Below are 53,390 nucleotides of genomic sequence, written 5' to 3'. Positions count from 1 at the left end.
GTTAAGCGGCGCGGGCATTGCCACCAATAAACTGTCGTCGGAACAGTCACGTCTGCGTGCGGACGCCGAAGCCGCCACCCGCACGCTTAACCGGCAACGTGACGCCCTGGCACGGCTTAGCAGCCAGCAAAAACGCCTGACGCAAATCAAGACGCGTTACCAGGCAGGCAAAGCGCTGGCCGGTAATATCGCCGGGAAAAGCACCGCCGCGCTCGGCATGGCCACCGGTGCAATGTACGCCGGAAGCCGTTTTTTAGCGCCAGGAGTGAAATTCGATAAGGAAATGTCCGGCGCCCAGGCCATCCTGGGGCTGGATAAAAATGACACCCAACTCCAGGCGATGCGCCAGCAGGCGCGGGATATCGGTTCCACCACCGCCTATTCCCCCACCGACGTGGCGCGCACCCAAACCACGTTGGCCCGGGCAGGATACGGGGCCGAGGACATTCTCAAATCCACCGGCACCACGGTTAACCTGTCTTTGGCCGGACAGGTGGATATCGCCGAGGCGGCGGATATTGTCACCAGTATGCAATCCGCTTTCCAAATCCCGATGAATGAAATCGGTCGGGTGGCGGATGTGATGACCAAAGGCTTTACCAGCTCCAATACCTCACTTATCGACCTGGGCGAGGCGATGAAATACGTTGCGCCTATCGCTCGCGCCGCCGGGGCCAGTATCGAAGACACCACCGCCATGCTCGGCGTACTGGCGGATAACGGCATCAAAGGCAGTATGGCCGGTACCGGTGTCAGTGCGGTTCTGACCCGCTTGCAAGCACCCACCGGTGAATCCGCCACCGCGCTGGATGAACTAAAGGTGAAAACCCGCGATAAAAAAGGCAACTTTTTGCCCATTGAGGGGGTGTTGAAAGGCATCGCCGCGTCGATGAAAAAAAACAATCTTGGCTCGGCGCAGCGGGCGCAATATTACAAAGTCATTTTTGGCGAAGAGGCCATGAAGTCGGCGCAAAATCTGGTTGAGGCGGCGGAAAGCGGCAAGATCGGCCAGAAAAAAGATGCTCTGGATCACTCCCAGGGCAAGGCGCAACAAGTGGCCCTGGTGCAAACCGACAACCTGGACGGGGATTTAAAAAACCTGTCGTCGGCCTGGGAAGATATCCGCATCCAAATCTTTGATGGCCACAACGCCAGCCTGCGCAAACTGACCCAATCCGCCAACGCCTGGCTGACATCGGTTGATGACTGGATGAAAAAAAATCCCCGCCTCACCACGATGCTCACCGCCATGGCTGGGGTGTTGACCGCGTTGGTCGGCGGGCTAGCCATTCTGGGCCTGGCAGCCTGGCCGGTGATCACCGGGTTTAACCTGTTACTGGCTGGCGGTCAATTATTGGGGGCAGGTCTGCTTGTGGTCGGTGAAGGTATCGCCGCCACCTTTGCCACCCTGGCGCTGCCGATCACACTCATTGTGGCGGCGCTTATTGCCGGGGCGTTGATCGTGCGTAAATATTGGGAGCCGATCAAGGCGTTTATCGGCGGGGTAGCCGAGGGATTTATGGCCGCCATGACGCCAATCACTGCCGCCTTTGCGCCGCTAAATCCGGTGTTTGCCTGGGTGACCGATAAACTCAAAGGTATCTACACCTGGTTTATGGATTTGATCCAACCGGTCAAAGCCACCGAAGAAACCCTGGCCAGCGCCACCAACGCCGGTAAGATTTTTGGCGAAGGTGTCGCCATGGCCCTGACCTTTCCCCTTACCGCGTTAAACACCCTGCGCGAGGGCATTGATTGGGTACTGGAAAAGCTGGGGTTAATTGATAGCAAGTCCAACGGCCTGGGTGATAAAGCCAACGGCCAGCCCGCCACGCCCGCCACCGCCTATGACTATCAGCCCGGCACCATGCTGTATGATTCCAACCCTGTATTGGGCATGATAAAACAAGCGGATAAGCCAATCCAAGCACCGCAAACTCACTCGGCCAGCGTCCATCTTTCGTTAAATTATTCCCCGAAAACAGAGGATGCCATGTCACCGCAAGATGTTGGGCATATCGCGGCTACTACCGCCGCCGATGTGTTGGATAAACATTTTCGCCAACAGCGCGCCCGTAGCCGCAGCAGTATGACCCATGAATAATCCCCCGGAACTAACACCATGATGATGACCCTCGGGCTGTTTGTGTTCACCCTGAGCACCGTGCCGTACCAAAACCTTAACCGTTCTCTGGAATACCGCTGGCCAACCAATAGCCGGGTGGGACTTATCCCGGCGGCGCAATTCCTCGGCCCGGATAACGACACCATTACCCTGTCCGGCACGCTGCTGCCGGAGGTCACCGGTGGACGGCTGTCGCTGTTGGCACTGGAGACCATGGCATCCCAGGGCAAAACCTGGCCATTGATTGAAGGCAGCGGGCGGATTTACGGCATGTTTGTAGTGACCAGTTTTAGTGAAACCCGCAGCGAGTTTTTTGCCGACGGTGCGGCCCGACGCATCGAGTTTACCCTCAACCTAATGCGGGTAGATGAAAGCCTGACCGCCATGTTTGGCGATATGAAAGCCCAGGCCGATAGCCTGCTGGGCAAGGTGCAAACCCTGGCCGACAAAGCTAAAACCGCCGTGGGGGGGCTCTGGTCATGATCACTACCCTGATGCCTTCCGCCGGAGCCACGCTCGCACCGGACTTTCGTGTGCGGATCAACGACAAGGATATTACCGCCAATCTGCGCCCGCGCCTGCTGTCACTGACGTTGACCGACAACCGCGGATTCGAGGCCGACCAGTTGGATATTGAACTGGACGACGCCGACGGGCAATTACGCATGCCCGGACGTGGCGCGGTAGTCAGTGTGTTTTTAGGCTGGCAGGGCGAGGCGTTGACCGGCAAAGGGGATTTTACCGTGGATGAAGTGGAGCACCACGGCGCGCCGGATACGTTGACCATCCGCGCCCGCAGTGCAGATTTTCGCGGCACATTGAATTCCCGCCGTGAGGTGTCCTATCACGACACCACCCTGGGGGCAGTGGTCGACCAGATTGCCGACCGCAATAACCTTACCGCCGCAGTCTCGGACGCGTTGAAGTCGATCAACATCACCCATATCGACCAGACCCAGGAAACCGACGCGGCGTTTATTACCCGCCTGGCGGAGCTTAACGGCGCGGTAGCGGCCATCAAAGCAGGCCGGTTAATGCTGTTCAAACCCGGCGGCGGCAAAAGCGTATCCGGCAAAACCATTCCACAAATAAGCATCGAGCGCCGCGACGGCGACCGGCACAGTTTTAGCATTGCCGATCGCGGTGCTTATACCGGCGTCACCGCCAGTTGGTTGCATACCAAAGACCCGCAGCAGAAAACCGCCAAGGCTAAAACCAAAGTGCAGCGCAAACCGAAAATCCAGCACCTGCGCGCCCTGCAACATCCCAAAGCTAAAACCACCAAAGCCAAAGTGGTAAAGACACCTAAACCGCCGGAGGCCAAAGAAGGGGAATACCTGGTAGGCAGCGAGGATAACGTGTTTGCCTTGACCACGGTTTATGCCACCAAGGCCGCCGCCATGCGCGCCGCAACCGCCAAGTGGAACAAACTACAGCGTGGTGTGGCCGAGTTCTCGTTAACCCTGGCCATGGGCCGGGCAGACATCTACCCGGAAACCCCGGTGGCGGTGAAGGGTTTTAAATCGGTGATCGACGAACAGCAATGGATCATCAGCAAGGTCACCCATAACCTGAGCAACAGCGGCTATACCACAGGTTTAGAGCTAGAGGTGCTACTGAGTGATATTGAATTTAGTGCAGATGATGAAAGTTAACTTGTAAAAGCAAACTTAACTTGCTTTATCGAATTTATATGTTCAAAATTCATTTTGTACCCATTGGATAGATAAGGCCACCCCAGATGATGCACTGCCCCCGCTGCCGCCACGCTGCACATGCCCGCTCAAGCCGCTATCTGAGCGAGGAAACCAAAGAACGTTATCACCAGTGCCAAAATATCAATTGCAGCCATACCTTTGTCACCATGGAGACGGTCACCCGTTCGATTATGATTCCCGGTAGCATCAACCCCGCCCCACCCCACGCGGAAAACCGGCAAGCGGTATTATGGATGTAACCGAATAAAAAGCCTGCAAAAGCAGGTTTTTTTATCACCAAAAAACGCCTATGTTTACCTGCAAGTTAAACAAACATTGAACACTGTTTATATATACAGTACATTCACACCCATTTGATTTATTGGATGTGCGTTATGTCTGTCAGAAAAATGCCCAATGGAAAATGGCTATGTGAGTGCTACCTGAATGGGCGAGAGGGGAAACGGTCTCGTAAGCAGTTTAAAACCAAAGGAGAGGCGGTTAACTTCGAGCAATACACTCTTGAACAATCAAAGCTAAAACCCTGGCTCGGAGAAAAGGAAGACCGGCGGAAATTAAGCGAGTTGATCGACCTATGGTACAAACTGCACGGGTGTTCGTTAAATGATAAAAAAGGCCGCCTAGGTAAATTGAATCTCATTTGTCACGGGCTAGGCGATCCCATTGCAACAACACTGACCGCAAAAGATTGGGCGCATTACCGAGACCAGCGATTAGAAGGTGCTATCGATAACGGATACAGTACCAGCCTTGCCACTAGAAAAGTGTCAACTGGCACAATTAACTGTGAGCATGCATTCCTGCGAGCTGTATTTAATGAGTTAAAACGGCTTGGCGAATGGAGCATGCCAAATCCCCTTGATAACATCCGAGAATTTGACCAACCCGAGCGAGAAATGGCTTGGCTCACCGTTGAGCAAATAACACGCCTACTCGATGCCTGCCGGCAGCACGGTAACCCTGAATTGACCTTGATAGTACGGTTGTGTCTTTCAACGGGTGCCCGCTGGAACGAAGCGGCAAAAATGAAATTTTCACAATTATCCCCACACAAAATCACCTTCATTAATACCAAAGGAAAAAAGAATCGTACCGTACCATTATCCCTGACTCTTTATCAGGAACTTATTGATCGGGACGGTAAGCCGTTTGAGCCATGCTATAAACAATTTTACCGAGTGATTCGCTTAGCCGGTATTACATTACCCGAAGGGCAAATGACCCATGTATTACGCCATACCTTTGCCAGCCACTTTATGATGCACGGAGGCAACATCATCGTGCTGCAACGTATTCTCGGCCATTCCGATATCCGCATTACCATGCGCTATGCGCACTTCGCGCCCGATCATCTGGAGGATGCAGTTTTGTTCAATCCATTGGCGTCGATTGATGGCGGCAAAATGGCGACACAGGATCATATTGGGTAGAACAGGGTAGAATAGGGTGGGCTTAAGTGACTGATTTATTAGGTAAGTAGTTGATTACCCTACCCTTATAAAAAAAGACCGAATACGATTCCTATATTCGGTCTAGGGAAATGGCTCTTGGGACAGAGCCGTGCGCTAAAAGTTGGCATAAAAGTAAGCTATTTAGCCTTACAGTGTTGAGTATAGAGGCTAGGAAGCTTTTTTCCACCGCATCGCCCGTATTCTGTTCTAATTTCATTCACTAAAATGCAACTTTGTGATATCAAGCACATCCTATTTTATTAACATAGTCAATTATTAGTAAGCTACCAAAATAGTTTGGGCATTTGTGATGGTTATTTTGGCGTATCACACAGTTGGCTGGCACGTGCCACAAACGGCTCAATACTCATTTTTTGCCCTGGGCGTGACGGATCATCGAGTAAAATCGTGTCTATGGGCACCGCCTTGATCTGACCAGATTTCATCGCCTGATTGGCTTGCTCATTCAGAGGATACTGCATTAACGTGCTCATATTCAGCGCTAGCAACGCGCCGTTAGGTCGGCAAAGTAGTTGAACTTCTTCTTTGGTAAATGCCCATTGCTTCCCATATTGGAATTTACTGATAGTGATAATTTGCGCCGCACTGGCGGATTGAGCCGCCAGGGCTATCAATACCACCACCATGTTACGAATTTTCATACCGTTCTTTAATCCTCAAGTTAACGTGCCGCCCAACAGCGCCACGTGAAAATATCAGGGTTCAAAGGTAGCAAATACACTCACCAGCAGCAGGACAGCACCTCCCAGTACGATTTCTGTCAGGGTGAGTACCTGCAACAGGCGGATTGCCCTGGCGGGATGTGATCTCAGCATGGGCACCACAGCATATCGATTGGCGATGGCTATACCCACCATGGTGATCACCACACCCATTTTTATCATGAGCAGCAGTTGGTAGCGCGATGTCCAGTCTAGCGGCCATTGGCCGAGCACCAGGGCAGTATTAACACTACCGGACACGATCACCAGGGCCACGGCAAAATGGGCGCTGCGCGAAAAACGAATGAGTGCCCGTAGTGCGTCTGGTCGGGTTGTTTGACTCAGCAGCGGCAGGCAGACAGTCAGGGGGACCAGACAGCCAAGCCACCAAGCTGCGGATAACAGGTGTACCATCTGATTTGCGCGTTGCAATCCGCCCCGTATACCGTCATACATAGCGGAATGCCCTACCAGAGCCATGCTGATCAGCAGGCCGCTATAAACCGCCAGCAACTGTCGATGACGTACGGGGGAAAGCGGTAGCCGACCGGCGATGATCACCGCCAGCAACGCCAGCAGCATGTGCCATTGCCATACGGTCCCGAATGCGGTGTGTAATACCGCCAGCCAGATGTCAGGACGTTGGGTATCAGACCAACCCTCGCCCATTAATCCGGCCTGCAGAATCAGAATGCCCAGGGCGGTCAGTAGGCTAAAAACGGCCATAAAACGGCCAATACCCGCCAGACGCGCGCGCATATAGGGCCGTAACGTTGCTGGGGTGAGGCATTCACAAAACAGCGCAATACCGAATCCTTGCATAATAGCGGTGATATGAATAAATCGAGTGGCTGAATAACAGGCTGCAAGGCTTAACATAATATTACGCTGAGACGGTCATGAGATGATGAATACCTCTGAGACCACATGCTGTGTGGCTGTGAACATTTTACGTTGCGTCCCCGGGCAAATCGGTGCAAAAAAAACGCTGCCGTTACCCCCACTTACCTGGAAGCAAGCTGATGATAACGGCTGCCGGGGCTGATGTCGAGCACCCCTAAGACGGGAGTGGACGCTGCCTTAGATAGGCGTGGAGGTATTACCGCCACCGTTCATTTTTTTCAGATCCTGGTCAATCAGGAACAGCCCGTCGTTATTGGTGTTGACCAACGAAAGCTTATCGAGGATGGACTTGAACAGTTTTTCTTCTTCGTGTTGTTCGGAGACATACCACTGTAGGAAGTTAAACGTAGAGTAATCCTGTGAGGTGATGGCAGTGTGTGCGAGCTGGTTAATTTTTTGCGTAATCAGCTGTTCATGCTCGTAGGTGCGCTGAAAAAGTTCCGCCAATGACGTGTAAACGGTAGGTGGTGCTTCGATAGCACCCAGCACCGGCATGCTCCCCGTGTCATTGAGGTAGTCAAACAGCCGACGCATATGATCCATTTCTTCGCGTGATTGGGTTTTGAGGAAAGCTGACGCGCCTTCATACCCTTTATCGCTGCACCAGGCGCTCATTTGCAGGTAGAGATTAGCGGAAAAAAATTCCAGATTTAATTGTTCATTCAGCTTAGTCGCCATTTCTGGTTTTAACATGAGGGCATCCTTGAAGATATTTTTAGATTGAGATATTCATTATGCCCAAATGATAACAAAAACCATACCATTATTTAACTAGCAGATTGCGTTAATTAATTTCAATTATAAATCAGCATATTATATATTTTATCTTGATTCTTTCATCTACACAAAAATGATCGTTTAAAATGAATAGTGATAAGCATTCTTATTTGTATGATGAATAATCATATTCCTCATTCCGCAGCAATGGCATAATATTTGAAACACATTATTCAGTACAAACTGATAAATGAATATCGATCTTGCGACGTCTGGGGGTAGCCTGTGGTCCGCGCGACACGGTGCCGATTGTTGCCGAGTTGCTTGCGCAGGATCACCCGGTGTGGCTGCGCGGCGATTTTCTTTCGCGCGCGGGTTGATGTTTTAGCAGCAAACCCCAATTAAATTTTCGTGTTTGCCTTATGAAGCGGGAAAATAGTGTCTTCATGCCCTATACTGCACATTAAGCTTACACCCGTCCTGTTTCAAGCCGCAGGTGCATCGATGGAGCACACCCGAGTGACTTAGCACAGTAAGCCTATTGGGGTTCTTTTGCGTGTCATCTTTTTGCAGCTCGAAATCTGCTGGGTATTTAGGCGATTTACAGGTTGGCGGTCACTGTCCCACATAAGCCAGTTGGGCCGGGGTCTTCCTCCGAGTCTTCAGCCCGCGATGGGCACGGAAATAGCACAATTTGACTTGATTAACTTGGCCAACTGGCAGTTAATCAAGCCTACATTTCCGGTTCTTTTATAGAGAGGCAAATATGAGTAAGGGAATGGATCGTAAGAAAGACGCGAAGAAGAAACCGCTGAAATCGCCGGAAGAAAAACGCGCTGATAAGCGCAACAGAAAGTCCCAGCCTGATATTGTTTGAGGCTAACCAATCATAAACCCGCATCTGATGCGGGTTTTTTGTTGGCACGATTCAGGTCATAATGGGCGCTGCTTAGCCTGAAAAGGAATAATTATGGCTTTTCGAGTCATCGATACAGAAACCTGTGGCCTCGACGGCGGAGTCGTCGAGGTGGCTTCGATTGACGTGGAAAACGGGCAGTTGTTCAATCCCATGAGCGATTTGGTCAATCCCGATCGCGCCATCGGATATGAAGCGATGGCCATTCATCATATTACCGAAGCCATGGTGGAGCATAAACCACGCATTGCCAAGGTCGTTGGTCGTTACCACGGTAGTCAATATTACGTCGCCCATAATGCCGCGTTCGATCGCCGAATGTTGCCCGAAATGCATGGACAATGGATTTGCACCCTTAAACTCGCACGTAAGCTTTACCCCGGTCTGAAGTACGGTAACCAGCATCTGCGTTATGCCCTTAACCTGACGGTCACCCTGCCTGAAGGGCTCTATCCACACCGCGCTTTGTACGATTGTTACATTACGGCAGCCCTGTTGGTAAAAATCATGGACGACTCCGGCTGGAGCGCTGCACAGATGGTGGCGTTAAGTAACGAAGCGACGTTGGTCACCACATTGAAATTCGGTAAATACCGTGGTCAGTTGCTGGAGCAGGTAGCCAAGGAAGATCCGGGTTATCTGCAGTGGATGTTGGCTAATTTGAAAGACCTGTCTGGGGATCTGCGTTTTAGTATTAATCACTATCTGAACCAGGATGCAGCGGCACGTTAAACCGGTGCCGCCATTGGTTTGTTAGTGCAGATCGGCCAAGGAAAGAATGAAGGTATATTCCATCGCGATACCTTCATACCCTTTGAACCGCCCTGATTTACCGCCGTGACCGGCATCCATGTCGGTGCAAAGCAGCAATAGATTGTCATTGGTTTTGCTGGCGCGGAGCTTGGCGACCCATTTTACCGGCTCCCAATATTGTACCTGCGAATCATGCAGACCGGTGGTCACCAGCAAATGAGGATAGTCTTGCGCGCTGACCTGGTCATACGGGCTGTAGCGCTTTATATAGTCGTAGTAGGCCTGCTCTTCAGGATTACCCCATTCATCATATTCACCGGTGGTCAGCGGAATACTGTCGTCCAACATGGTGGTCACCACATCCACAAACGGCACTTGCGCCACGACACCCTTGAACAAATGTGGAGCCATGTTGATCACTGCGCCCATCAACAACCCACCCGCGCTGCCACCCATGGCAAACGCCCGTTGCTTATCGCCATAACCCTGCGCCAGCAAATAGTGGCTTACGTCGATAAAGTCATTAAACGTGTTGAGCTTATTGAACAATTTGCCGTCTTCATACCACTGCTGACCCAACTCGCCTCCGCCGCGAATATGCGCCAAGGCAAAAACGAATCCCCGGTCAAGCAGGCTTAAGCGGCTGGCGCTAAAATCCGGGTCCATGCTACTGCCATAAGAGCCATAACCGTAAACCAACACCGGGTTTTGTCCCGGTTTAAACAGGTCTTTGCGATATACCAACGAAACCGGCACCTCGGTACCGTCGCGCGCGGTCACCCAAAGCCGCTCGCTGCGATAATGTTCTGATTCAAAATTTTTGACCTGTGACTGCTTGAGCAATCTGCGCTCGTCAGTCGCCATATTCAGCTCAAATAGCGTGGTGGGTGTAGTCATGGAGGAGTAGCCATAGCGCAACCACGGGGTCGCAGGATCCGGGTTGTAGGCCAGCCATGTCACATAGGTGGGGTCGTCAAAAGCAATGCCCTTTTCTTCTCCGCTCTCCCAGTTAATTTGCCGCAGGCTGGTTAATCCCTGATGGCGCTCTTCAACGACCAACCAATGGGTAAACGGAGTAAAGTTTTCCAGGACCACATCTTCACGCGCGGCAATCAACGTCTGCCATTGGTCTTCGTCGGGCGTTTCACTGCGGTAAAGGGCAAAATTCTTACCGTCCCGGTTGGAGCGTAAATAAAAATAGCCCTGGAAATGATCCAGCGAATATTCATGATCGTGGCGACGCGGCGAAAACATCTGTGGTTGCGCCTGCGGGTCATTTGCATCCAGCAACAGGATCTCACCAGAGGTGGTGCTGCCTAGGGCAATAATGATGTAGCGTTCAGAGGTGGTTTTGTGCAGGCTGACATAAAATGCGTCGTCCTTTTCCTCGTACACCAGTTCATCAAGACGGGTGGAGGTACCAACCCGGTGGCGATATACCTGATAAGGCAGCAGTGTTTTTTTATGCTTACGCACGTAGTACAGCATGGTCGAATCGCTGGTCCACTCGAAACCTGAGGACGCATCCTCAATAACTTCCGGATACCAGGAGTCAAAAGCCAGGTTTTTGAAACGAATCCCGTAAAGTCGGCGCGACAGAAAATCCTCTGCCGCCGCCATGATGATATTGTCCGGGCTCATTTCCAACCCGCCCATGGTATAGAATTCGCTTTGCGCCGCACGCAGATTACCGTCTAGCAGAATTTCCCAGGGAGCGTCCTCGGGTAAATCCGCTGCTTGGCGGGTATAGATGGCATACTCGTTGCCCTGCTCATAGCGGCTTTGATAACGATAACCGCGCCGGACGTAAGGCACCGAACGATCCTGCTGCGGGATGCGCTCAACCATTTCAGTGAACAGTTGATGTCGCAGCTCTCCATAGTCGGCCATCATGGCTTCGCCATAGGTGTTTTCTTGCGCTAGATAATCAAGCACCGCAGGATCTTCGCGTTTGTCGTCGCGCAACCAATAGTAGTCATCGATCCGTGTCTCACCATGTACGGTGAGTTTGTGAGGTCTTTTTTCAGCGATTGGTGGAAATCTCATACACACCCTTCCTTATTTGCATAAGAAACAGAGTGGCACGAATAGGAGAGCTTGCCAAGCGCAGTGGAGGCCAGGCAGAGCCTTATGCGTGCTTAGGGAGCGCGGGTCAAGAGCAGCGGTGCGGGATTATTCGCACCGCTGAAGAGCGTTAGTGCAAGGGGCCAGGTCTAGGGCTGAGAGGAATAATTAATTTCGCCCTTTTGGCAATCCAGCGTCACCGCGAATGTACGATCGCCACTTGAGCTGTGGACGTCTAGCGTTGCTTGCCAACTGTCGCCGATGCCGGTGATCGCCTCTGGATCAATCTGCAAGACAATGCTCTCCCCGTCACCGGCGGTTTTATCCTCATCAGAATGGGGTAACAGGTTTTGGTTATAGTCTTGTTTAATCAGATCCGCTATCTGGAGTGAATTTAAGTCGGGGCACGCGGCCATCTTAAAGGTTTTTTGTATTGGCGCCTGCTTCGGTGACGCTTTTTTTAGCGCGACAGTTTTCTCTGCGACAGTCTTTTTATCCACGGCAGCAGATTTGCTGGCATGCTCAGCGGCTTTTTTACTGGCTTCGTCGGCGGCGGCCTGTTTATCCGCAGCGGCTTTTTTGCTGGTTTCGTCGGCGGCGGCCTGTTTATCCGCAGCGGCTTTTTTGCTGGTTTCGTCGGCAGCGGCCTGTTTATCCGCAGCGGCTTTTTTGCTGGCTTCGTCGGCGGCGGCCTGTTTATCCGCAGCGGTGGGAATAGCGGCGGACGAGGTCGATGGTGCGCTATTTTTTTGCTCAGCACTGCCGCTTTGCGGTGCAGCATCGCCGGCAGCGGTGGGTGTTTTCGGCACAACCACCGTGGTCGGCGCTGGCGTATCGGCGCTTGGCGTTACGGTAGTGGTTTGTTGATCGTTTGATGATCCGCCTACCGGGGCTTGCGCTGACGCGGCCTGTGGATCAGCCGGCTGGGTTTGGTCCGCCGCGCTTGCCATTGATGACAGCATCATTCCTGCTGCCACTACGCCTATCAGGCCTAATCCCAACTTTTGCATAAAGCCTCCACGATTCTGGTTGTCCTCTTCTCAAGGTGATGACTGATAATAGCCGGTTAAATTTACCATGAGAAAGTGTTTTTGAAATTCAATGGCAAACAGCGTCAATTTAATCAGCCTTATTCAATAATTGTTCAGTAACTCGGCATCTTTCACACAGTGGTTCATTAACCATAGGGACTTGCCGCCTACCTGTAACACCGAATCTGTTGGGTATAGGCAATCGTTTTCGTTTATACTGCGCGCAATTTTTATCAAGGCGGGTGAAAGCGATGGTTACTGTTGGAACGGCGTTGCGTCCCGATGCAACGCGGGTCATGTTGCTGGGGTCGGGCGAACTGGGTAAAGAAGTGGCGATCGAATGCCAGCGACTCGGTATTGAGGTCATCGCCGTGGATCGTTACGCCGATGCGCCGGCAATGCAGGTTGCCCACCGCAGTCATGTGATTAATATGCTTGATGGCGCAGCGCTACGTGCAGTGATCGAGGCTGAACGCCCCGATTTTATCGTGCCTGAGATAGAAGCTATTGCCACCGACATGCTGGTGGTTCTTGAGCAGGCGGGACATCACGTCGTGCCGTGTGCGCAGGCAACCAAATTGACCATGAATCGGGAAGGCATCCGGCGCCTGGCAGCGGAAACCCTGGCACTGCCAACGTCAAATTACCGTTTCGCCGGCGATCGCGCCGAATTAGAGCAGGCGGTAGCGCAGATAGGTTATCCATTGATTATCAAGCCGGTCATGAGTTCATCAGGCAAGGGACAGAGCCTGGTCCGTAGCGCGGTAGCACTTGATGATGCGTGGCGCTATGCACAGCTTGGCGGACGCGCCGGCGGCGGTAAGGTTATTGTCGAGGGACTGGTGAATTTTGACTTTGAAATCACCCTATTGACCGTCAGCGCAGTGGATGGTATCCATTTTTGCCAACCTATCGGTCATCGTCAGGAGGACGGTGATTATCGTGAGTCTTGGCAGCCGCAGCGTATGAGCGAGTCAGCCTTAGCGCGGGCACAGGATATTGCACAACAGGTGGTTAGTGCCTTGGGTGGCTGGGGTCTGTTTGGTGTTGAGCTGTTTGTTCGCGGCGACGAGGTGATTTTTAGTGAAGTATCACCCCGCCCTCATGATACCGGCATGGTTACCCTCATCTCCCAGGATCTGTCTGAATTCGCTTTACACGTTCGCGCCTTTTTGGGATTACCCATCGGCGCCATACGCCAATATGGTCCGGCCGCGTCAGCGGTCATTTTGCCCGAGCTGGAAAGTGACAATGTACGTTTTCATGGGCTGGAACACGCTCTGCACGCTGGTACGCAAATCCGTCTGTTTGGTAAACCGGTTATCAGCGGCAAACGCCGGTTGGGCGTTGCTCTGGCGGTGGGGGATTCGGTGGAAGATGCAGTAACGCGGGCTAAAAACAGCGCAGCGGCGATCGGTGTCACCGGTTGATAACAAGGTCTAGGCGGTGCCCGCCATTTCGCGCGAGCACCGTCTAGGACCAATAGCGGGATCCCCTGTGGGAATCCGCGCCTACAGCACCGTCATCTTACAGTTTGGCACCAGCTACGGCTTCTTTTGCCAATGCAGTGATGCGCGCATAGTCACCAGATTCCAACGCGTCATTCGGCACCAGCCACGATCCGCCGATGCACAGGACACTCTTTAACGCCAGGTAGTCATTGTAGTTTTTCGGGGAAATTCCACCGGTCGGACAAAAACGAATCTGTGAGAACGGGCCGGAGATGGCTTGCAATGCTTTTACACCGCCGTTGGCTTCTGCCGGGAAAAACTTGAATTCGCGCAGACCATAATCCATGCCCAACATCAGTTCGGACACACTGGCAATACCCGGGATCAGCGGGATGGTGCCTTCGGTAGCCGCTTTAAGCAATGACGCGGTCAACCCGGGGCTGATGGCGAACTGCGCACCGGCGGCGGTCACTTCGGCCAACTGTTGTACGTTGGTCACAGTACCGGCACCGACGATTGCCTCAGGCACTTCCTTGGCAATAGCGCGAATAGCCTCCAAGGCGCAGGCTGTGCGCAAGGTGACTTCCAAGACTCTGACGCCGCCCGCCACCAGCGCTCTAGCCAGTGGAACCGCCTGTTCCAGTTTATTAATTACGATAACCGGAACGACTGGGCCCGACGTAAGAATACTTTCCGCACTTGTTTTCCAATTCTTCATAACACTTTCTCTCCTGTCTCGCCTTGGTGGAAGGCTAAGGTAAACGCCATCACCGGGCATAGACTGACAATGCAGCCTTATCCCCGACTATAATCTGTCCGGCGCGATCGTGGCCCACGCCGGTTTACTCCCTTGGCTTATTCGAATTCGTTCCAGGAACGTCCGTCACGGGTTATCATGGCTACCGACGCCACAGGTCCCCAGGTCCCCGCCTGATAAGGCTTAGGCGCTTCGTTATCGGACGCCCATGCTTCCATAATTGAATCTACCCATGTCCAGGCTTCCTCCACTTCATCCCGGCGTACAAACAGCGCCTGTATACCACGCATGGTTTCCAGCAACAGTCGTTCGTAAGCGTCAGCCAAGTGCTCCTGGTTGAACGTTTCGGTAAAACTCAAATCCAGCTTGGTGGTTTGCAAACGATGCTTGTGATCAAGCCCGGGGACTTTATTGAGGATTTGAATATCCATGCCCTCGTCGGGCTGTAAGCGAATGGTCAGCTTGTTTTGTGGCAACTGTTGGTAGGAACCACGGAATAAATTCAGTGCCGGATTCTTGAAATAAACCACCACTTCTGAACATTTGGTCGGCAAGCGTTTGCCTGTGCGCAAATAGAAGGGCACGCCTGCCCAGCGCCAATTGTCAATATCCACCCGAATCGAAACAAAGGTTTCGGTACGGCTGGACTTATTTGCGCCCTCTTCATCCAGATAACCCGGTACTTTTTTACCTTGGACAAATCCGGCGGTATATTGACCACGCACCGTGGTATCGCGGACGTTGGTGCTATCAATAGTGCGCAGTGAGCGCAGGACCTTGACCTTCTCATCACGAATACGATCGGTGCTCAGGTCGGAAGGTGGCGACATGGCGATCATGGTCAGGATCTGCAGCAAATGACTTTGGATCATATCGCGCATCTGACCCGCTTTGTCAAAATACCCCCAGCGTCCTTCGATGCCCACTTCCTCGGCCACCGTGATCTGCACATGATCAATGGTACGATTGTCCCAGTTGGAAGCAAACAAGGAATTGGCAAACCGCAGCGCCAAAAGGTTAAGTACCGTTTCTTTACCCAGATAGTGGTCAATGCGATAAACCTGGCACTCATTGAAGAACTTGGCCACCTGGTCGTTGATGACACGCGAAGAGGCCAGGTCGGTGCCGAGGGGTTTTTCCATCACCACGCGGCTCGGTTCCTTATTTAGGCCGGCTTCACCCAAACCCTGGCAAATAGCGCCGAACGTGTTGGGTGGCATGGCGAAATAATTTATGGTAACCCGGGACACCTGATCGAGTTTTTCACCGAGCCTGGAGAAGTTCTTGCTCTCGTTGACATCGAGATTACAAAAATCCAGGCGGGCGCTGAGCGTCTTCCAGAGTTTCTCATCGATGCTTTCCTTCATGAAGGTTTCCAACGCTTCGCGCACTACTTTGACATAGGCTTTGGTGTCCCAATCCGCGCGGCCGACACCGATGATGCGCGTCTCGGGATGAATTGAACCCGCTTTTTCCAGTTGATACAAAGAAGGCAATAATTTCCGTCGGGCCAGATCACCTTTTGTGCCGAAAATCACCAGATCGCATGCCTGGGCTATGGATGTTACCGCCATGTTCCTCTCCTCGTGCAGGATGTTTGTAATTTTATTACAGATAAGATAGTTATTTTTTGATTCCAGCCAGTAAACAGCCATAAAAGCGATGTGGCAAGCGGACTTTTCATTAAAATCGACCAAATACTCATCAAAAAATGTAATTTAATAACAGGAATGTCAATAAATTACAATTCTGAAAGTTAGACACAGGTCATAGTCTGGCAAAAAAACCCGCTGGTACACCGGATTAACTGCCTTTACAGTACGGCTCGTAGTATATTTCATTAAATCGGTAATGATTTCTCCTTTGTGTGAAATCGGTCAAACCCATGAGCTATTTACTTATGAACATGCTGGACAAGATCAACAGTCATATGGAATTGCTGAGTAAATCTGAGCGCAAAGTGGCAGAAACGATCCTTGCCGCACCGCAAATTGCCATTCATTCCAGTATAGCCATTCTCGCCAGGATGGCCGACGTCAGCGAGCCTACCGTTAATCGATTTTGCCGCCGTCTGGATACCAAAGGCTATCCAGATTTTAAATTACAGCTAGCCCAGAGTTTGGCTAATGGCACGCCATATGTAAACCGCAACGTGGACGAAAACGACGGTGTTGATTCCTATACCGTGAAGATTTTCGAATCCACCATGGCAAGTCTGGAGCACGTTAAGACCCATCTGGACATCGCCGCGGTCAACCGCGCCGTGGATTTATTGACTCAGGCGAAAAAAATCTCATTTTTTGGTCTGGGTTCGTCAGCGGCGGTAGCGCATGATGCAATGAATAAATTTTTCCGCTTTAACATTCCCATCGTCTACTCCGAGGATATTGTTATGCAGCGCATGAGCTGCATGAACTCCAGCGAAGGTGATGTGGTTGTGCTCATTTCCCATACCGGCCGCACTAAAATGCTGGTGGATTTGGCGCGACTGGCACGGGAGAATGATGCTACTGTAATCGCCATCACGACGCAGTACTCGCCCCTAGCCCATGAAGCATCACTTACCCTGGCGTTGGATGTACCCGAAGATACCGATGTCTTTATGCCGATGATATCGCGAATTGCTCAATTGACGCTGATTGATGTGTTGGCCACCGGCTTTACGCTGCGCCGTGGCGCTAAATTCAGGGATAACTTGAAGCGAGTCAAGGAAGCATTAAAGGAATCGCGTTTTGATAAAGCCGATTTAGCAACATATAAATTTGATTAATATCGTATCATATGAAAAATAACCTTTATTGAGCTTCTGCAACGACGCGGTTTACCGCCAGGATGAGGAGCCATTTAACACAGCCGGACTATCGAAAACGGGCGCCGAAGCAGGGTTATGGTTGGCCGGATTCGCTGCATCCGATGTTTTGCACGACCTATTTATTCAAGTCAACGGAGTTATCAATGTCCAGACGGCTCAGAAGAACCAAGATTGTAACTACCCTAGGGCCTGCCACCGATCGTGACAATAATTTAGAAAAAATTATTGCAGCTGGTGCTAACGTGGTGCGCCTTAATTTTTCCCATGGTACGGCGGAAGACCACTTTATCCGTGCCAATAAGGTACGGGAAATTACCGCCAAGCTTGGACGGCATGTGGCGATATTAGGGGATTTACAAGGACCGAAGATTCGTGTTTCGACATTTAAAGAAGGCAAGGTATTCCTTAGTGTGGGCGACAAGTTTTTGCTTGACGCCAATCTGGCCGTTGGCGAAGGCGATCGTGAACAGGTGGGCATCGATTACAAAGGCCTGCCCGGTGATGTGGTACCCGGTGATATTTTGTTGCTTGATGACGGTCGGGTACAGTTAAAGGTGCGAGAAGTCCAGGGCATGAAGGTTTTTACCGACGTGACCGTCGGCGGCCCATTGTCGAACAACAAAGGCATTAATAAGATGGGCGGAGGGCTCTCGGCCCCGGCACTGACGGAAAAAGATAAGGCCGATATTATTACTGCCGCTAAAATCGGGGTCGATTATCTGGCAGTTTCATTTCCCCGTACCGGTGAGGATTTGAACCTGGCACGTCGTCTGGCACGCGACGCCGGCTGTAACGCCAAGATCGTCGCCAAGGTGGAACGCGCCGAGGCGGTTGCCAGTGATGAAGCCATGGATGATATTATTCTGGCCTCTGACGTGGTCATGGTAGCTCGTGGTGATTTAGGAGTGGAAATTGGCGATCCTGAGCTGGTAGGCATTCAGAAAAAGCTGATTCGCCGCGCCCGCAAGCTCAATCGCGCGGTCATTACCGCCACGCAGATGATGGAATCCATGATAACCAATCCCATGCCCACCCGCGCTGAGGTAATGGATGTGGCCAATGCCGTGCTCGATGGTACTGATGCGGTGATGCTGTCGGCTGAAACCGCTGCGGGACAGTACCCGGCGGAGACGGTGGCAGCCATGGCGCGGGTATGCCTGGGCGCGGAAAAAATCCCCAGCATCAATGTGTCCAAACATCGTCTGGACGTACAGTTCGATAATATCGAAGAAGCGATAGCGATGTCGAGCATGTACGCGGCGAACCACCTTAAAGGCGTGAGCGCTATCATTACCATGACTGAATCGGGTCGGACATCGTTGATGATGTCGCGTATCAGCTCCGGCTTGCCCATTTTTGCTCTGTCGCGCCATGAGCATACGCTGAACCTTACTGCGCTGTACCGCGGAGTGACGCCGGTGTATTTTGACAGCGACGGTGACGGTGTATTGGCCGCCACCAATGCGGTCAATCTGCTGCGCGATAAAGGTTTTTTGATGTCCGGTGATTTGGTGATCGTGACTCAAGGTGATGTGATGAGTATGGTGGGGACCACCAATACCAGCCGGATCCTACGGGTCGAGTAAACCTGTGAGACCTCACCCAGACTGCTGGCAAACCTCTCCAGGGGCCTGGGGCGGTATGATGGCCGGCGGGCGCGCCAGAGTCAATGCGCTCCGCCGACAGCCGCGTATTGACCCTTTATTTTGGCTTGGCCCATCATAGCGCCGATCCTGTTTGGTTTCAGCGCCGGTAGGGATCGGGGTCGCCCGGTTTGCGGGTTTTTAGCAGTTTAAGAATCCAGGTGTACTGTTCGGGATTCGGCCTCACCAGATTTTCCACTTCTTCGTTCATCCTGCGCGCAATATAAGCATCATCCGCTGCGGCAATATCGTCCATCGGCGGACGCACATAAATATCCAATTGGCCAGTTTTACTGTCGTAGACAGGAAACAGCGGAATGACCGCCGCCCGGCAAATTTTCATCAGGCGGCCGATAGCGGGCAACGTTGCTTTGTAGGTGGCAAAAAAGTCCACAAACTCACTGTGTTCAGGGCCATGATCTTGATCCGGCAGGTAGTATCCCCACCAGCCTTGGCGAACCGAGCTGACAAAAGGTTTAACCCCATCATTGCGTGCATGCAGGCGACCACCGAAACGCCGCCGCACCCTATTCCACATATAGTCCACCAGCTCATTACGCTGGTTGTGGAACATGCCGGCGACCTTATTCCCTTGCGCGGACATCAGCATAGCGGGCACATCCACCGCCCAGCCGTGCGGCACCAGAAAAATAATATTGCGCTGTTGCTGTGTGGCCTGCTCGATCAACTCCTGGCCATGCCATCTGACCCGACTTAGCAACCGCTCGGGATTGCGACAGGCCAGCTCGGCCATCAGTACCGTGGATTGCGGCACCGTAGCAAACATCTCATCAATGATTTTTTCCCGCGCTGATTCACTAAGCTCAGGCATGCAGTAGTGTAAATTAACCCGGGCGCGGTGACGGGCACCCTTGGCCAATTTTCCCGCCAGCCGGCCAAGGGCGCCCAAAAAGGGATCCCGTAACCGGGGTGGAATATAGGTGGCGCCGACAATCAGACCGATACCGCACCAAATGCCCCAGTAGCGTGGATGATAAAACGCCGATGTAAACTGCGGTACAAACTCAGTGACGTTGGTTTTGTTATTGTTTTCCATGCATTTCTCTTTACTGTCAACCGCTTGTCCAGGCAAGGCCGGCCAAGCCAATTGAAAAGGCGGGCTCTGTGTCCCTTATTCATCTACCGTCCCGGCAATGATAAACATAAAACAGCGGCCGATCATCTACCGGCTGCCGTTAAGATAACATATACCCTAAAGATTTCGAGTCACGGCCAACACACCTGCAGCTTGAAAGATGACGGGTATATCAATTGGTGAATGCTAACTGCGGCATCATCGTTCTCACCTGCGCCAGATAATCCAGCCGATCTCTCCCCATCAGTCCTTCGGTGCGTGGCAGTTGCGCGGTCAGCGGGTTAACGGCTTGCTGGTTAATCCAGATTTCATAGTGTAAATGTGGCCCGGTAGATCGCCCGGTATTGCCAGACAAAGCAATACGGTCACCGCGCTTCACTTTTTGTCCGGGTTTAACCAGTAATTTGCTTAAGTGCATGTAGCGTGTCATATATTGCCGGCCATGACGAATAGCAACGTAGTTGCCCGCCCCATGGCCGTTTTTGCTGACCATCACCTCGCCATCGCCAACAGCCAGCACCGGCGTGCCCACTGGCATGGCAAAGTCAACGCCGCGGTGCGGCGAGATACGTCCGGTCACCGGATTCAATCGGCGTGGGTTGAAACTGGATGAGATTCGATAGTGTTTCATGGTGGGGAAACGCAGGAATCCGCGTGCCAGACCTGCGCCGTCACGGTTGTAGTACTTTCCGTCATCGGCGCGAAATGAATAATAATCGTGACCACCGGTACTCAGGCGCACACCAAGCAGTTCACTTTGTTCACGATGCCCCGCCAGCATTTCACGCGAGGTTAGCACGGAAAATTGATCGCCTTTTTTCAATTTTCGAAAATCCAACTGCCATTGCATGGCCTTGATCACCGCGCTGACTTCGGCGGTGGATAATCCAGCCTTACGGGCGCTGGCGGCAAAACTTCCGCTAATATCGCCATCCAGAGTGATATTTTTCCATTCCCCCACCTGATTGGCTATACTTTCTTTAAAACCGTTACCCACCCGGTCATAGGTTCGCGTTTCACGGCGCGAAATTTCCCAGGTCAGTTGCTGCAACTCACCGGCATCGCTAAGGGTCCAGGAAATTTGTTGTCCAATCTTGATGTTGCGTAACTGGGGAAACTGCTGGGCCAGTTCGCTCACGTCGGACATCTCAATACCATACTGCGTCAGTATGCTGCCGAGGGTATCGCCGGAGGATACCACATATTCGTGCACCCCTTTTTCACCGGCGATTTTTTCGTCGAGATCATCCTCTGGGGGGACCTCGTCATCATTGACTGCTGCTGAAGAATCGAGGGTTCCACTGGCTTCAGGGGCCAGTTCCCGGACGGGTTTGTTAGATAGTGTGATCGATCGACGCGCTACGGGATCCATCACTGGGGAGTGTACGTATGGTCGCCAAACCGCGACGGCGAGAGTAACAACAGTTAAAGACCCTAATAAAACGCGGTGGGGCCTGGGCAGACTGTAATACGCAAGGGTGAGCGATCGAAGTACCTGCTGCACTAATTCCTATCCTCATATGTTTTTTTCCAGGCAGCTCAGATACTGGTTTGTCAATTGCAACAGGAAGGTAAAGTAACTATCCCTGCCTAAGGTGACACCGTTTCCCAAAGGATCCAAGGTCCCCATATGCACCTTGGTTCCTTTGGCGACAGCATTGATAACGGCCGGCCTGAATTGTGGCTCAGCAAAAACGCACACGGCCTTTTGCTCAACCAACTGTGTTCGAATTTTGTGTAGCGCCTTGGCGCCCGGCTGTATTTCCGGATTGACGGTGAAATGTCCCAACGGTGATAAACCGAAGGTTTTTTCAAAATAACCGTAAGCATCGTGAAATACGAAATAGCCTTTGCCGCTAACCGGCGCAAGCATTGTAGCGATTTTTTTGTCATTTTTTGTCAATGACGCGGTAAAAAACAATAGATTGGCGTCTAGTTGTGATTTTTTATCAGGCATCAGTACGACTAACCTATCGTGGATGGCGAGAGCGATTTGAGCTGCAATGGCCGGGGATAGCCAAATGTGCATGCTGTATTGCCCGTGGTGATGACCGTCGTCCTGATGGTCTGACGCATCATGATCATCATCACCTTTGATTAATAGCGGTTGGATCTCGGCCACAGTGGAGAGCGTCAGGTTTTTTTCAGGTGGCAAAGCACCCACTGATTTAGCGAGAAAGGCTTCGAGTTCCGGACCGACCCAAACAACCAGATCGGCGCTGCCGATCCGCTGAATATCCGATGGCCGCAGCGCGTAATCGTGGGGTGATGCGCCGTCCGGCAGCAATACGTCGGTGGATACCACACCATCGCCGATGGCGGCGGCGATAAATCCCAGCGGCCGGATGGATGCCACAATGCTGGCATGGGCCTCGGCGCCAATAACCACCAGAGCACAAAGGCCGGTAAGCAACAGTCGGATAAAGTTTTTCCGCAAATTCATGGTGATCATTCTCTTCGGCAACGCTAGGGTGTGTGATATTATTACATTTTGGCTGTTTCGCAACTGTAATTCTCATGACCAGTCTGGTAACGCTCAAGCATATTTCTGTCTCATTCGGGCAAAAAAAAGTTTTACACGATGTCTCCTTTTCCCTGCTGCCTGGGCGGATTCTTACGCTCATGGGCCCCAATGGCGCGGGAAAATCCACCCTGGTGCGGGTCGTGTTGGGCCTGATTGCCCCCACCGCCGGCACCTTGTGGCAAGCGCCCCAGTTGCGTATCGGTTATGTGCCGCAGAAAATTCATCTCGATGTGACCCTGCCCCTGACGGTCGAGCGGTTTATGCGTCTGCGTCCCAAGGTGAAAAGAACCGACGTGCCGTCGGCGTTGGAACAGGTTCAGGCCCGTCATCTGCTGGAGCAACCGATGCAAAAACTCTCCGGTGGCGAGATGCAGCGGGTGTTGCTGGCGCGTGCGCTGCTCAACCGGCCACAGTTGTTGGTACTCGATGAACCCACTCAGGGCGTGGACGTCAACGGTCAGGTGGCCTTGTATGATCTGATTGATAAAATCCGCTGTACCTTAGGCTGCGCGGTTTTGATGGTTTCTCATGATTTACATTTGGTCATGGCGAAAACCGATGAGGTACTGTGTCTGAATCAGCATATTTGCTGCTCAGGTTCGCCGGAAGCAGTGTCGGCCCATCCGGAATTTATCGCGATGTTTGGACCTTTCGGCGCGGCGCAATTGGCCCTTTATCGACATCATCATACTCATGGCCACGACCTGCAGGGCCAAGTGATTGATCAACACACGGATGAGACGTCATGTTAGAACTGCTGTTACCCGGCTGGCTGGCCGGGGTACTGCTGGCAATGGCCGCCGGTCCCTTGGGGTCATTCGTGGTATGGCGAAAAATGTCCTATTTTGGCGATACCCTGGCCCATGCCTCGTTATTGGGCGTGGCGTTTGGCTTGCTGCTCAATATCAATCCCTTTTACGCCGTGATCGCGGTGACGCTATTGCTAGCATTGATGCTGGTATGGCTGGAGCGTTATCCACAGTTGGCCATCGACACTGTGCTGGGGATTATGGCGCACAGTGCCTTATCCCTGGGTTTAGTGGTGGTGAGCCTGATGTCTAACGTTCGTGTGGATTTGATGGCCTATCTGTTTGGCGATTTGCTGTCGGTGACGCTCGGGGACGTGATGTTGATTCTCGTCGGGGTGTCGGTGGTGTTATTGGTACTGGCCTGGCAGTGGCGTGCGTTGCTCTCGGTGACCGTCAGTCCGGAGTTGGCCCATGTGGACGGCATCAGCCTGCCGCGGGTGAAGCTGGTATTGATGTTGATCACTGCCCTGACCATCGGTTTGGCCATGAAATTTGTCGGTGCGCTGATTATCACCTCACTGCTGATCATTCCCGCCGCCGCTGCCCGGCGATTTTCGCGCACCCCAGAGCAAATGGCGCTGTTAGCCGTCGTGGCTGGTGCTCTCGCCGTGACCGGTGGTTTAGCACTCTCGGCCCGCTATGACACCCCGGCCGGACCCTCAGTGGTACTTTGCGCCTCGGGGTTATTTATCCTGAGCCTGTTCATTCGCCAGCGGGTATAACCTTTACGCCACTCATCTGCGCCGGCATTTCACAACCTGAGATACCGATGCGTTGATTATCGACCATCTATACCCGTCATACTTCACGCTGCAGGTGCGTTGGTTTCCCTCGCCCAAAGTGAACTGAGCCCGTAAAGGCGCAGCGTCCGACCTGCGTTAAGGCAAACGACGGGTCACAGTTCGCCCCGTACAATACCGAAATGCTTGTAAGCATGGGCGGTGGCGATTCGTCCTCTTGGGGTGCGCTGGATAAAACCTCGCTGAATCAGAAACGGCTCCAGTACATCCTCAATGGTTTCTTTTTCTTCACCAATGGCTGCCGCCAGATTATCTAACCCAACCGGGCCGCCAACAAACTTATCGATAATCGCCAGCAGCAGCTTGCGGTCCATAAAATCGAAACCCTCGGTATCCACGTTTAGCATATTTAACGCATCAACCGCTACCTGGTCGGAGATCATGCCCTGGGCGCGCACATCGGCAAAATCCCGTACGCGACGCAGCAGGCGGTTGGCGATACGTGGTGTGCCACGTGCGCGTTTGGCAATTTCATGAGCACCGGATTCGGTAATGCTCAATTCCAGGCACTGGGCGCTGCGATTGACAATATGCTGCAAATCCGCCACCTGATAAAATTCCAGGCGCTGAACGATGCCGAAACGATCGCGCAGGGGTGACGTCAAAGATCCAGCACGGGTGGTCGCACCCACCAGCGTAAAGGGCGGCAGCTCAATTTTAATCGATCGGGCAGCAGGGCCGTCACCGATCATGATATCCAACTGATAATCTTCCATCGCAGGATAGAGCACTTCTTCCACCACGGGGGAAAGACGGTGGATTTCATCGATAAACAGCAGGTCATGCGGTTCCAGATTGGTCAGCATGGCCGCAAGATCCCCTGGTTTTTCCAGTACCGGCCCGGAGGTGGATCGTAAATTCACTCCCATTTCATTGGCAACAATGTGCGCCAGTGTAGTTTTACCCAACCCTGGGGGGCCAAAAATCAACAGGTGATCCAGCGCATCGCCGCGCATTTTAGCTGCTTGGATAAAGATTTCCATTTGCTCGCGCACATGGGGCTGACCAATGTAATCTTCCAAGGTTTTTGGCCGGATGGCCCGGTCAATCACCTCTTCTTCGATCACCACGCCGGCGGAAATTAAACGGTCTGCTTCAATCATCCCCTACCTCACAGCGCGGCACGCAAGGCGTCGCGGATCATTGATTCACAATCGGCACCGGGCCGCGCCACTTTACTGACCATGCGGCTAGCCTCCTGAGGTTTATACCCCAGTGACACCAGCGCCGCCACCGCTTCGGATTCGGCATCGTCTGCGGATGCACCGCTAGGGTTTGGCGTAAGAGGCATGTCACCGACACCGCCCACCGCGAACAGGTCGCCATGCATGCCCTTAAAGCGATCCTTCATCTCCACCACCAGGCGTTCGGCGGTTTTGGTCCCGACGCCGGGCAGTTTGATTAACGCGCTGATGTCCTGGCGTTCCACCGTATTGACGAACTGCTGCGCCGACATGCCGGACAGAATGGCCAAGGCCAGTTTCGGCCCAACACCGTTAACTTTGATCAGCTCGCGAAACAGCGCCCGCTCCTGTTTGTCGGTAAAACCGAACAGCAGCTGCGCATCTTCCCTGACGATAAAATGAGTATAAATGATCGCTTCCTGACCGATTTCCGGCAGGGCGTAAAAACACGTCATCGGCATATGTATTTCATAACCCACCCCCTGGATCTCAAGCAACACCAGCGGTGGCTGTTTTTCCAGGATGAGGCCTCTAAGACGTCCGATCACGGTATACCTTCCTTTCAGGCTTGTGGTTTTTTAGTAAGCATGGATAAGGTTTATAACATAATAATGGCTGGATGAATATACAGCCAAAACCGATTACCCAGTTGCACATAACCTTGAATCGGGGATGATGGGTAAGAAGAGTAAAACGTCGCACGCCAGCGATGAATTTACGGCGTCTTCACGATCTTGCCCATCACGCCCGTAGGCACCTGTACGAAGGCGATGATTAGCTTAACCGGCCACGAGCCAGATTTAACCGGCTGTTGCCCATGCGCACCGCATTTTGGTTAACATGGCAATGGGTGATGGCGATCGCCAGGGCATCGGCGGCATCGGCCTGGGGGCTAGCGGGTAATTTTAGCAATACCCGCACCATATGCTGCACCTGGCTTTTATCCGCCGACCCGATACCGACCACGGTTTGTTTAACCTGGCGCGCGGCATATTCAAATACCGGCAGATCATGATTCATCGCCGCCACGATAGCCACCCCGCGCGCCTGCCCGAGCTTTAGCGCCGAGTCGGCATTTTTCGCCATAAACACTTGTTCAATGGCGAAAAAATCCGGCTGGAACTGGGTAATAATTTCGCTGACCCCGGCATAAATCAATTTCAACCGGCTGGGCAAATCATCCACCTTGGTACGGATACAACCGCTGCCGAGATACGTCAATACCCGGCCTTGCTGGCGCAAAATACCGTACCCGGTGATGCGCGAGCCCGGGTCGATGCCCAGAATAATGGTCATATCCCGCCACCGCGCCAGCGATTATCGCCGGTCTGGGACACCATCACAATGTTGCCGCCACCTCGTCGGAGATCTCACCATTGTGGTAAACTTCCTGCACATCATCGGAGTCTTCCAGTAGATCGATCAGCCGCAGCAATTTCGGCGCGGTTTCCTCATCCAAATCCGCTTTGGTGGAAGGAATCAGCCCCACTTCGGAAAACTCGGCATGTAATCCCGCCGCGTCCAGCGCGTCCTTGACGCGGCCGAAATCCTCCGGCGACGTATAGACATCGATCGCGCCGTCGTCATAGGTCACCACATCGTCCGCGCCAGCGTCCAACGCCGCATCCATCACCTGATCTTCGGTCAGACCCGGCGCATACGAGATCACGCCTTTTTTGGTAAACAAATAGGAGACCGAACCATCGGTGCCCAGATTGCCGCCGGTTTTGGTGAAAGCATGACGTACTTCGGCCACCGTGCGGTTACGGTTGTCGCTCAGACATTCAACCATCACCGCCGTACCGCCAGGACCGTACCCCTCATAGATGATGGTTTCCATCTGGGTCTCTTCGTCACCACCGATGCCGCGGGCAATAGCTCGATTGAGCGTATCGCGCGTCATATTGTTGGCCAGGGCCTTATCCACTGCTGCCCGCAGCCGTGGATTAGATCCGATGTCGCCACCGCCCAATCTGGCCGCAGTCACCAGCTCACGGATTATTTTAGTGAAAACCTTGCCGCGTTTACTATCCTGAGCCGCTTTACGATGCTTGGTATTGGCCCATTTACTATGACCTGCCATAAATCTCTCCGAAATAAGCCTTTTCAGGCCGGATAAATAACAAATTCTTCAATCGCCTGTCGATTGCTCCAGGATTTGGTCAACAATGCCGCCTGCGTGGCGGGCAGCCAGCGAAAAGCCAGATGTTCGCTCAGTGCAGGTGTTCGCTCAGAGGGTAACGTTAAACTGAACCAATATTCTGTATTGCGCGTCACTCCAGGCGCATATCGATGGCGCAAATGACTGAAAATTTCAAATTCGATGCAACGCTTGCAGTCCCGCAGGGTCAGGCCTTCAACATCAATATTGATACCGGTTTCCTCGGCAACCTCTCGTTTTGCCGCCATGGCGGGGGTTTCGTCCCCCTCCAGGCTGCCGGTGACCGACTGCCAAAAATCGGTATCATCACGACGTTGCATCATCAGCACGCGGCCACTATCGCCGGCATAAATCACGATCAATGCCGATACCGGGCGTTTCCAAGCCATTTATTGCTGTCCGCGTTCCGCCGCTTCCTTGCCTTTGCCAACCACGGCTATAGACAGTTCCGCCAGCGCGGCCGCATTGCCAAAACTCGGGGCATCGGTCATCGGGTCGGCCGCTGCGGTGGTTTTTGGAAAAGCAATCACATCGCGAATATTATCGGTGCCGGTCAACAACATGACCAGACGATCAAGACCGAAGGCCAGGCCTGCATGAGGAGGCGTACCGTATTTAAGCGCATCGAGCAGGAAACCAAATTTTTCCCGTTGTTCACGTTCGGTAATACCAAGAATGCCAAACACGGTTTGCTGCATTTCACCACGATGGATACGTACCGACCCGCCGCCGACTTCATAGCCGTTCAATACCATATCATAGGCATTCGCCACCGCAGTAAGGGGGTTGGACAGCAATTCGTCCGGGTTCATCGCCAAAGGCGCGGTGAACGGATGGTGCATCGCCGCCAGCCCACCGTCCTCAGCTTCTTCAAACATAGGGAAATTAATCACCCACAGTGGTGCCCAACGTTTTTCGTCCGTCAGTTTCAGGTCTCGACCTAACTTGAGACGCAACGCGCCCAGTGCGTCGGTGGTGACTTTGCTGCGATCGGCTCCGAAAAACAGCATATCGCCGTCCTGGGCACCGGTACGCACCAACAGCGCCGCCAGCACCTCGGCGTTAAGGAACTTGGCGATGGGACTTTGCACCCCGTCCAAACCGTGGGTGATGTCGTTGACTTTGATATACGCCAGGCCCTTGGCACCATAGATTTCAATAAACTTAGCGTATTCGTCGATTTGTTTACGGCTCAGCAGTGCGCCGCCCGGGACCCGTAACGCTGCCACGCGGCCCGCAATATCGTTAGCCGGACCGGAGAACACCTTGAATTCCAGATCCTTGACCAGATCGGCCACGTCGACGATTTCCATCGGATTGCGCAGATCGGGTTTATCAGAACCAAAACGGCGCATTGCCTCGGCATAGTCCATGACCGGAAATGCCCCTAAATCGACACCTTTGATCTCCTGCCACAGCTCGCGAATCAGACGCTCCATGACTTCGCGCACCTGGTCGGCGCTCATAAAGGAGGTTTCAACATCGATCTGGGTAAATTCGGGTTGGCGATCGGCGCGCAGATCTTCGTCGCGAAAACATTTGACGATCTGATAATAACGATCAAAACCCGACATCATTAAGAGTTGTTTAAACAGCTGGGGGGATTGCGGCAACGCGTAGAACTTACCTTTATGTACCCGGCTCGGCACCAGATAGTCGCGCGCGCCTTCCGGCGTAGCCTTGGTCAGCATCGGCGTTTCAATATCAAGAAACCCCTGAGCATCCATGAACCGGCGTACAAAGCTGGTAATGCGGGCACGGGCCTTTAAACGTTCCGCCATTTCCGGGCGACGCAGATCCAGGTAACGGTATTTCAGCCGCTGCTCTTCGGTATTATTTTGGTTGGAGTCAAGCGGCAGAGGCTCGGAGCGATTGATAATGGTAAGCGAAGTGGCCAAGACTTCTACGGCGCCGGTGGCCATGTCTTGGTTGATCTGGCTGTCGGGCCGCGCTCTGACAATCCCGGTCAGTTGAATACAAAATTCATTGCGCAGTTCCGCCGCACGGCTGAATGCCTCTTGGCGATCGGGATCAAAAAACACCTGTGCCAGCCCTTCCCGATCACGCATGTCGATAAAAATCAACCCGCCCAGATCGCGACGGCGATTGACCCAACCGCACAACGTCACTTCCTGCCCCACATGGGACAGATTTAACTGCCCGCAATATACAGTACGCATAACTATATCCTTAGTATTCAGCCCGTACCGTCCAAAGACGCGGGTAAGGCTGTTATTCATTAATTGGGTCACACCCAGGCTATCGCCGCCCACGATGTCACGCGTCGTTGGGCATGCGCCAGACCGGATTTTCCGCCGATAAGCGGCGGATAACGCTGGCGGCGATGCGATTGCTCTTTTGACGGCGTTCGAAAGTCGGTCATTATAGAGGAATTTCATTCACAGGATAAGCCCGTCCGCACCCCCAAGGGCCTGGCAGGTCAAATAATGTTTCATTAGTCGGTGTCCGCCATAGTTTGTGGCACACATCTGCGTTGGCGAGACAATCCCTAATATATTTATTAACAAAATTTTCCCATTTGATGCTGTCACCCCATGACATTTCTAACATACCCTCTATTGATTGTTATCTGAACCATCAACACCCTGTTTTAATCCTTATTTACCCTATGGAGACAGACTATGCTTACCCTCGACCCCGCGCGCAGCGCATTGGTGCTTATCGATTTACAGCAAGGGATCCTCCCTTTCGCCGGTGGTCCATACACCGGTGAACAGGTGGTGGCCCGAGCCGGGCGCCTGGCTACTCACTTTCGTCAGGCCGGCGCATCGGTTGTCTTGGTACGCGTCGGCTGGGCGGCAGATTTCGCCGATGCGCCAAAACAACCGGTGGACATGGCCACCGCAGGTGCTGCGCTGCCAGACAACTGGTTGGCGTTTCCGCCACAGTTGGGTGTACAGGACAGCGATATTCGGATCATTAAACGGCAATGGGGTGCGTTTTATGGTACGGATTTGGATTTGCAACTGCGTCGCCGGAACATTAACACTATCGTATTGGGCGGTATTTCCACCAATATTGGCGTAGAGTCCACCGCCCGCAATGCTTGGGAACTGGGTTATGAACTGGTGCTGGTGGAAGATGTCTGCAGTGCTCATAATAAGGAACAACATGATAACAGCATGCAGAATATTTTCCCGCGCATCAGCCGGGTACGCGACAGCGAAGCGGTGCTGGCTGCATTTTAATCCTGTAGTGAACGGGTGATCCGTAAACAGGTCCAGAAAGGAGCCCAACGCCATGTATATCGGTTTGCCACAATGGCATCATAGCGCCTGGAGCCGTCTGGGCCTGGTAACCTTGGCGGATTATGCCCGCTACTTTACTTGCGTGGAGGGCAATACCACGCTTTATGCCCTGCCCGAAACAGCACGCGTGCACGAATGGCGCGCCATGACCAGCGATGATTTTCGCTTTTGCTTTAAATTTCCCGCCACCATCAGCCACCACGGTGGGTTGCGCGATTTCCGGCCGCTCCTGGCGCAATTTTTTCAGCTGCTGGCGCCACTGGCCGAACGTATTGGCCAATATTGGCTGCAACTGCCTAGCAGCTTCGGTCCCACTGAGCTCGATCACCTCTGGCCGTTCCTTGATGCACTCCCCTCCCCCTTTAGCTACGGGGTAGAAGTCCGGCATCCACTGTTTTTCGCCAAAGGCGACGATGAGCGTCGGTTCAATCTTGGTCTACAACAGCGTGGCATTAACCGGGTGATACTCGATAGCCGTCCGGTCCATTTGTCCCACGCATCCACACCTGCCATGCTGACGGCGCAGCGGCAAAAGCCACGCGTGCCGGTTCACGCCGTGCTGACCGGCACACGGCCGTTGGTGCGATTTATTGGCAATGACGATATGGATCACAGCCAGGAACTGTTCCAACCCTGGTTAGACAAACTGGCCCTGTGGCAGCAAGACCACAACCCGTTCTTATTTATCCATACCCCGGATATTGCTTACGCCCCGCGCCTAGCTCAGCGCTTATGGCCGCTGCTGGCAGACCGCATACCGCAGCTCGGCCCCATGCCGCCCTGGCCGCAACAAGCGTCATTGTTTTAGCCTGGCGGCGTTATGGGCGAGCCAGTATTCTGGGCAACAACGATTGGCGGCACATGCTTTGCACCGCCAATCTGTTAGAATGCCGGCTTTCCCAGAATACTTCCGACATATTGATGACTAACCACGATAATCTGTTTTCCACCCCCATAGCGCAACTTGGCGACTGGACCTTCGACGAACGGGTCGCCGAAGTGTTTCCTGATATGATTCAACGTTCAGTGCCGGGCTACTCCAGCATTATTTCGATGATCGGTATGTTGGCCGGGCGGTTTGTCACCCCTGGTTCGCTGGTCTACGATCTCGGCTGCTCCCTTGGCGCAGCCACCCTGGCCATGCGACGTAATATTTCCGCCGAGGGTTGCCGGATCATCGCGGTGGACAATTCCTCCGCCATGGTCGCACGCTGCCGCCGGCACATTGATGCGTTTCGCGCCACCACTGACGTTGAGGTGCTGGAAGCGGATATCCGTAATGTACCGATCGCTAATGCCTCATTAGTGGTACTGAATTTCACCCTGCAATTTTTAGATCCAGTGGACCGGCAAAGCATGCTGGACCGGGTATTTGCCGGGCTGAATCCGGGTGGCGCGGTGGTGCTGTCGGAAAAATTCATCTTTGCCGACGCCGAGATTGGCGATCTGTTATTTAATATGCATCATGACTTTAAACGCGCTAACGGCTACAGCGAGCTGGAAATAAGCCAAAAACGCAGCCTACTGGAAAACGTCATGCTGACCGACACGGTGGAAACCCACAAAACTCGCCTACAGCAGGCCGGTTTCGGACATGCCGAAGTCTGGTTCCAATGTTTCAATTTCGGTTCGTTGATCGCCATTAAACCCGGGGCAACGGCATGACCGATTTTGGGGATTTTTATCAGTTAATTGCCAAGGGTCCACTGCGCCACTGGCTCAATACTTTGCCGTCACAATTAAGTGCCTGGCAACAGGACTCGCTGCACGGTAAATTCAGGCTGTGGTTTAACACTGTTGATCGGTTGCCTAGCCTAACACCGTGTCGGCTCGATTTACTGCATAGCGTGTCAGCTCAGGGTGAGTCACCACTGCTTGCGGGGCAAAAGGCAGGGATTGAAAACCTGCTGCGTCAGTTAATGCCTTGGCGCAAGGGCCCTTATTCCCTCTACGATATCGACATCGACACCGAATGGCGTTCCGATTGGAAGTGGGAGCGGGTTTTGCCGCATATCAGCTCGCTGGCGGGCAAACTGGTGCTCGATGTGGGTTGTGGCAGCGGTTATCATATGTGGCGGATGATCGGCGCCGGCGCCAGTCTGGCGGTGGGGATTGATCCCATGCAGCTGTTTCTTTGCCAGTTTGAGGCGGTGCGCAAAATGCTTGGCGGGGATCAACGGGCACACCTGCTGCCTTTGGGGATAGAACAATTACCTGACCTGATGGCCTTCGATACGGTATTTTCCATGGGGGTGCTGTATCACCGCCGCTCCCCCCTGGATCATTTGCTGCAGTTAAAAAATCAATTGGTCAGCGGCGGCGAACTGGTGTTGGAGACATTGGTGATCGAGGGTGATGACCAGCAAGTGCTGGTCCCAGGTGAACGTTATGCGCAGATGCGCAATGTTTATTTTATCCCCTCGACCGGCGCGCTGATGTCCTGGTTGGAAAAATGTGGTTTTGAACAGGTACGTCTGGTGGATATGTCGTTCACCACCACCAGTGAACAGCGCCGCACGGACTGGATGACCAGCGAGTCGCTGGCTGATTTCCTGCATCCCGACGACCCGAGTCTGACGGTGGAGGGTTACCCCGCTCCGCGGCGTGCGGTAGTGATCGCCCGTAAGCCCTGAGTTGCCGAAATCGGCACAAAAAAAAGCCCCAAAAAAAAAGGTTGGGGCTTGGTACTTGCAAGCATCACGTGAGTCATACCCATCGTGTTTCACGCTGTCGGTATCAAAGCAAAGTTTGTTCATCCAAAAGCTTACTGACGTAAACCATCAGGATTGACTCGCTTGCCCCTTTTCGCAACGCGAAACCGTGTAGGTAGTGTGCGTGAGCGCGGCAAAATCTTGAGTTCAGAGCGTGCGGTGCGCCGGGCTCGGTAACGTTAATGCCTGTTTCATCGCCGCGACCATATCGGCGTCGACGCAGTACTGGGCGAATTCGTCCACCTCGCTGTCGACGCTGATGTTGACACCCGCCTTGCGATAGCGCATGGAGGACGCCACCAGCTGTCTGGCCGAGCTATGCAGTTCGTGGATACCGATCTGTTGGAACTTATATAAATTTGTCAATCTTACGCCAGCCCCTGCCATAATAATGGGACCACGACTCTGACCATTTAGTTCCCTTAATAAGGCTAATCCAATCTCGGCGCTTTGCTGCTGGCCGGACGTGAGGATGCGCGCGACGCCCATATCGGTTAATTGATTTAACGCTTGGTAGGGGTTCAGACACATATCGAAGGCGCGGTGAAATGTCACTGCCATTCCCTCGCATAAACGCATAATGTGTCGCATCCGCTGGAGATCAATATGCCCTTCAGCGTCCAATATGCCGACCACGACGCCAGGAAACCCCAGCGCGCGGATATGTTCAAGATCCTGCACAATAACGTCGAATTCACTAGAGGAATAACAAAAATCGCCGCCACGCGGCCGAACGATGGGATGAACCGGCAGCGTAAGCTGTTCCCGTGCCAGTTTGAGCAGGCCGTATGACGGGGTAAGCCCCCCCTCTTTTGGTGCCGAACAAAGCTCGATCCGGTCCGCACCTGCGAGTTCCGCCGTCATTGCGCATTCCAGGCTATAACAGCAGACTTCCAATTTAGGCATTGCAAACTCCTTATAGGCGCATCAGGATTTCAGACACATAAAAAATGGGCTATCCGCTCTGATTAGAAGTGTTTTATAGCCATGATAAGATAGTATTACTCTTATTTTTATCACACTGTGGAAATGACTATGGCATTCAACTTTGACGAAAGTATAGACCGACGTCACAGTGACAGTTATAAATGGCAAAAGTATTCAGCCCAGGACGTGATTCCGCTGTGGGTCGCCGATACTGATTTTCGCTCACCACCTTGTATCATTGAGGCCTTACAGGCGCGGGTGGCGCACGGAATATTCGGTTACGGCGCACCGCCGAAGGACCTTGCCGAGCTATTGGTGGCCCGGATGAGCGAGCGTTATCATTGGCATATCGAACCTGATTGGTTGGTATTTTTGCCAGGATTGGTTAGCGGTCTTAATTTAGCGGTACGTGCATTAACCCAGCCAGGCGAGAGCGTGGTGATCCCCTCACCTATTTACCCCCCCTTTCGCGGTGCGGCGCGCGGCGCTGGTCGAGAACAGCGCCTGGCACCCATGAGGCTGGACCGGGGTCGCTGGTTGGTCGATTTGTCTGGTCTGCCCGCCGGGATGGATGGAACGGAACGGTTATTAATGTTATGTAACCCGCATAACCCGGGCGGAACCGTTTACCGGCGCGCAGAGCTGGAGCAACAGCTCAATTTTGCCCGACGCCACGATTTGTCGGTTTGTTCCGATGAAATTCATTGTGATGTGTTGTTGGAACCGGGAGTCGAACATATCCCTTTTGGCTCGTTGAACGACGACGCAGCGCAGCGTTCCATTACATTGGTATCACCATCAAAAAGCTTCAATATCGCCGGGCTGGGCGCATCAGCCGCCATTATCCCCAATGCGCGGCTGCGTAGCCGTTTCACGGCACAACGCAGTGGCATCGTGCCCAATGTGGACATTCTGGCCCTGGTGGCTGCCGCCGCAGCGTGGCGCGATGGGCAACCCTGGTTGACGGAGCAGTTGGACTATTTGCGCGGCAATCGAGACTGGCTGGCCGCACGACTGGCCAGTATCCCCGAGCTGCGCATGACGATACCGCAAGCCACCTATCTGGCCTGGATTGATGCCACTGCCCTGGGGGTGGATAATCCTCAGCACTTTTTTGAACAGGCGGGCGTGGGGCTCTCTCCCGGCGCGGATTTTGGCGATCGACATTTTATCCGGCTTAACTTTGGCTGTCCTCGCCCGTTGTTGGTGCAGGCGGTGGAACGCATGGCGCGAGCCATCGTAAAGCTTAACTCCAGGGACCCGGCGGTTTAATTCTCCTCGGCGGCCACGATGCTGCGCAGGCTATGGGGGTGGAATTTAATGGTCACTTGACCGTCGCTAATCGCCAGGGTCGGGTTAGGCAACCGTTCAGCCGGATCATAAGGGGTGCTGTGTTTGATGCTGATACCCGGGGCCGCCAACGCGTCATCGTCCAACAGCGTTAACGCCCGCGGCACCAAGGTGTGCGACGGTCCCACCAGCACGATCTCGATATGTTCCCATCCTTCATAAGGGTAACGACGCAACCCCGGCCAGGGTAACTCTACACATGCAATGGACTGTTTGGCCAATATGAGGGGGTGTTCAAGGGCGAACAGCGCAATGGGACGACCATTAAATACCTGGTGTTTTAGGCAGACACCGCAGCGTTGCCACCCCGTGAACCAACGCTGGGCAGTGGACTCCTGATGGCAACGTAAGGAAATGTGGTCAATAGCGTTATCATCCAGCCGCAGGCCAAGACGCTCGGCCAGCGACAGAACCTGTTGCTCAAAGCGGGCTAAATCCTCTACCAGATCGGCTAATGGGGGCACGTCAATCCAATTCATGTTATTGTTCCTGCGTAGAACGAAGATAATCAATACTTTTTTGTTGAAAAATGCCGGGTGTTGACCACTCTGGCCATTAATCATTTCAATATACACACACCTCAGCGTTGCCCATTTTGGTGGTTTGTACTTTTACGCTCATAATAAAAATTATTTAATTTACAGCGAGTTATCATGTTTGACTTATCATGCTAAGTATTATCCCAAAGCACGTCGGATGCATTGTGCCAACCGAAAAAATACGCTACTTTCTACTAAATTAATAACTCGAGTATATAAGATGATATTATTAACCTTATGTTTGATACTTGTAGTCATTGCGATATATTCTATTATACAGCATTTACGCACCCGCAATCGCAACAAGCTGGGGGCATCGCGCCGTCCGCGTAATCGCTAGTCCCGTTTTTTTCTGGCACAGACCCATACGTCCCCTTTGTTTGCCTTGCACACAGCAACCACTGCTACTTTCACCTAAGGCTCACCGGCCATACTGACTCACGGCCTGGATTATGGTATAAGCGGTGTTTATTTTACTTTATGCTCCGCGCCTGTGCGCCCACTCCTCCAATTTTGCGGCGGCGTGCAGTCGTTTTATCAGGTTGCCGGAAGCCAGGAACGGTGGTTCTTGCTTCCAACGCAAGTTAGAAAGGTAATACGGTGAATATTCAGGCTCTTCTCTCAGATATAGTCAGTCAGGCGTTAACTGCTGCCGGGGCCCCCGCGCATAGCGAAGCGCAGGTTCGTCAATCCGCCAAGGCACAGTTCGGTGATTATCAGGCCAACGGCATTATGGCTGCCGCCAAAAAGCTCGCTATGCCGCCGCGGCAACTTGCGCAAGCCGTGGTGCCATTATTGCAGTTGGACGGCATCGCGGAAAAAGTGGAGATTGCCGGCCCGGGTTTTATCAATATTTTTCTCGACCGCCGCTGGTTGTCCGCTCAGGTAGAAGCCGCCCTGACTGCCCCTCGCCTCAATATTACACCGGTGAGTCCGCAAACCATTGTGGTGGACTATTCAGCGCCAAACGTCGCCAAAGAGATGCATGTCGGCCATCTGCGGTCCACCATTATCGGCGACGCGGCAGTACGGACCCTGGAATTCCTCGGCCATAACGTGATCCGCGCCAATCATGTGGGCGACTGGGGCACCCAGTTTGGCATGTTGATTGCCTATATGGAGAAAATCCAGTCACGGGGTGAGTCGGAAATGCAATTATCCAGCCTGGAAGAATTCTATCGCGCGGCGAAAAAACACTACGATGAGGATGCCGATTTCGCCGAGCGGGCCCGTGGTTATGTGGTCAAATTGCAAAGTGGCGATGACTACTGTCGGCGGATGTGGCGCAAGCTGGTGGATATCACCATGGCGCAAAACCAGTTGGTCTACGATCGACTCAACGTGACCCTTAGCCGCAAAGACGTGATGGGTGAGAGCCTGTACAACGATATGCTGCCGGGGATTGTTGCCGACCTCAAGGCCAAGGGATTGGCGGTAGAAAGTGAAGGTGCTACCGTGGTTTACTTGGATGAATTCAAAACCAAGGAAGGCGAACCCATGGGCGTTATCATCCAAAAGAAGGATGGTGCCTATCTCTACACGACCACCGATATTGCCTGCGCCAAATACCGCTATGAAACCTTGGAGGCGGATCGGGTTATTTATTATATCGATTCTCGTCAACACCAGCATCTGCTGCAAGCATGGGCCATTGTACGTAAAGCCGGTTATGTGCCGGAATCGGTACCGCTGGAACACCATATGTTCGGCATGATGCTTGGCAAAGATGGCAAACCGTTCAAAACCCGCGCCGGCGGCACCATCAGGCTGGCCGATTTACTCGACGAAGCGCTTGAGCGCGCCCGTGCACTGATTGCCAGCAAAAACCCCGATTTGCCGCCCCAAGAGTTAGAAACCCTGGCGCGGGTCGTGGGCATTGGTGCGGTCAAATACGCCGATTTATCGAAAAGTCGCACCACTGACTACATTTTCGACTGGGATAATATGTTGGCGTTTGAAGGCAATACCGCACCCTATATGCAGTACGCCTATACCCGGGTTGCCTCGGTATTTAAACGTAGCGGTCTGGATGAACAGCAATTGACAGCGCCAGTTTGCCTGGAAGAAGTGCAGGAAACTCTGCTGGCGGCACGGTTGTTGCAGTTTGAGGAAGCCGTTACCGTACTGGCGCGCGACGGTACCCCCCATGTCATGTGTTCCTATCTCTACGACCTGGCCGGGCTGTTTTCCAGTTTCTACGAGCATTGTCCAATCCTCAATGCCGACAGTCAGGCCATACTGCAAAGCCGACTCAAGCTGGCGTTATTGACGTCAAAAACCTTGCGCCAAGGACTGGATTTGCTGGGCATCCAGACGGTTGAACGCATGTAAGCTTCAGCACGTCCTGAAAGCATCACACCATGGTGTGGAGCTTTCAGGTAACACATTACACCTTGTCATTTTTAGCGTTCTGCTTGATGCTATAGCCTGCATGGTTCGTGTTGCAGGACGTCGGCGACGCAGCGACGCGACGCTCCCAGGCGCTGACATGAGTAAGTGACTGGGGGTGAGCCGGCCCAAAGAAGGGCCGAGTATGGCCAACGCATCTGCAACGTGAAGTACGACGGCTATGGACCGATGATGACATCAGTGAACTCACAATATGATCGTAATCGTCAATGGAAAGCGATAGCGTTTCTGGCATTAACCTGTCTTGTCATGGTGATCTGCCTTACACAGCGCGCTTCGGTGCTACGTGATCTGCAGATGACATCCGCAAATGTTGCTTTTTCTACGCAGTCCGATGTTGATACTCACGCATCAGCATCCCTTTCACCTTGCCAGCTCAGCGCCCATTCACTGCTGTCGACCCAACCGGTGTTTTTTGAGCACGTACTGCTTATGTCAGGACAATTGCTGTTGGTCCTGTCGTTGTTTGTGACGGTGGCATGGTGCCCGCCGTTGGATGACACTTCTCCCTTAACCGAGCGACGAATATACCTAAAAAACTGTGTCTTTCGTGAATAACGGACGGTTTATACACATTTTTTTATAGTTTCACGCAGATAAGACATGGCTATTTTTTCAGGCGTCGCTGCCTCCTATTTTTACGTGTATCTGTGGCACAGGCTGCGGATGGGCAATCTCTAGGTTTCAACCAGGCGTCAGAGGGAATAACGGTCACGGGTTGTGGATGAATCATTAGCGAACAACACAAAGGAGAGGTACATGAAAAACCGGATACTTCTGGTCGGTGCAATTCTATTGAGCTTGAATGTTCAGGCAGACACTCAAGACTTGCCCGCGCCGGTTAAGCAGATTGAGAAACAAGGCGTGCAGATTATCAAGCCGTTCACCGCTCCCGGCGGCGTACAGGGATGGCTGGGTAAATTTCAGGACAATGGCGTGACCCTTTATCTCACCCCTGATAAGAAATATGCGATATCGGGCTATATGTATGATGCCCAAGGCAATAACCTGAGTGAAAAAATCATCAATGATGAAATTTATATTCCCGCAGGTCGTGAAATGTGGAAGAAACTGCTGAAGGCACCCGGCATCAGTGAGGGCAGCAACGAGGCCAGTTGCCAAGTCGTGGTCTTCGCCGACCCCTTTTGCCCCTATTGTAAAAAATTCTGGCAAGCGGCACAACCGGCCATCGAGTCAAAGAAAATTCAGCTCAAAACCCAACTGGTTGGCATGTTAAGACCCGATAGTGGTCGTTATGCTTCTGCCATTATTTCCGCCAGCGATCCGGCAAAAGCCTGGCACGATTTTGAACTATCAAACGGCAAATCTGTGCCGGATTTACCTGCCAGCACACCGCGTCCCGCGTGGGATCAGATCCAATATAATCAGAAATTGATGGATGGCCTGGGGGCGAATGGAACGCCCGCAATTTATTATTTAAATCACGATAATAAATTACAGCAAATTGTCGGTTTGCCTAATGAGGAACAAATGGCGGATTTAGTCGCCTGTCACTAACCAAACCCAGACTGGAAGCGTAGGCTTTTTTGTCACATTGAGGCCATTCGTTATGGATGGTCTCTCTCGACACCAACACGTAGGCGAAATGTGCCGATGTTACCCGGCACATTCACTTAACTCTGCCCATCAGGTTCAGGTTTTTGGGGCTTTCACCGCCTGGGGTATACCGGTCCTAGCTAACGGAGCGGGCAAAATCCCGTAGCCTGAAGCCCATTGCCAACAGCGCGGAGAAATACACCACGATACCCACCGCCACCACCAGTGCCAACCTGAGTAGACGCTCTAGCATATTGCCTTGCGCCCAGTCCGGCATGACCCACATCATAACGAGCAATGCCGTTGCCATCAGCATCACCGCAATCACCATGCGGATCAAAAAACCCAACCAGCCTGGCTGCGGTTGAAACATGTTTTTCTTGCGCAGTTGCCAATACAACAGACTGGCGTTAAGGCAAGCGGCCAGGCCAATGGATAAAGCCAAGCCGGCGTGCTTTAACGGGCCGATAAACACCAGATTCATTAACTGAGTGGCGATCAGCGTCACAATCGCCACCTTCACCGGCGTTTTAATATCTTGGCGGGAATAAAAACCGGGTGCCAACACCTTGACCATAATCAGTCCGATTAAACCCACTGAATAGGCCATCAGCGCCCGCTGCGTCATCGACGCGTCAAACGCGGTGAACTGACCATACTGAAACAGTGCCACCGTCAAAGGTTTTGCCAAAATTCCCAGGGCAACGGCACTCGGCAGAGCCAGGACAAAACACAGTCGCAGCCCCCAATCCATCAGGCGCGAGTATTCCTCATGATTGCCGCTAGAGAAAGTCCGCGCTAGCGAGGGCAACAAAATGGTGCCTAATGCCACGCCCAGTACGCCGGAAGGAAACTCCATCAGGCGATCAGCATAATACATCCAGGACACCGAGCCAGAGACCAGAAAAGAAGCAAAAATGGTATTGATAATAAGTGAAATCTGGCTTACGGAGACGCCCAGAATGGCCGGCCCCATCAAACGCAGTACCCGCCACACTCCCGCATCACGAAACTGTAAACGCGGCATGACCAGCATGCCGATTTTTTTCAGGTGCGGCAGTTGATAACCCAATTGCAATACCCCACCCACCACCACCGCCCAAGCCAGCGCCAGCACCGGTGGATGAAAATACGGCGCACCAAACAGCGCAAAACACAACATGCTGACGTTAAGTAAGGTCGGCGCGAATGCCGGCACGGAAAAACGGTTCCAGGTATTGAGGATAGCGCCCGCCAGCGACGCCAATGAGATCAATAGAATGTAGGGAAAGGTGATTCGCAATAACGACGACGTCAGGGCAAATTTATCCGGCGAGTCGACAAACCCTGGGGCCGTCACCATAATAACCCAAGGTGCGGCCAGCATGCCGGCCACCGTGACCGCCGCCAGTGCCAACGTGAGTAAACCGGCGATATACGCAATAAACGTCTGGGTGGCTTCTTCTCCTTTCTGGGTTTTATATTCAGCCAGGATCGGTACAAAGGCCTGTGAAAAAGCCCCTTCGGCAAAAATTCTCCGCAGCAGGTTGGGCAGTTTAAACGCGACAAAAAAAGCATCTGTCGCCATACCGGCGCCAAAAATGCGGGCAACCATCGCATCGCGGGCAAAACCCAGCACCCGGGAAAACATGGTCATGGAACTAACAGCAGCCAGTGATTTCAATAAATTCATGTGTGATTTGTTACCGCGCCTGGGCGTGGTGGCGACAAGCATGGCACAACTCTGCTATACCGGTCCCCAGCAACGTTCCGCTCTTTTTATTAGTGCGCATAGTCTACCCTGACTTTAACAAAGCGCTACCCCGAGTTGTTACTTCGGGTAACCAGCGGAGTATCGGTGCCACGCACGGCAACCCGGGGTTGATGTCGCTGCGCTGCCGTGCGTGGCGCCTCGTGCTGCTTCAGCCTTCAGCGGTCACTGAACTCACAGGTTCACTAGCAGGTGATGCATCCCCCCGATTTCAGCCTTCAGCGGTCACTGAACTCACATTTTCACTAGCAGGTGATGCGTTCCTCCATCAAGCGGTGCATGTGCCTGCTGCGCCACCAGCGTCAGCGGCTGATCATCGAGCAAAGCCTCAATCTCGGCGTGCTTCGGCCCGCTACGCTGAGTCACCTTGATACTGTAGTGTGTATCGAGTACCTGCACCTGTGCATCAAAGCCCGGCCAATCAGCGGGGATACAAGGGGCGACAATCAGGGTTTTCCCCTCGCGACGAATACCGAGAATGCCCTCAATACCAGCACGGTACATCCAGCCCGCAGAACCGGTGTACCAGGTCCATCCACCACGCCCGATGTGTGGCGCGACCGAATAGACATCGGCGGCGATAACATAGGGCTCCACTTTATAGCGTTTCACCTGTTCGGGTGTGAGCGCGTGGTTTACCGGATTGAGCAGTGCGAACAGTTCATGGGCCTTGTCACCCTGTCCCAGACCGACAAATGCCAGGATCGCCCACATGGCGGCATGGGTATATTGACCGCCGTTTTCCCGCAGCCCTGGTGGATAACCTTTAATATAACCAGGGTCGCGAGGCGTATTATCAAAGGGCGGCGTAAATAACAGCGCCAGTTGCTCTTTGTGCCGAATTAACAACCGGTCCACCGAGGCCATGGCCGTGGCGGCCCGCTGCGGTTCGGCGGATTCGGACAGTACCGCCCACGATTGGGCAATGGAGTCGATCTGGCACTCGTCATTTTCGTGGCTACCCAGCCAACTGCCATCATCAAAGGTCGCACGGCGGTACCAATCCCCGTCCCAGGCGTCACGTTCGATAGCCTGGCGCACAGACTCGGCGTGTGCCTGCCAGCGTACCGCCCGTTCTGGTTCCCGGGTGGCGACCCATGGCGAAAATAGCGCCAGGGTGCGAATTAACAGCCAGCCAAGCCAGACACTTTCGCCTTTGCCGCCTTCTCCCACTCGGTTCATGCCGTCGTTCCAGTCCCCAGTGCCCATCAGCGGTAAACCGTGTGCTCCGGTTAACGTCAGACATTGTTCTATCCCTCCCACGCAGTGCTGATAAAGCGTCGCACTTTCACCTGAGACCAGCGGCTGGAAAAAGGCGTCATATTCGCCTTCCGCCAGACCCGGCCCTTCCAGATAGGGCAGCACTTCATCCAATACCGTCTCATCGTGGCTGCAGGCGATATAGGTCGCCACCGCAAACGATAACCAAACCCGGTCATCGGAAATCCGGGTGCGCACCCCCTGCCCTGAATGTGGCAACCACCAGTGCTGAACGTCACCTTCCGGGAATTGTCGCCCCCCCGCACGCAATAAATGACCGCGGGTTTGTTCAGGCTGTGAAAAGGTTAGCGCCATACCATCTTGCAGTTGATCGCGAAATCCATAAGCACCACTTGCCTGATAAAATCCTGACCGAGCCTGAATCCGACAGGCCTGGGTTTGATAAAGCAACCAGCCGTTAAGCATAATATCCATGGCTGGATCGGGCGTGGTCACCTGCACTGCGCCCAATCGCCGTTGCCAGTGATCCTTTACCTGAGTCAGCACCGCATCCAGATCCGCACGTCGGTACTTCTCTATCAATTGCTGGGCGCTTTGCGCCGAGTCGCCCTGACCGATGAACCAAATCACTTCCACCGTTTGATTGGCCGCAATCTCTATGTGCGTTTGCAAGACCGTGCAGGGGTCAAAACCCGCACCGCTGGCGCCGCTCAAATGACTGCCGCTCAATAACGCCGCCGGGGCGTTAAGTGAACCGTTGCGGCCAAGAAATTCAGTGCGATCGCCCGTATAGCAATCCTGAGCACCGTTGAGGTCGGCAAACGCCACCCGTCCTTGAAACGAGGTGGCCCAGGTGTTACGCACAAAAACCGCATTGGTCTGGGCGTCTTGCTCGCTGACAATATAAGGGCCAGATGCACTGCGCGAGGTACCGAGTACCCATTCAACATAAGCGGAAACGGACAGGTGCAGCGGACGATCACCCAGGTTTCGCAACCGGAGTCGGGAAATTTTGACTGAATCCTCCAGCGGCACATATTGCAGCAGGTCGGTGGCGCAATCGAGCGTATGGTGCTCGAAATGTGAATAGCCAAAACCATGTCGAGCCAGATAACGTCCACCATCATTAATCGGGTGGACCGTCGGACTCCACAGAGTGCCGTTATCCTCATTACGGATATAAATAGCCTCCCCACCGCTATCGAGCACCGGATCGTTCAACCAAGGGGTCAACTGATTCTCGCGGCTATTTTGCGCCCAGGTATAACCACTGCCCCGGGCCGACACCTGAAAGCCGAAGTCCTCATTGGCAATCACATTAATCCAAGGTGCCGGCGGCTGGGTTTGCTTATCCATTATCACCACGTATTCACGCCCGTTATTGGCAAATCCCCCGGTGCCGTTATAAAACGCCAGACCCACAGGTATTGGCAATACGACTGCGGGCGGTGACGGCAACCTTAGCTTGCGCTGCGGCAATAACGTCACTGGCGGCAGCTCAAGCGCTGCCAACTGCGTGCTTATCGTGCCTCGCCGCGCCAGTAGCGAGACCCGAGCCACGGATTGCAGCAACATGCGTGCTTCCTGGGTCATCAGGTCAGCACGTAAGGTGTAGACACTGCCGCGGTTGGCATTGCCGGAGTAGCGCGGATGCGACTGGCTGCTGCGTACCGCCGTTTCAATAGCGATTTGCAGATCCTGTAAATACGATGAGGCGTGCTCGTTGATGATCACCAGATCAACACTAAGCAATTTCATATGCCAATATTCATGGGCACGTAGTAGCTGTTTTACCTGGGCGATATCCTGGATATCGTCGATTCGCAGCAGCACGATGGGAAAATCACCGGAAATGGATAAGGGCCAGAGTGCAGATTGGGCGCCAGCGCCGCTAATGATCGCCGCCGATGGCGCACGAAAGCGTGCATCGGCATACAACAATGGTGCCGCCAGACGCTGGAAATCGGCCGCCTCCTCAGTATTGATATCAAGATGTCTTAATTGCACCTGCGCCTGAGTCCAGGCCAAGGTTTTTGCCCGTTTATAGGCGCCACGGTCATGATGCTTATCAATTAACGCCATCAACGCCGTTTCCGTGGTGGCAACCAAGGTCCAAAACGTCACCCGCACCGAAGCCCCTGAAGGGATACGGACCTTACGCCGCAAGGAAAAGATGGGATCCAGCACCGTACCAACAGTATTGGATAGCGGGTCACGGTTTATCACCGCGTCACCGAGGGTGGCCGAGGTATTGTAACCGATAAAACGCGCCCGATCGGTTTCATATTGGGTATCGCCCAGACTCTCACCTTCAACCACCGCCAAATGCGCCGCCCATACCCGGGGTTCATCGACAGTGCGCGGGCGCCGAGTCGCTATGAGCGCGCTAAATTCCGACAGGTAACGGGTTTGCACAAACATTTTGGCGAACGCGGGGTGGGCAACATCGGTACTGTGCGGTGCCAATACGATTTCCGCATAAGACGTGAGTTCGACTTCCCGCGTACGACGACCGCTGTTGGTGAGCATAACCCGCCTTACTTCACCGTCATCCTCGCCGGAGACCAACACATTCATCGTGGTGGTTAACGTCCGGTCATGGTGGATATAAGTGGCATCGTCCTCGCTAAAAATCACCTGATTATAGGACTTGCCCTTGAGCGCACGAATGCGCCGTTCGCTTTGGCTGGTAATACCATGCTGTTGTAGACCAGGCGACCATATTTTGCCGCTGCGTAGATCGCGTAAACGGATAAATCCACGACTCTCATCACAAGTCACATCCTCACGCCAGCGGGTAATGGCAATATTGCCCCAACGGCTGTAACCACCACCGGATACCGTCAACATCACGGCATAATGCCCATTGGATACCAAGTGCGTGACCGGCGCGCCAGCCGGTAGCGCAGAAAAACGACGCTGAGTGGTGAAGGTATGTCCGGCCTTAACCATCGTTTTTTTCACTTCCTCAGCATGAGGTTTGCTGAGTGCCACTTCACGTGGCATGCGTTCTTGTAACAGCAGTTCGCTGGCCTGGATCATCGGTTCACGATGAAAACGCGCACGCATCCGGCCCTGTAATAAGGTGTTGTCCAAAGCGACAATGCTCATTCCCTGATGATGGGCCATATAGCTGCGCACAATAGCCACCTTCTGGTTGGCCGGCAAACGCGATGCAGTATAGTCAAGTGCTTCATAAAAACCATAGGTTCCGCTAGCACCTATCTCCGCCAACCGCTGGAGGTTATGTACCGCAGCGCGACCGTCCACCATAGAGGCCAGGGCGGTAGCGTAAGGGGCGATAACCCGGTTTTGCGCCAGACCGCGCTGCAAACCCAGCCCAGGCACACCAAAGTTGGAATATTGATAGGTAAATTCCAGATCACGGGCATTATAGGCCGACTCGGATACGCCCCAGGGAATTCCCAGGCTATGCCCATAGGCTTGCTGATGGGCCACCACCACCCGATTGGTTTGCTCCAATAACGTACCGGCCGCTGCACGCATCACCAGCGACGGCATCAGATATTCAAACATGGAGCCAGACCAGGAGATCAGTGCCGCCCCTTTACTTGATTGAATGGCGGCACGGCTTAAGCGAAACCAGTAGCGGGTGGGAATATCACCTTTAGCGATGGCAAACAAGCTGGCCAAGCGGGCCTCGGACGCCAGCAGATCATAACAGCCGCTGTCGAGCTGGTTATCGCTAAATGAGTAACCAATGGAGAGCAGTTTACGCTCTTCGTCCACCAGAAAGCGGAAGTCCATTGCCATGGCCAACGCCCGTGCACGATCAGCCAAGGATTGAAAGCGCCGTGCCAGTTGTTGCGTAGCGGCCGATGAGCGCAACCGATCCTCATTATGACCGGCCAGCCCGTGGTGTAATGCCGCCAGCCAAAACAGCAGATCGGGGTCCGCAACGTTGTGTTCATCAATCACCTGATCTTCGTTCAGGTCATAAGCGTGCTCGCTCATCACCCGATCGGCGAGCAGTCCATAGGCTTCCTCAGCAATTTCAGCCAGACGCGGCAAGGGACTTTCATCCGCCAGCGGTTGTTTCACCAGACGTTCTATTTCCGAGAGCATAATGTCTAGTGGTATTTGGTGCTCGTCGCGGGTTTTCTTTAAGGCCTGGCGGATCAATATAAGGTGATCCAAGGTCCCGGCGCGCCAAGCCGTCGTCACCGGGTTCTCGCACCATTCTTCGCACGCGTTGGCCAACGCAATCAGATGCCCGGCCAGGTTGCCGCTGTCCACGGAAGAGACATAAGCGGGAAGGAGCGCCTCCAGGTTACGGGTTTCATACCAATTGAAAAAATGACCACGATAGCGCTGCAGTTTATCTAACGACGCCAAGGTTGCTTCCAACCGCGACAGGCTATCGATACTGCCGGCCCAGCCAAAATCTCTGGAGGCAACAGTGGATAACAAATAAAGGCCGATATTGGTAGGGGAAGTGCGATGCGCCACCACTGGCCGCGGGTCTTCCTGAAAATTATCCGGCGGCAGCATATTTTCCGCCGGTGTCACAAAGGTTTCAAAAAAACGCCAGGTACGCCGTGCAATCAACCGCAGGGTTTGGATCTCCTGTGGGGATAACACCGTCTGAGGCGCTATTCTGGGTGGGCGACTGACCCAGACTGCTACCACCGGCGACAACAGCCATAACAGAGCAAACAGACCGGCCAGGGGTGCATTCCAAGGCGCCAGCAGCACGGCCGCGCCGGCAATAACCAGTCCGAGCACGATCCCGCCAACCATTCGCCGGTAAAACCCGCACAGCGTCAACCGTGGGCTCACGCCGGTTTGCGCCGAGGTGGTCCATTCCAGCAACCGGCGATGACTCACGCTTATCCTAAACAGGGTACGACCGATGGCATCCATCATGTGCCAGGCATTATCGGCTAAAAATACCACCTGCAGCCCGATACGCAGCAAAGCATAACGGAAATCCACCAGCACATTGCGCAGATGTTTGCCCAGCGGGATGCGGCGTCGACGCGGCAAGAGATCACAGACTATTGGCACCAACGATGGCACAGCCATCGCAGCAATAATCAACAACATGCCCACTGCGGGCAACGGCGAGGGCAACAGCCAGATCCAGCCCAGCGCCAACAGGCTAAACGGTGCTACCAGGGAGCGGCGCAAGTTGTCGATCATTTTCCAGCGGCCCACAGCCGGGACCGGGCATTCACCACTACGCCCGCTGATGATCCAGGGCAATAACTGCCAGTCGCCGCGCGTCCAACGGTGCTGCCGTTTTGACACCACATCGTAACGGGCCGGGGCGTTTTCCACCAGTTCAACATCCGATGCCAGCCCGGCACGGGCATAAATGCCTTCAAACAAATCGTGGCTTAACAGGGTGTTGTCCGGGATCCGTTGATCAAGTGCGGCTTCAAAAGCATCCACATCGTAAATCCCTTTGCCGGTATAGGATCCTTCGCCAAACAGGTCTTGATACACGTCCGATACCGCCGCCGCATAAGGATCGATGCCGCCCGGTCCGGAGAATACGCGCTGATAGATCGACCCTTCACCACCCAAAGGCAACGACGCCGTGACGCGCGGCTGCAGAATGCCATAACCACTGATGATCCGTTTATGCTGCGCGTCGTATTTTGGCTGGTTGAGCGGATGGGCCATTTTACCCACCAGCCGCACCGGCGTGTCGCGTGGCAAGCGGGTGTCCGCATCAAGGGTGATGACGTAACGCACCCCTGACGGCACCTGGCTGCCCGCAATAAAACTAGTATCGGCGGCACCACGCAACAGACGATTAAGCTCATGCAGCTTACCGCGCTTGCGCTCCCACCCCATCCAGCACCCCTCCTGCGAATTAAAGCGGCGCTGACGGTGCAATAATAAAAAGCGCGCGCCGGCCGGCCCCGAGCAATACCGCTGGTTAAGCAGGGCAATACCGTCTTGGGCGAAGTCCAGTAACGCCGCGTCGCCAGGCAATGTCTCCTGGTATGCATCCAGGTTATCGGACAACAGGGCAAAGGTGATATCCCCTTTTCCGCTCGCCAGATAATGCACCTCCAGGCGTTCGATTTGCTCAATGATATCCTGATGATCCGTCAACAATACCGGCACCACAATCATCGTGCGCAAGGAGGAGGGAACCCCGTCGGTGAGCGCCAATCCGGGCAGGGGTGATGCCCCGAGCCGCCAATTGATCATGCGGTTAACCACGGCGCTGGCGGCGTCACTAAAGACGGGCAACGCCAGCAGGATAAAGACCCCTAGCGCGCCGACAATCGGCAACTGCGAATGCAAAATAGCCGCAGCCCATGCCGCCAACAGCAAAGAAAAAACGATAATCATCCCGGCATAACCCACAATGCCAGGCCGGATGACCACCCGGTTGATGCGCAGATGCCAGGGGGGTGTGAAGCCAATCGCCCGTTCCAGCGCGCCTCTGCCCTTGGCAATCAGATGATAACCCGGGTCACCCATCCTGGCCGCTTCACGCGGGTCGGTCTGCTCTGCCGCCGCCTCTTGCGCGATGCTTAATACCCGTCCCGCGATATCCAGTTCGCTTAGGGCCGATCCCCGCGCTAATTGCTCGATAGCGCTGCGATAGAGATTGCGGGTGGTGAAATTCATTTCGGCAAAGGCGCTGTACTGACGCAAACGCTCATCCACCAGACTGACGCTTTCAAATAGCGTGGCCCAATCAATATCGGAAATCAAACGCATACTGGTAATAACATTACGCACAGTAACGTTAGAGGCACCCAAGCGCTGTTGGGCATTTTGCACAATCAGTTCGATAGAACTGTCTTGCTGGTTTAAACTTTCTTCCAGCCAGGTCAGTGCCGGGGTGGTCAGTGGATCCAGATTACGCAGGCGTTTTGCCAACTGGGCGGCAAATTGTTCGTTAAGGGGCTTGGCATGGCGTGATAGACGGGCCACATCCATGGCGGCCTGCGCATTACCTTTAACCAGCAGCCGGTTGGCAATCACATCTGCCTCGTGGCGTACGCTGCGCCCCTCAGTCATCTGATCCGCCAGACGACGCAGGTTTTCAATCAGGACAATACGTAACGTAATGGCCACCGCCCACAGTTCACCAATGGTGAGCGGTTGTACCCGTTGATAGGCGTTGATAAAACGCTTGAGATTTTCCGGGTCGAAATGACTATCGGTATGCGCAATAAAAGCCCAGGCCAAGCCGAACACCCGTGGGTAGCCAGCAAACGGCCCGGCTGCCAGCTTGGGCAGCAGTCGATAGAAACTCGGTGGCAAATCCTCACGTATCTCACGAATTTGGGCTTCGACGAGATGGTAGTTATCCAGCAACCACTCTGCCGCCGGCATCACCGCCCGTCCTTTCTCTAATTCCGCCGCACTGTCGCGATACGCGGTCAACAATACGCTGGCATTTTCATTGAGCCGTTGGCGTAAAGACTGAACGGTGGGTGGATTGGCGCTGACCTTCTGGGCTTTCGCCAGGGTCTGGGCGTGTTGTTCCAAACGTTCGACGCCAAACAACTCCCCTCTTACGGGAACACGATCGCCCCAAGGTGACGAGTCCTTACCAAACATGCCAGCAAATATATTTCTCATAGCAACCTTAACCCGCAGCGTCTTGCCACGAGCGCAACAAGTTAACAAACATGCAACATGGCGCGTTATACACTTAACGTCTCTATCGTCCGCGCGCAATCGAACCGTTGCGTCAACACAACGGCGTTCGTCAGCAATAATGGCCGATACAGACCAACGTCCTAAATCGCCATGAAAACGGCGGCGTAACCCTGGTAAGAGGCACGTCACAACCTGTGAGTTAGCGTTCGCACATGCCTGAATACGGAGTGCCTTAACGGCAAAAAGAGATGAAAGAACCGAATGGGGGACGTTTACATGATCCTCTTCCTACGAACCTGTCGCAGAATATACCGGTACGCTAAATATGGACCATAATCTCCATTTTCGCCAATGCGATCGGGTCTATTTACCGGAAAGACGGTATTTACCGGCAAAAAAACGGCCAGGGAGAGGCAAGATAAGCGGCTGGGTTAACCCGCCAGGATGTGCTCAACCCAGGATTGCGCCAGCAGTGCCTGCTCGCCACTCACGCAAGGGGGCGTTTGGTTTGCCACCGACGCGATAAAGTGCTCCACCGCACCGGTAAAACCCCGCTGCGTCAGGATGGTTTGCCAAGCCGGCACCGGCAACTCGCTGATCACACCCTGGCTTTCACTGCGCCACAGTCGCATCTCCTCAATGCGATAGACCGCCCCGGACGTCACCGCGCTAACGGTCTCACACTGGCTGCCAGCCTGGCGGTGCATACTGGTCGTGATGGCGCAACCACGCTGGGTGAAATAGTGCTCGGCGTAGAGCATCTGCCCGCTTGGATTTTTTTGCAATACCCCACCCTTAAGTGTCGTCCCCTGGCATGGCACCGCCGCGCCAGCGCCAGTCAACGCACCGTCTGTGAGCCACAAGGCGGTATCTACGACATGCAAATAATCATCAAGTAAGGTAAAACGCACATCCTGTGGACCGATGCTATCGGCGCGATGTTTATCTATGCGTAGCGAGGCCGCCTGGTCCAGATTTTGTTTCAGCCGCAGATACAATGGGGCAAAACGGCGATTAAATCCCACCATCAAAAACCGCCGCTTACGGACCGCCAGCTCCACCAATTGTTGCGCGTGTTCTAGTGTACTGGCCAAAGGCTTATCCACGTAAACATGGACACCCAGTGCCAACAACTGCCCCACCACGGCAAAATGGCTATCAGTACTGGTATGCACAAACACCGCGTCACAATCGGCCGCCAGAGCAGACAGCGTGGAATAGCAACTGATGCGGTAACTGTCGCACAGGACACGGGCTTTCAACTGGTTTGGCGAGAAGGCGCCAACAACCTGCCAATGGTCGCTTTGGCATAACAAGGGGAGATACACTTTTTGCGCAATACCGCCGAGCCCGACAAGCCCAATCCGTAACGTCATACTGTCTCCGAACCGGGAGCTTAACGCCCCGGAGTCCATGTGGTATTGGTCAAGGCGGTCAGTATATGATCGCGCCATTGACCATCGATCAGCAGGTAATCTTTGGCAAACCCCTCCTGCTCGAAACCAAGGCGGGCCAGCAGATTGCCGCTACGCTGATTGTGAGGCATATAGTTGGCCATGATGCGGTGCATTTGTTGATAACGCTGCATATAACGTATCGCGGATTGCAAGGCTTCGAACATCAATCCCTGACCTTGCCATTTTTCACCCAGGGAATAACCGAGAAAACAGGCATAAAATGAACCACGCAGCACGTTGCTGAAATTGGCCACGCCGTAGATCTCTTTTTCATCCGGATCAAGCAAAACAAAATAGTAGGCACTGCCCTGCCGGTGCATTTCGGTAATTAAACCCAGCCTGGCCTGCCATCCGGAGGGCGCGCAGTGGCTTTCATCGCGAACCGGTTCCCAGGGTTTAAGATAGTCCCGATTGGCCGCATAATAATCAGCCAGAAGATAGGCGTCCCGTTCAAGTACCAAACGCACCACCAGCCGGGAGGTAACCAGTCGCACTTTCGGCGACGCCGAGCGATAGCCAAACATCTTTCCTCCGCTATCCGGGCAATATAATAAGCATCGTAGTTAAACGCCGGATTACGTGGCGCTAGGCCAAGCATAAACCTTGTTAACGTGATCCTTTGCATAAATTAGCGTGTTCCAACGCAATTTTCGATAATAATTATTCTCTCTTCCGGGCTATCGTTCCGTGCCTAGAACGTACAGAATAAGCACTCTCATTATACCCAACCAGCAATTTGAAAGATAACGGATATTACCCAATAGATTTCGAGTTACAGGCAGGCGGCAAACGAATGAACCCGATGAGCTTACTCAGGTAAGTGATTCGGGTGAAAGCGTGCAGCCAACACACCTGCAGCTTGAAAGATGAAGGGAGCATACCCAATAGATTTCGAGTTGCAGGCAGGCGGCAAACAAATGAACCCGATGAGCTTACTCAGGTAAGTGATTCGGGTGAAAGCGTGCAG

Annotated in this window: 42 protein-coding genes; 19 read left to right on the top strand and 23 right to left on the bottom strand. The window is 53.5% G+C overall.

Features of this window, described 5'->3' with window-relative positions:
* The 5 genes from SJI19_RS21055 to SJI19_RS21035 form a co-directional block, all read left to right on the top strand.
* Window positions 1–2,104, top strand: a 2,104-nt coding sequence (locus SJI19_RS21055) for a phage tail tape measure protein (protein ID WP_323480225.1), incomplete at its 5' end; no start/stop codon positions are given.
* A gap of 18 nt (window positions 2,105–2,122) precedes the next feature.
* Window positions 2,123–2,608 (top strand): phage tail protein, encoded by a 486-nt coding sequence (locus SJI19_RS21050; protein ID WP_323480224.1) that lies wholly within the window; start codon window positions 2,123–2,125, stop codon window positions 2,606–2,608.
* The gene (locus tag SJI19_RS21045) at window positions 2,605–3,780 is read left to right on the top strand and encodes a phage late control D family protein (protein ID WP_323480223.1); all 1,176 of its coding nucleotides are present in this window, start codon (window positions 2,605–2,607) and stop codon (window positions 3,778–3,780) included. The genes SJI19_RS21050 and SJI19_RS21045 overlap by 4 nt, the downstream gene beginning before the upstream one ends.
* Window positions 3,781–3,866: 86 nt before the next feature.
* Entirely contained in the window at window positions 3,867–4,082 is a 216-nt protein-coding gene (locus SJI19_RS21040; RefSeq protein WP_323480222.1) for a DNA-binding transcriptional regulator, read from the top strand.
* A gap of 135 nt (window positions 4,083–4,217) precedes the next feature.
* Window positions 4,218–5,273, top strand: a complete 1,056-nt coding sequence (locus tag SJI19_RS21035) for a tyrosine-type recombinase/integrase (RefSeq protein ID WP_323480221.1) — start codon at window positions 4,218–4,220, stop codon at window positions 5,271–5,273.
* A 335-nt stretch (window positions 5,274–5,608) separates the two neighbouring features.
* Here SJI19_RS21035 and SJI19_RS21030 read toward each other — a convergent pair whose 3' ends face one another.
* The 3 genes from SJI19_RS21030 to ftnA all read right to left on the bottom strand — a co-directional run bounded on the left by SJI19_RS21030 (window position 5,609) and on the right by ftnA (window position 7,612).
* Window positions 5,609–5,956 carry a YebY family protein gene (locus SJI19_RS21030; RefSeq protein WP_323480220.1) on the bottom strand — a complete coding sequence of 116 codons (348 nt, stop codon included), beginning with the start codon at window positions 5,954–5,956 and terminating at the stop codon, window positions 5,609–5,611.
* Between the two features lie 54 nt (window positions 5,957–6,010).
* Window positions 6,011–6,895, bottom strand: a complete 885-nt coding sequence (gene copD, locus SJI19_RS21025; protein WP_323480219.1) for a copper homeostasis membrane protein CopD — start codon at window positions 6,893–6,895, stop codon at window positions 6,011–6,013.
* Between the two features lie 201 nt (window positions 6,896–7,096).
* Entirely contained in the window at window positions 7,097–7,612 is a 516-nt protein-coding gene (ftnA, locus tag SJI19_RS21020; RefSeq protein WP_323480218.1) for a non-heme ferritin, read from the bottom strand.
* Between the two features lie 994 nt (window positions 7,613–8,606).
* Here ftnA and exoX point away from each other — a divergent pair.
* The gene (gene exoX, locus SJI19_RS21015; RefSeq protein ID WP_323480217.1) at window positions 8,607–9,284 is read left to right on the top strand and encodes an exodeoxyribonuclease X; all 678 of its coding nucleotides are present in this window, start codon (window positions 8,607–8,609) and stop codon (window positions 9,282–9,284) included.
* 21 nt (window positions 9,285–9,305) lie between these two features.
* On the opposite strand, the gene SJI19_RS21010 is transcribed toward exoX, so the two are convergent.
* Both SJI19_RS21010 and SJI19_RS21005 read right to left on the bottom strand, forming a co-directional pair.
* The gene (locus tag SJI19_RS21010; RefSeq protein WP_323480216.1) at window positions 9,306–11,351 is read right to left on the bottom strand and encodes a S9 family peptidase; all 2,046 of its coding nucleotides are present in this window, start codon (window positions 11,349–11,351) and stop codon (window positions 9,306–9,308) included.
* Window positions 11,352–11,518: 167 nt separating this feature from the next.
* Window positions 11,519–12,379, bottom strand: coding sequence for a YebF family protein (locus SJI19_RS21005; protein ID WP_323480215.1), 861 nt, complete (start codon window positions 12,377–12,379; stop codon window positions 11,519–11,521).
* 272 nt (window positions 12,380–12,651) lie between these two features.
* Between SJI19_RS21005 and purT the strand changes: the two genes are divergently transcribed.
* Window positions 12,652–13,830 carry a formate-dependent phosphoribosylglycinamide formyltransferase gene (purT, locus tag SJI19_RS21000; protein WP_323480214.1) on the top strand — a complete coding sequence of 393 codons (1,179 nt, stop codon included), beginning with the start codon at window positions 12,652–12,654 and terminating at the stop codon, window positions 13,828–13,830.
* A gap of 97 nt (window positions 13,831–13,927) precedes the next feature.
* On the opposite strand, the gene SJI19_RS20995 is transcribed toward purT, so the two are convergent.
* Together SJI19_RS20995 and zwf are read right to left on the bottom strand one after the other, a co-directional pair.
* Window positions 13,928–14,569, bottom strand: a complete 642-nt coding sequence (locus SJI19_RS20995; RefSeq protein WP_323480213.1) for a bifunctional 4-hydroxy-2-oxoglutarate aldolase/2-dehydro-3-deoxy-phosphogluconate aldolase — start codon at window positions 14,567–14,569, stop codon at window positions 13,928–13,930.
* 137 nt (window positions 14,570–14,706) lie between these two features.
* The gene (zwf, locus tag SJI19_RS20990; protein WP_323480212.1) at window positions 14,707–16,182 is read right to left on the bottom strand and encodes a glucose-6-phosphate dehydrogenase; all 1,476 of its coding nucleotides are present in this window, start codon (window positions 16,180–16,182) and stop codon (window positions 14,707–14,709) included.
* A 326-nt stretch (window positions 16,183–16,508) separates the two neighbouring features.
* Between zwf and SJI19_RS20985 the strand changes: the two genes are divergently transcribed.
* Together SJI19_RS20985 and pyk are read left to right on the top strand one after the other, a co-directional pair.
* On the top strand, window positions 16,509–17,378 hold the full coding sequence (locus SJI19_RS20985; protein WP_323480226.1) for a MurR/RpiR family transcriptional regulator: 870 nt from the start codon (window positions 16,509–16,511) through the stop codon (window positions 17,376–17,378).
* A gap of 185 nt (window positions 17,379–17,563) precedes the next feature.
* Entirely contained in the window at window positions 17,564–19,006 is a 1,443-nt protein-coding gene (gene pyk, locus SJI19_RS20980) for a pyruvate kinase (RefSeq protein ID WP_323480211.1), read from the top strand.
* A 157-nt stretch (window positions 19,007–19,163) separates the two neighbouring features.
* Here the strand turns inward: pyk and lpxM are convergent, their stop codons facing one another.
* The 3 genes from lpxM to znuA all read right to left on the bottom strand — a co-directional run bounded on the left by lpxM (window position 19,164) and on the right by znuA (window position 22,602).
* On the bottom strand, window positions 19,164–20,120 hold the full coding sequence (lpxM, locus tag SJI19_RS20975; RefSeq protein WP_323480210.1) for a lauroyl-Kdo(2)-lipid IV(A) myristoyltransferase: 957 nt from the start codon (window positions 20,118–20,120) through the stop codon (window positions 19,164–19,166).
* Window positions 20,121–20,331: 211 nt separating this feature from the next.
* Entirely contained in the window at window positions 20,332–21,663 is a 1,332-nt protein-coding gene (mepM, locus tag SJI19_RS20970) for a murein DD-endopeptidase MepM (protein ID WP_323480209.1), read from the bottom strand.
* A gap of 12 nt (window positions 21,664–21,675) precedes the next feature.
* Window positions 21,676–22,602 carry a zinc ABC transporter substrate-binding protein ZnuA gene (gene znuA / locus SJI19_RS20965; protein ID WP_323480208.1) on the bottom strand — a complete coding sequence of 309 codons (927 nt, stop codon included), beginning with the start codon at window positions 22,600–22,602 and terminating at the stop codon, window positions 21,676–21,678.
* Window positions 22,603–22,676: 74 nt separating this feature from the next.
* Between znuA and znuC the strand changes: the two genes are divergently transcribed.
* Both znuC and znuB read left to right on the top strand, forming a co-directional pair.
* Window positions 22,677–23,435: a zinc ABC transporter ATP-binding protein ZnuC gene (znuC, locus tag SJI19_RS20960; RefSeq protein ID WP_323480207.1), complete on the top strand. Its 759-nt coding sequence runs from the start codon at window positions 22,677–22,679 to the stop codon at window positions 23,433–23,435.
* Complete coding sequence (gene znuB, locus SJI19_RS20955; protein ID WP_323480206.1) at window positions 23,429–24,214, top strand: zinc ABC transporter permease subunit ZnuB; 786 nt, start codon at window positions 23,429–23,431, stop codon at window positions 24,212–24,214. The genes znuC and znuB overlap by 7 nt, the downstream gene beginning before the upstream one ends.
* Before the next feature lie 173 nt (window positions 24,215–24,387).
* Here znuB and ruvB read toward each other — a convergent pair whose 3' ends face one another.
* The 7 genes from ruvB to SJI19_RS20920 all read right to left on the bottom strand — a co-directional run bounded on the left by ruvB (window position 24,388) and on the right by SJI19_RS20920 (window position 30,020).
* On the bottom strand, window positions 24,388–25,395 hold the full coding sequence (gene ruvB, locus SJI19_RS20950) for a Holliday junction branch migration DNA helicase RuvB (protein ID WP_323480205.1): 1,008 nt from the start codon (window positions 25,393–25,395) through the stop codon (window positions 24,388–24,390).
* Window positions 25,396–25,403: 8 nt separating this feature from the next.
* Window positions 25,404–26,024 (bottom strand): Holliday junction branch migration protein RuvA, encoded by a 621-nt coding sequence (gene ruvA / locus SJI19_RS20945; protein WP_323480204.1) that lies wholly within the window; start codon window positions 26,022–26,024, stop codon window positions 25,404–25,406.
* Window positions 26,025–26,250: 226 nt separating this feature from the next.
* Window positions 26,251–26,772: a crossover junction endodeoxyribonuclease RuvC gene (gene ruvC / locus SJI19_RS20940; RefSeq protein WP_323480203.1), complete on the bottom strand. Its 522-nt coding sequence runs from the start codon at window positions 26,770–26,772 to the stop codon at window positions 26,251–26,253.
* A gap of 43 nt (window positions 26,773–26,815) precedes the next feature.
* Entirely contained in the window at window positions 26,816–27,559 is a 744-nt protein-coding gene (locus SJI19_RS20935; protein ID WP_323480202.1) for a YebC/PmpR family DNA-binding transcriptional regulator, read from the bottom strand.
* Window positions 27,560–27,582: 23 nt separating this feature from the next.
* Window positions 27,583–28,026 (bottom strand): dihydroneopterin triphosphate diphosphatase, encoded by a 444-nt coding sequence (gene nudB, locus SJI19_RS20930; RefSeq protein WP_323480201.1) that lies wholly within the window; start codon window positions 28,024–28,026, stop codon window positions 27,583–27,585.
* The gene (gene aspS, locus SJI19_RS20925) at window positions 28,027–29,817 is read right to left on the bottom strand and encodes an aspartate--tRNA ligase (RefSeq protein WP_323480200.1); all 1,791 of its coding nucleotides are present in this window, start codon (window positions 29,815–29,817) and stop codon (window positions 28,027–28,029) included.
* Window positions 29,818–29,885: 68 nt separating this feature from the next.
* Window positions 29,886–30,020 carry a hypothetical protein gene (locus tag SJI19_RS20920; RefSeq protein ID WP_323480199.1) on the bottom strand — a complete coding sequence of 45 codons (135 nt, stop codon included), beginning with the start codon at window positions 30,018–30,020 and terminating at the stop codon, window positions 29,886–29,888.
* 259 nt (window positions 30,021–30,279) lie between these two features.
* Between SJI19_RS20920 and SJI19_RS20915 the strand changes: the two genes are divergently transcribed.
* From SJI19_RS20915 to cmoB, 4 genes are all read left to right on the top strand, one after another.
* Window positions 30,280–30,846: a hydrolase gene (locus SJI19_RS20915; protein ID WP_323480198.1), complete on the top strand. Its 567-nt coding sequence runs from the start codon at window positions 30,280–30,282 to the stop codon at window positions 30,844–30,846.
* Window positions 30,847–30,898: 52 nt separating this feature from the next.
* On the top strand, window positions 30,899–31,714 hold the full coding sequence (locus SJI19_RS20910) for a DUF72 domain-containing protein (RefSeq protein WP_323480197.1): 816 nt from the start codon (window positions 30,899–30,901) through the stop codon (window positions 31,712–31,714).
* 113 nt (window positions 31,715–31,827) lie between these two features.
* On the top strand, window positions 31,828–32,571 hold the full coding sequence (gene cmoA / locus SJI19_RS20905) for a carboxy-S-adenosyl-L-methionine synthase CmoA (RefSeq protein ID WP_323480196.1): 744 nt from the start codon (window positions 31,828–31,830) through the stop codon (window positions 32,569–32,571).
* Window positions 32,568–33,539, top strand: a complete 972-nt coding sequence (gene cmoB, locus SJI19_RS20900) for a tRNA 5-methoxyuridine(34)/uridine 5-oxyacetic acid(34) synthase CmoB (RefSeq protein ID WP_323480195.1) — start codon at window positions 32,568–32,570, stop codon at window positions 33,537–33,539. Before cmoA ends, cmoB begins: the two co-directional genes overlap by 4 nt.
* A gap of 225 nt (window positions 33,540–33,764) precedes the next feature.
* On the opposite strand, the gene cutC is transcribed toward cmoB, so the two are convergent.
* Window positions 33,765–34,523 (bottom strand): copper homeostasis protein CutC, encoded by a 759-nt coding sequence (gene cutC / locus SJI19_RS20895; RefSeq protein WP_323480194.1) that lies wholly within the window; start codon window positions 34,521–34,523, stop codon window positions 33,765–33,767.
* 129 nt (window positions 34,524–34,652) lie between these two features.
* Between cutC and SJI19_RS20890 the strand changes: the two genes are divergently transcribed.
* Window positions 34,653–35,816 (top strand): PatB family C-S lyase, encoded by a 1,164-nt coding sequence (locus tag SJI19_RS20890; protein WP_323480193.1) that lies wholly within the window; start codon window positions 34,653–34,655, stop codon window positions 35,814–35,816.
* On the opposite strand, the gene SJI19_RS20885 is transcribed toward SJI19_RS20890, so the two are convergent.
* Window positions 35,813–36,373: a VOC family protein gene (locus tag SJI19_RS20885; protein WP_323480192.1), complete on the bottom strand. Its 561-nt coding sequence runs from the start codon at window positions 36,371–36,373 to the stop codon at window positions 35,813–35,815. The two genes, SJI19_RS20890 and SJI19_RS20885, sit on opposite strands and share 4 nt — an antisense overlap.
* A gap of 660 nt (window positions 36,374–37,033) precedes the next feature.
* On the opposite strand from SJI19_RS20885, the gene argS reads away from it, so the two are divergent.
* The 3 genes from argS to dsbG all read left to right on the top strand — a co-directional run bounded on the left by argS (window position 37,034) and on the right by dsbG (window position 40,360).
* Window positions 37,034–38,764, top strand: coding sequence for an arginine--tRNA ligase (gene argS, locus SJI19_RS20880; protein ID WP_323480191.1), 1,731 nt, complete (start codon window positions 37,034–37,036; stop codon window positions 38,762–38,764).
* Between the two features lie 246 nt (window positions 38,765–39,010).
* Entirely contained in the window at window positions 39,011–39,400 is a 390-nt protein-coding gene (locus SJI19_RS20875; protein WP_323480190.1) for a copper-binding protein, read from the top strand.
* A 201-nt stretch (window positions 39,401–39,601) separates the two neighbouring features.
* Complete coding sequence (gene dsbG, locus SJI19_RS20870) at window positions 39,602–40,360, top strand: thiol:disulfide interchange protein DsbG (RefSeq protein WP_323480189.1); 759 nt, start codon at window positions 39,602–39,604, stop codon at window positions 40,358–40,360.
* A gap of 175 nt (window positions 40,361–40,535) precedes the next feature.
* Here dsbG and murJ read toward each other — a convergent pair whose 3' ends face one another.
* From murJ to rimJ, 4 genes are all read right to left on the bottom strand, one after another.
* Complete coding sequence (gene murJ / locus SJI19_RS20865) at window positions 40,536–42,071, bottom strand: murein biosynthesis integral membrane protein MurJ (RefSeq protein ID WP_323480188.1); 1,536 nt, start codon at window positions 42,069–42,071, stop codon at window positions 40,536–40,538.
* Between the two features lie 312 nt (window positions 42,072–42,383).
* Window positions 42,384–50,945 carry a GH36-type glycosyl hydrolase domain-containing protein gene (locus SJI19_RS20860; RefSeq protein WP_323480187.1) on the bottom strand — a complete coding sequence of 2,854 codons (8,562 nt, stop codon included), beginning with the start codon at window positions 50,943–50,945 and terminating at the stop codon, window positions 42,384–42,386.
* 452 nt (window positions 50,946–51,397) lie between these two features.
* On the bottom strand, window positions 51,398–52,342 hold the full coding sequence (locus tag SJI19_RS20855) for a Gfo/Idh/MocA family oxidoreductase (protein ID WP_323480186.1): 945 nt from the start codon (window positions 52,340–52,342) through the stop codon (window positions 51,398–51,400).
* Window positions 52,343–52,362: 20 nt separating this feature from the next.
* Window positions 52,363–52,947 carry a ribosomal protein S5-alanine N-acetyltransferase gene (gene rimJ, locus SJI19_RS20850; protein ID WP_323480185.1) on the bottom strand — a complete coding sequence of 195 codons (585 nt, stop codon included), beginning with the start codon at window positions 52,945–52,947 and terminating at the stop codon, window positions 52,363–52,365.
* Between the last annotated feature and the right edge of the window lie 443 nt (window positions 52,948–53,390).

This window comes from Acerihabitans sp. TG2 (assembly GCF_035013185.1).
Classification (GTDB): Bacteria; Pseudomonadota; Gammaproteobacteria; order Enterobacterales; family Enterobacteriaceae; genus Acerihabitans.
The sequence above is the reverse complement of the archived record's forward strand: the minus strand, read 5'-3'. Positions and strand labels throughout refer to the sequence as shown.

Coding starts and splice junctions, on each gene's coding strand:
- aspS (WP_323480200.1), bottom strand. CDS start 29,817: ATGCGTACTGTATATTGCGGGCAGTTAAATCTGTCCCATGTGGGGCAG.
- cmoA (WP_323480196.1), top strand. CDS start 31,828: ATGACTAACCACGATAATCTGTTTTCCACCCCCATAGCGCAACTTGGC.
- SJI19_RS20860 (WP_323480187.1), bottom strand. CDS start 50,945: ATGAGAAATATATTTGCTGGCATGTTTGGTAAGGACTCGTCACCTTGG.
- pyk (WP_323480211.1), top strand. CDS start 17,564: ATGTCCAGACGGCTCAGAAGAACCAAGATTGTAACTACCCTAGGGCCT.
- nudB (WP_323480201.1), bottom strand. CDS start 28,026: ATGGCTTGGAAACGCCCGGTATCGGCATTGATCGTGATTTATGCCGGC.
- purT (WP_323480214.1), top strand. CDS start 12,652: ATGGTTACTGTTGGAACGGCGTTGCGTCCCGATGCAACGCGGGTCATG.
- dsbG (WP_323480189.1), top strand. CDS start 39,602: ATGAAAAACCGGATACTTCTGGTCGGTGCAATTCTATTGAGCTTGAAT.
- SJI19_RS20875 (WP_323480190.1), top strand. CDS start 39,011: ATGATGACATCAGTGAACTCACAATATGATCGTAATCGTCAATGGAAA.
- SJI19_RS20995 (WP_323480213.1), bottom strand. CDS start 14,569: ATGAAGAATTGGAAAACAAGTGCGGAAAGTATTCTTACGTCGGGCCCA.
- SJI19_RS21050 (WP_323480224.1), top strand. CDS start 2,123: ATGATGATGACCCTCGGGCTGTTTGTGTTCACCCTGAGCACCGTGCCG.
- SJI19_RS20915 (WP_323480198.1), top strand. CDS start 30,280: ATGCTTACCCTCGACCCCGCGCGCAGCGCATTGGTGCTTATCGATTTA.
- SJI19_RS20885 (WP_323480192.1), bottom strand. CDS start 36,373: ATGAATTGGATTGACGTGCCCCCATTAGCCGATCTGGTAGAGGATTTA.
- SJI19_RS21010 (WP_323480216.1), bottom strand. CDS start 11,351: ATGAGATTTCCACCAATCGCTGAAAAAAGACCTCACAAACTCACCGTA.
- cutC (WP_323480194.1), bottom strand. CDS start 34,523: ATGCCTAAATTGGAAGTCTGCTGTTATAGCCTGGAATGCGCAATGACG.
- zwf (WP_323480212.1), bottom strand. CDS start 16,182: ATGGCGGTAACATCCATAGCCCAGGCATGCGATCTGGTGATTTTCGGC.
- SJI19_RS20920 (WP_323480199.1), bottom strand. CDS start 30,020: ATGACCGACTTTCGAACGCCGTCAAAAGAGCAATCGCATCGCCGCCAG.
- rimJ (WP_323480185.1), bottom strand. CDS start 52,947: ATGTTTGGCTATCGCTCGGCGTCGCCGAAAGTGCGACTGGTTACCTCC.
- SJI19_RS20910 (WP_323480197.1), top strand. CDS start 30,899: ATGTATATCGGTTTGCCACAATGGCATCATAGCGCCTGGAGCCGTCTG.
- znuC (WP_323480207.1), top strand. CDS start 22,677: ATGACCAGTCTGGTAACGCTCAAGCATATTTCTGTCTCATTCGGGCAA.
- SJI19_RS21030 (WP_323480220.1), bottom strand. CDS start 5,956: ATGAAAATTCGTAACATGGTGGTGGTATTGATAGCCCTGGCGGCTCAA.
- cmoB (WP_323480195.1), top strand. CDS start 32,568: ATGACCGATTTTGGGGATTTTTATCAGTTAATTGCCAAGGGTCCACTG.
- SJI19_RS21005 (WP_323480215.1), bottom strand. CDS start 12,379: ATGCAAAAGTTGGGATTAGGCCTGATAGGCGTAGTGGCAGCAGGAATG.
- exoX (WP_323480217.1), top strand. CDS start 8,607: ATGGCTTTTCGAGTCATCGATACAGAAACCTGTGGCCTCGACGGCGGA.
- SJI19_RS21035 (WP_323480221.1), top strand. CDS start 4,218: ATGTCTGTCAGAAAAATGCCCAATGGAAAATGGCTATGTGAGTGCTAC.
- lpxM (WP_323480210.1), bottom strand. CDS start 20,120: ATGGAAAACAATAACAAAACCAACGTCACTGAGTTTGTACCGCAGTTT.
- ruvB (WP_323480205.1), bottom strand. CDS start 25,395: ATGATTGAAGCAGACCGTTTAATTTCCGCCGGCGTGGTGATCGAAGAA.
- SJI19_RS20935 (WP_323480202.1), bottom strand. CDS start 27,559: ATGGCAGGTCATAGTAAATGGGCCAATACCAAGCATCGTAAAGCGGCT.
- SJI19_RS20855 (WP_323480186.1), bottom strand. CDS start 52,342: ATGACGTTACGGATTGGGCTTGTCGGGCTCGGCGGTATTGCGCAAAAA.
- znuB (WP_323480206.1), top strand. CDS start 23,429: ATGTTAGAACTGCTGTTACCCGGCTGGCTGGCCGGGGTACTGCTGGCA.
- znuA (WP_323480208.1), bottom strand. CDS start 22,602: ATGAATTTGCGGAAAAACTTTATCCGACTGTTGCTTACCGGCCTTTGT.
- SJI19_RS20985 (WP_323480226.1), top strand. CDS start 16,509: ATGAACATGCTGGACAAGATCAACAGTCATATGGAATTGCTGAGTAAA.
- ftnA (WP_323480218.1), bottom strand. CDS start 7,612: ATGTTAAAACCAGAAATGGCGACTAAGCTGAATGAACAATTAAATCTG.
- SJI19_RS21040 (WP_323480222.1), top strand. CDS start 3,867: ATGATGCACTGCCCCCGCTGCCGCCACGCTGCACATGCCCGCTCAAGC.
- SJI19_RS21045 (WP_323480223.1), top strand. CDS start 2,605: ATGATCACTACCCTGATGCCTTCCGCCGGAGCCACGCTCGCACCGGAC.
- copD (WP_323480219.1), bottom strand. CDS start 6,895: ATGTTAAGCCTTGCAGCCTGTTATTCAGCCACTCGATTTATTCATATC.
- ruvC (WP_323480203.1), bottom strand. CDS start 26,772: ATGACCATTATTCTGGGCATCGACCCGGGCTCGCGCATCACCGGGTAC.
- SJI19_RS20890 (WP_323480193.1), top strand. CDS start 34,653: ATGGCATTCAACTTTGACGAAAGTATAGACCGACGTCACAGTGACAGT.
- murJ (WP_323480188.1), bottom strand. CDS start 42,071: ATGAATTTATTGAAATCACTGGCTGCTGTTAGTTCCATGACCATGTTT.